The organism is Vibrio sp. CCB-PB317, from assembly GCF_022808245.1.
Classification (GTDB): domain Bacteria; phylum Pseudomonadota; class Gammaproteobacteria; order Enterobacterales; family Vibrionaceae; genus Vibrio; species Vibrio diabolicus.
In genome coordinates this window covers 1,382,018-1,439,688 of record NZ_JALGNU010000002.1, presented here as the reverse complement: position 1 = coordinate 1,439,688, position 57,671 = coordinate 1,382,018, and the positions used below count along the sequence as shown (strand labels likewise).

39 protein-coding genes (2 of these 39 running past the window's edge) are annotated in these 57,671 nt (G+C 44.8%); 21 read left to right on the top strand and 18 right to left on the bottom strand.

Annotated features, from left to right (window positions below):
* Positions 1 to 482: the 3' portion of a beta-phosphoglucomutase family hydrolase gene (locus MTR11_RS15355; protein WP_031780520.1), read on the top strand. It extends 121 nt beyond the left edge of the window; the window shows 482 of its 603 coding nt (coding positions 122–603); the start codon falls outside the window, past its left edge; it ends in the stop codon at positions 480 to 482.
* Positions 483 to 569: 87 nt separating this feature from the next.
* On the opposite strand, the gene MTR11_RS15350 is transcribed toward MTR11_RS15355, so the two are convergent.
* The gene (locus MTR11_RS15350) at positions 570 to 1,562 is read right to left on the bottom strand and encodes an OmpA family protein (protein ID WP_005396135.1); all 993 of its coding nucleotides are present in this window, start codon (positions 1,560 to 1,562) and stop codon (positions 570 to 572) included.
* A gap of 461 nt (positions 1,563 to 2,023) precedes the next feature.
* On the opposite strand from MTR11_RS15350, the gene aroG reads away from it, so the two are divergent.
* From aroG to MTR11_RS15335, 3 genes are all read left to right on the top strand, one after another.
* Complete coding sequence (gene aroG / locus MTR11_RS15345; protein ID WP_005396134.1) at positions 2,024 to 3,076, top strand: 3-deoxy-7-phosphoheptulonate synthase AroG; 1,053 nt, start codon at positions 2,024 to 2,026, stop codon at positions 3,074 to 3,076.
* A gap of 142 nt (positions 3,077 to 3,218) precedes the next feature.
* Positions 3,219 to 4,391 carry an MFS transporter gene (locus MTR11_RS15340; protein ID WP_193621661.1) on the top strand — a complete coding sequence of 391 codons (1,173 nt, stop codon included), beginning with the start codon at positions 3,219 to 3,221 and terminating at the stop codon, positions 4,389 to 4,391.
* Between the two features lie 211 nt (positions 4,392 to 4,602).
* Positions 4,603 to 6,165: a methyl-accepting chemotaxis protein gene (locus tag MTR11_RS15335; RefSeq protein ID WP_243327996.1), complete on the top strand. Its 1,563-nt coding sequence runs from the start codon at positions 4,603 to 4,605 to the stop codon at positions 6,163 to 6,165.
* Positions 6,166 to 6,306: 141 nt separating this feature from the next.
* Here the strand turns inward: MTR11_RS15335 and tkt are convergent, their stop codons facing one another.
* Positions 6,307 to 8,298: a transketolase gene (gene tkt / locus MTR11_RS15330; RefSeq protein WP_145472775.1), complete on the bottom strand. Its 1,992-nt coding sequence runs from the start codon at positions 8,296 to 8,298 to the stop codon at positions 6,307 to 6,309.
* Positions 8,299 to 8,421: 123 nt separating this feature from the next.
* Positions 8,422 to 9,372, bottom strand: coding sequence for a transaldolase (gene tal / locus MTR11_RS15325; RefSeq protein WP_005396118.1), 951 nt, complete (start codon positions 9,370 to 9,372; stop codon positions 8,422 to 8,424).
* A gap of 466 nt (positions 9,373 to 9,838) precedes the next feature.
* Here tal and MTR11_RS15320 point away from each other — a divergent pair, with 466 nt between their 5' ends.
* Positions 9,839 to 10,840 carry a sugar-binding transcriptional regulator gene (locus tag MTR11_RS15320; RefSeq protein ID WP_005396112.1) on the top strand — a complete coding sequence of 334 codons (1,002 nt, stop codon included), beginning with the start codon at positions 9,839 to 9,841 and terminating at the stop codon, positions 10,838 to 10,840.
* A gap of 131 nt (positions 10,841 to 10,971) precedes the next feature.
* Positions 10,972 to 12,264, top strand: coding sequence for a glycoside hydrolase family 18 protein (locus tag MTR11_RS15315; protein WP_243327995.1), 1,293 nt, complete (start codon positions 10,972 to 10,974; stop codon positions 12,262 to 12,264).
* A 25-nt stretch (positions 12,265 to 12,289) separates the two neighbouring features.
* Here the strand turns inward: MTR11_RS15315 and MTR11_RS15310 are convergent, their stop codons facing one another.
* From MTR11_RS15310 to moeA, 7 genes are all read right to left on the bottom strand, one after another.
* On the bottom strand, positions 12,290 to 14,581 hold the full coding sequence (locus MTR11_RS15310) for an EAL domain-containing protein (protein WP_046875898.1): 2,292 nt from the start codon (positions 14,579 to 14,581) through the stop codon (positions 12,290 to 12,292).
* Between the two features lie 21 nt (positions 14,582 to 14,602).
* Positions 14,603 to 15,433 carry a sulfurtransferase gene (locus tag MTR11_RS15305; RefSeq protein WP_005396103.1) on the bottom strand — a complete coding sequence of 277 codons (831 nt, stop codon included), beginning with the start codon at positions 15,431 to 15,433 and terminating at the stop codon, positions 14,603 to 14,605.
* 39 nt (positions 15,434 to 15,472) lie between these two features.
* Positions 15,473 to 15,769, bottom strand: a complete 297-nt coding sequence (locus MTR11_RS15300; RefSeq protein WP_005396101.1) for a hypothetical protein — start codon at positions 15,767 to 15,769, stop codon at positions 15,473 to 15,475.
* 140 nt (positions 15,770 to 15,909) lie between these two features.
* Positions 15,910 to 16,365 carry a hypothetical protein gene (locus tag MTR11_RS15295; RefSeq protein ID WP_047008137.1) on the bottom strand — a complete coding sequence of 152 codons (456 nt, stop codon included), beginning with the start codon at positions 16,363 to 16,365 and terminating at the stop codon, positions 15,910 to 15,912.
* Between the two features lie 10 nt (positions 16,366 to 16,375).
* Positions 16,376 to 18,487: an LruC domain-containing protein gene (locus MTR11_RS15290; protein WP_243327994.1), complete on the bottom strand. Its 2,112-nt coding sequence runs from the start codon at positions 18,485 to 18,487 to the stop codon at positions 16,376 to 16,378.
* A 185-nt stretch (positions 18,488 to 18,672) separates the two neighbouring features.
* Positions 18,673 to 19,422, bottom strand: a complete 750-nt coding sequence (gene moeB, locus MTR11_RS15285; RefSeq protein ID WP_074190499.1) for a molybdopterin-synthase adenylyltransferase MoeB — start codon at positions 19,420 to 19,422, stop codon at positions 18,673 to 18,675.
* Between the two features lie 9 nt (positions 19,423 to 19,431).
* Complete coding sequence (gene moeA, locus MTR11_RS15280; RefSeq protein WP_243327993.1) at positions 19,432 to 20,667, bottom strand: molybdopterin molybdotransferase MoeA; 1,236 nt, start codon at positions 20,665 to 20,667, stop codon at positions 19,432 to 19,434.
* A gap of 287 nt (positions 20,668 to 20,954) precedes the next feature.
* Between moeA and folE the strand changes: the two genes are divergently transcribed.
* Both folE and MTR11_RS15270 read left to right on the top strand, forming a co-directional pair.
* The gene (gene folE, locus MTR11_RS15275) at positions 20,955 to 21,608 is read left to right on the top strand and encodes a GTP cyclohydrolase I FolE (RefSeq protein ID WP_006741127.1); all 654 of its coding nucleotides are present in this window, start codon (positions 20,955 to 20,957) and stop codon (positions 21,606 to 21,608) included.
* A 275-nt stretch (positions 21,609 to 21,883) separates the two neighbouring features.
* On the top strand, positions 21,884 to 23,122 hold the full coding sequence (locus MTR11_RS15270) for an NRAMP family divalent metal transporter (protein ID WP_006741126.1): 1,239 nt from the start codon (positions 21,884 to 21,886) through the stop codon (positions 23,120 to 23,122).
* A 46-nt stretch (positions 23,123 to 23,168) separates the two neighbouring features.
* On the opposite strand, the gene MTR11_RS15265 is transcribed toward MTR11_RS15270, so the two are convergent.
* Positions 23,169 to 24,116, bottom strand: a complete 948-nt coding sequence (locus tag MTR11_RS15265; RefSeq protein WP_199804270.1) for a TDT family transporter — start codon at positions 24,114 to 24,116, stop codon at positions 23,169 to 23,171.
* A gap of 256 nt (positions 24,117 to 24,372) precedes the next feature.
* The gene (gene clcA / locus MTR11_RS15260; protein WP_005396086.1) at positions 24,373 to 25,776 is read right to left on the bottom strand and encodes a H(+)/Cl(-) exchange transporter ClcA; all 1,404 of its coding nucleotides are present in this window, start codon (positions 25,774 to 25,776) and stop codon (positions 24,373 to 24,375) included.
* Positions 25,777 to 26,426: 650 nt separating this feature from the next.
* Here clcA and MTR11_RS15255 point away from each other — a divergent pair.
* A complete protein-coding gene (locus MTR11_RS15255; RefSeq protein ID WP_243327992.1) occupies positions 26,427 to 26,846 on the top strand; it encodes a hypothetical protein in 420 nt (139 codons plus the stop codon).
* Here the strand turns inward: MTR11_RS15255 and MTR11_RS15250 are convergent.
* Positions 26,827 to 27,240, bottom strand: coding sequence for a helix-turn-helix domain-containing protein (locus MTR11_RS15250; RefSeq protein WP_047008143.1), 414 nt, complete (start codon positions 27,238 to 27,240; stop codon positions 26,827 to 26,829). The two genes, MTR11_RS15255 and MTR11_RS15250, sit on opposite strands and share 20 nt — an antisense overlap.
* Before the next feature lie 95 nt (positions 27,241 to 27,335).
* Here MTR11_RS15250 and MTR11_RS15245 point away from each other — a divergent pair, with 95 nt between their 5' ends.
* The 5 genes from MTR11_RS15245 to MTR11_RS15225 all read left to right on the top strand — a co-directional run bounded on the left by MTR11_RS15245 (position 27,336) and on the right by MTR11_RS15225 (position 33,162).
* Entirely contained in the window at positions 27,336 to 28,244 is a 909-nt protein-coding gene (locus MTR11_RS15245) for an aldo/keto reductase (RefSeq protein ID WP_047008144.1), read from the top strand.
* Between the two features lie 367 nt (positions 28,245 to 28,611).
* Positions 28,612 to 29,616 carry a response regulator gene (locus MTR11_RS15240; RefSeq protein WP_005396082.1) on the top strand — a complete coding sequence of 335 codons (1,005 nt, stop codon included), beginning with the start codon at positions 28,612 to 28,614 and terminating at the stop codon, positions 29,614 to 29,616.
* Positions 29,616 to 30,053, top strand: coding sequence for a PAS domain-containing protein (locus tag MTR11_RS15235; RefSeq protein WP_005396081.1), 438 nt, complete (start codon positions 29,616 to 29,618; stop codon positions 30,051 to 30,053). Before MTR11_RS15240 ends, MTR11_RS15235 begins: the two co-directional genes overlap by 1 nt.
* An 86-nt stretch (positions 30,054 to 30,139) precedes the next feature.
* On the top strand, positions 30,140 to 31,681 hold the full coding sequence (locus MTR11_RS15230) for an NAD(P)H-hydrate dehydratase (RefSeq protein WP_243327991.1): 1,542 nt from the start codon (positions 30,140 to 30,142) through the stop codon (positions 31,679 to 31,681).
* 437 nt (positions 31,682 to 32,118) lie between these two features.
* Positions 32,119 to 33,162 (top strand): GMP reductase, encoded by a 1,044-nt coding sequence (locus MTR11_RS15225; RefSeq protein ID WP_005396079.1) that lies wholly within the window; start codon positions 32,119 to 32,121, stop codon positions 33,160 to 33,162.
* 134 nt (positions 33,163 to 33,296) lie between these two features.
* On the opposite strand, the gene MTR11_RS15220 is transcribed toward MTR11_RS15225, so the two are convergent.
* The 3 genes from MTR11_RS15220 to MTR11_RS15210 form a co-directional block, all read right to left on the bottom strand.
* Entirely contained in the window at positions 33,297 to 34,586 is a 1,290-nt protein-coding gene (locus MTR11_RS15220; RefSeq protein ID WP_243327990.1) for a linear amide C-N hydrolase, read from the bottom strand.
* Positions 34,587 to 35,057: 471 nt separating this feature from the next.
* The gene (locus MTR11_RS15215; protein ID WP_243327989.1) at positions 35,058 to 35,384 is read right to left on the bottom strand and encodes a hypothetical protein; all 327 of its coding nucleotides are present in this window, start codon (positions 35,382 to 35,384) and stop codon (positions 35,058 to 35,060) included.
* Positions 35,385 to 35,470: 86 nt separating this feature from the next.
* Complete coding sequence (locus MTR11_RS15210; protein WP_243327988.1) at positions 35,471 to 37,141, bottom strand: FAD-binding oxidoreductase; 1,671 nt, start codon at positions 37,139 to 37,141, stop codon at positions 35,471 to 35,473.
* 284 nt (positions 37,142 to 37,425) lie between these two features.
* Between MTR11_RS15210 and MTR11_RS15205 the strand changes: the two genes are divergently transcribed.
* A complete protein-coding gene (locus MTR11_RS15205; protein ID WP_243327987.1) occupies positions 37,426 to 37,899 on the top strand; it encodes a DUF1842 domain-containing protein in 474 nt (157 codons plus the stop codon).
* Between the two features lie 124 nt (positions 37,900 to 38,023).
* Here the strand turns inward: MTR11_RS15205 and MTR11_RS15200 are convergent, their stop codons facing one another.
* Positions 38,024 to 40,705: an ATP-binding protein gene (locus MTR11_RS15200; protein ID WP_243327986.1), complete on the bottom strand. Its 2,682-nt coding sequence runs from the start codon at positions 40,703 to 40,705 to the stop codon at positions 38,024 to 38,026.
* 1,347 nt (positions 40,706 to 42,052) lie between these two features.
* Between MTR11_RS15200 and MTR11_RS15195 the strand changes: the two genes are divergently transcribed.
* The 4 genes from MTR11_RS15195 to MTR11_RS15180 all read left to right on the top strand — a co-directional run bounded on the left by MTR11_RS15195 (position 42,053) and on the right by MTR11_RS15180 (position 53,802).
* Positions 42,053 to 43,351, top strand: coding sequence for a hypothetical protein (locus MTR11_RS15195; RefSeq protein WP_243327985.1), 1,299 nt, complete (start codon positions 42,053 to 42,055; stop codon positions 43,349 to 43,351).
* Positions 43,352 to 43,358: 7 nt separating this feature from the next.
* Complete coding sequence (locus tag MTR11_RS15190) at positions 43,359 to 44,321, top strand: formyltransferase family protein (protein WP_243327984.1); 963 nt, start codon at positions 43,359 to 43,361, stop codon at positions 44,319 to 44,321.
* 31 nt (positions 44,322 to 44,352) lie between these two features.
* On the top strand, positions 44,353 to 44,967 hold the full coding sequence (locus MTR11_RS15185; RefSeq protein WP_053807894.1) for a phage tail protein: 615 nt from the start codon (positions 44,353 to 44,355) through the stop codon (positions 44,965 to 44,967).
* A 120-nt stretch (positions 44,968 to 45,087) separates the two neighbouring features.
* Positions 45,088 to 53,802: an Ig-like domain-containing protein gene (locus tag MTR11_RS15180; protein ID WP_243327983.1), complete on the top strand. Its 8,715-nt coding sequence runs from the start codon at positions 45,088 to 45,090 to the stop codon at positions 53,800 to 53,802.
* Between the two features lie 597 nt (positions 53,803 to 54,399).
* On the opposite strand, the gene MTR11_RS15175 is transcribed toward MTR11_RS15180, so the two are convergent.
* Positions 54,400 to 55,803 (bottom strand): PLP-dependent aminotransferase family protein, encoded by a 1,404-nt coding sequence (locus MTR11_RS15175; RefSeq protein ID WP_243327982.1) that lies wholly within the window; start codon positions 55,801 to 55,803, stop codon positions 54,400 to 54,402.
* A gap of 359 nt (positions 55,804 to 56,162) precedes the next feature.
* On the opposite strand from MTR11_RS15175, the gene ampC reads away from it, so the two are divergent.
* Both ampC and MTR11_RS15165 read left to right on the top strand, forming a co-directional pair.
* Positions 56,163 to 57,314 (top strand): class C beta-lactamase, encoded by a 1,152-nt coding sequence (gene ampC / locus MTR11_RS15170; RefSeq protein WP_243327981.1) that lies wholly within the window; start codon positions 56,163 to 56,165, stop codon positions 57,312 to 57,314.
* Positions 57,315 to 57,408: 94 nt separating this feature from the next.
* Positions 57,409 to 57,671 carry the start of a CatB-related O-acetyltransferase gene (locus tag MTR11_RS15165; protein ID WP_243327980.1) on the top strand. It continues 382 nt past the right edge of the window, so only the first 263 of its 645 coding nucleotides appear in the window; it begins with the start codon at positions 57,409 to 57,411; its stop codon lies beyond the right edge, outside the window.

Here is a 57,671-nt window from a genome sequence, read left to right as displayed (position 1 = left end):
CGTTTTGTCAGGAGTGGTTTCACAGTTTAGGGGGCATGCCGAGCTTTAAAATTGTTGAGGAGCTAAACCGTGTGCATGAGCTTTCATTAGATCCTAAAACCGTCGCTACATTTAAAATGGAAACGTTCGCTGCTATGGAGCTGCACGGGGACGTTATTCCGTGCACTAATATCGTGTTAGAAGAATATTTAGGCCACAAGAAAATAGCGGTCGGAACTGGCAGTCAACGAGAAAGTGCCATGCGCCTATTGAGCCACTCCGGTTTATTGGACAAGTTGGATGTTGTGGTAACAGCAAGTGATGTAGAGAACCATAAGCCTTTTCCGGATACCTTTTTGGTGGCGGCCGAGCATCTTGGGTTGGAAGCGTCACAATGTCTTGTATTCGAGGATACCGAGCTAGGTAAACGAGCGGCGCATGCAGCGGGTATGGATTGCGTTATGGTGCAAGATAACGAGTTAATCTTTTTTCCAAAACCATAGTAAAAAGAGCGATAAAGCGAGATCAAAATGGGGTGCAAACGCACCCCATTAACTGTTACAACATCATAGATAAAGTATCATAGATGTTTATTCAGGTTGAACTAGCTCTTGGTATTCAAACGAAGGAACCACAACCTCTACGCGACGGTTTTTCTCACGACCTTCACGAGTGCTGTTGTCAGCAACTGGGTTTTCTTCACCCATGCCTTTCACAGTTAAACGATCTGAGTCAATGCCTGCAGCAGTTAGGTAATCCGCAACAGATTGAGCACGACGCTCAGACAGTTTTTGGTTGTAAGTCGCAGGACCAGAGCTATCCGTGTAGCCAGTGATCTCTACTTGAGCTTGAGGGTATTCGTTCAAGAATGATACGAAGTTGTCTAGACGCTCCGAAACAGAGTCTGTTAGCTTAGCACTGTCGAATTCAAACGTACCTGTACCGTACTCTTCTTTGTGCACTTTGCTCATCATCACTGGTTCTGGATCTGGCTCAACCACTTCTTCTGTTACAACTGCCGCAACCACTGGCGCAGCCGCAAATTTGTAGTTAAAGCCGATACCGAAGAAGTTAGCGTCCATGTCGTCCCATACGTCATCAGACAGGTCTTGATAGCGTTGATATTCTGCGCGTACGCTCCAGTTTCTGTCGATAGTGTATTCAGCACCTAGCGAGCCAGTTGGAACGAAATCTTTTTCGTCATCAGACATCATGTAAGCACCACCGATCTTAGCGAATAAGTTCCAAGATTCGTTCAAGTGCCAGTTAAATTTAGGTGCGAGAGTTAAAGCCGTTAAATTGCCGTCGATCGTATTAACTGTATTAGCCCCTGACTTAAAGTTAGCTTTGTAATCGCCTAAGAAGTCGACACCATACTCTAGCCCGATGATATCGGTGAAGTCATAACCGATATGTAGTCCAGCACCAAAAGCTTCATCATCACAAGGGCTATTTAGATAGCAAGCATCGTCAAGTGTAGTCATGCCTACTTTGCCCCCGATATACATTTCAGCTTGAGCAGAGTTTAAAAGCGCGCTACTACCAGCTACCACTGCTGCTACTGCAATTGCTACTTTGTTCATAATGTTTCCTTGTATTGATTGCATATTAACTTCTACTTCGTTTTATCAAAAAATTAGAAAAAACCAGCGTTTATAAGAAATTAGTTTAATATTCTAATCATTTCATATCAAGCAACAATATCTTTGAACTTGATCAACATTTACTAACCAATAACACCTCACAAACTTCTGATATTTCTTACATTGTAGTAAAGATTTTTAGGGTCATAAGAAAATTGATGATTATTTTGAACTTTTTTTCGTAAACTTTATTTTACATTGTGCGCGGTGGTTAACAGGTGGTTTTTATTTGCATTTATTTGCAAAAACTGATTGCAAGTCTACGCCTAAGCCGATAAGTTACTTAAACGCTAGACAGAAAATGACCAGAGCCCTTGATGCTGCTCGCTTTGTGAACAATGTTGCAATGAGTTCAGTTGGCAAAAAATTGGGTCGGAAATAAAAACCAGGAAGTAGAAGTAATGTTTCAAACTGATGATGTAAGAATAAATAGAGTAAAAGAGTTATTGCCACCTGTAGCAGTATTAGAGAAGTTCCCAGCGACTGAAACCGCTTCTTCGACCACTTTTGATTGCCGTAATGCCATTCACAATATTCTTGAAGGAAAAGATGACCGATTGCTTGTAATTGTTGGCCCGTGTTCCATTCACGATCCTGCTGCTGCGGTTGAATATGGTAAAAAGCTAAAAGTATTACGTGATGAACTTGGTGAACAACTAGAAGTTGTGATGCGAGTTTATTTTGAGAAACCGCGTACAACGGTAGGATGGAAAGGTCTGATCAACGACCCTTACCTAAATGATACCTACAAGCTGAATGATGGTCTGCGTATTGGACGTAAGCTTCTTCTTGATCTTACCGATATGGGCTTGCCGACCGCGAGTGAGTTCTTAGATATGATCACGCCCCAGTACGTGGCGGATCTGATCAGTTGGGGTGCTATCGGTGCTCGTACGACAGAATCTCAGGTTCACCGTGAGCTTGCTTCTGGTCTTTCTTGTCCTGTTGGGTTTAAAAATGGTACAGACGGGAACATTAAGATCGCGAGCGATGCGATTCGTTCTGCAAGTGCTTCTCACCACTTCTTATCAGTAACAAAATACGGACATTCTGCGATCGTAGAAACCGCTGGCAATCCTGATTGCCATATCATTCTCCGTGGTGGTAAAGAGCCAAACTACAGTGCAGCGCATGTTGCTCAAATTAAAGATGAGTTAGATGGCGCTGGGCTACCGAAAAAAGTGATGATTGATTTTAGCCACGCTAACAGCTCGAAGCAGTTCAAACGTCAAATGTTGGTATCTGATGACGTATCAGAGCAAATCGCTGGTGGCGAAGAAGCAATTTTTGGTGTGATGATTGAGTCTCATTTAGTTGAAGGTCGCCAAGACTTAGTGGATGGTAAAGCGGCCACTTATGGTCAGTCGATTACCGATGCATGTATCGGTTGGGAAGATACGGAAACCGTACTTCGTCAGCTTTCAGATGCAGTAAAAGCGCGCCGTAACAAATAAGCTCAACAGAAAGAACTTTTTTAAAGAGCCAGAGGCATTGTGCTTCTGGCTCTTTTTTATTGAGAATTACTCGCATCTCTTTCTATTGTTTCTGCTTTCCTATATGTTATCTGTATGCGCTGTAACCAAAAGGAATTTGGAATTGAATCGTAATGTATGGCTATTATCCCTTTGCCAAGCCCTATTAATGACAGGGAATATTTTACTCATATCTGTTATTGCCCTTATTGGCAAAACACTTGCGCCGTCATCAAGCTTTATTACGTTGCCCGTTGCGCTGCAATTTTTAGGACTGATGGCTGCGACGATCCCTGCGTCACTAATTATGGGCAAGTTGGGACGTCGCCTTGGGTTTAGTCTCGGTAATGTTATTGGCATTTTGGGTGCCAGCCTAGCGACGTATGCGTTAAGTCAACAGAACTTCTATCTGTTCTGTGTTTCTACCTTTTTGCTCGGTGTTGGTATTGGCTTCGGAACGCTATACAGATTTGCCGCTATTGAAGTGTGTGAAGAGTCGGCAAGACACAGGGCGATTTCGATATCTATGGCGGGAGGGGTACTAGCGGCGATACTTGGCCCTAATTTGGCGGTGTATTCACAGCAATGGTCAGATGATGGTTTGTACATTAGTGCTTTTGCCGTGCTTATTGGACTTTATATAACTGCGTTGATCGTGCTGCAAACGATTCGTTTTCCACCAGCACACACGCAAGTTCTACATACTAAAGCGGATAAAGTGGGGCACATTATCCGTCGACCTAATTTCATGCTAGCGGTTATCGCCGCAATGGTTGCGTATGCGGTAATGAACATTTTAATGACAGCAACGCCTCTGGCGATGATTGGTTGTGGCTTTGATTTTGACAAAGCGGCAGGAGTGATCGAATGGCATGTGCTGGGCATGTTTGCACCGGCGTTTGTCACGGGACGCTTGATAGAGCGGTTTGGCGCGAAGAATATGATTTTAGCCGGTGGATTTCTATTTGTTGCTTGCATCGGAATTAACATACATGGAGTGTCCATTTGGCACTTTAGTCTTGCTTTAGTTCTGTTAGGCGTTGGTTGGAACTTTATGTTTATCGCGGCAACTGGGTTATTTAGTCAAAGCTATGAAGCGAAAAACAGGAGCAAGGCTCAAGCATTTAATGAATTCTTCGTGTTCAGTTGTGTCACTATCACTGCATTACTATCTGGCTGGCTTGAATCCACCGTAGGTTGGCAAAACCTTAATTTGTACGTTCTTCCTTTTGTGTTGCTCGTCATCGTGATGTTTGCTTTGAAAACGAACAAAGAAACGGAATCCCAAACTGCTTGATTAGATCTTCTATACATAGCCCGGCATAATGTGTCGGGTTTTGTTTATTAGCTCAACTCCACAACTTCTTCTTTATATTTTTATTGATAATGTGAATTCCCACACTAAAAATGTCGATTTGATAAGACTTTTTATCTAACTTTTTGTAATAAAAATAAAAATCCTGTATATATCTTGCCGAAAATTAATAAAAACTACAGAAGTTTCGTCTATGTCAGCCAATATTTCTCATAAAGCTCAAGAAACTCTCGTGAGGGAGTCTGAGGAACTCGTCTCAACAACGAACCTACAAGGTGTTATTACGTATTGTAACGAAGCCTTTTGCCGTGTTGCTGAGTACACTCACGAAGAACTCGTCGGTCAGAACCACAATATCGTTCGCCACAATGACATGCCTAAAGCCGCTTTCGGCGATATGTGGACACGTCTTAAGCAAGGCAAAGCCTGGCGCGGCATGGTTAAGAATGCCACTAAGTCGGGCGGTTACTATTGGGTTGATGCCTATGTCACCCCTATTTATGAAAATAACCACGTTGTTGGTTATCAATCTGTGCGCGTGAAGCCAAAGCGAGAGTGGGTTGATATAGCCACGAAAGCCTACAAGAGTATGCGCGCCGCCGAGAAATCAGGTCGTACTTGGTCGTTGAAACTCAATGAAACCATTCGCTATGCGATTCTACTTGGCGCATTGACCGCACCTGCAGCCGCATATGCATTGTCTATTGAAGGTCCATTAGCTTGGCTTGCAAGTGCACTACCTGCGAGTGTTCTAGCGCTGTTATTCCGCCAAGAATTAATTGATACGCCTCAACAACTGAAAAAGTTACAAAAGCAATACGACAGCGTGAGTCGCTTGATCTATTCTGGTAATACGGCATTTTCGATTGCCGATTTCCATATCAAAATGCTGTCCGCAAGAATTCGAACCGTGTTGGGAAGAATGACTGACTCCGCACTGCCGTTGCAGCATTGTGCTGAAGAATTGAGCCAAACCACAGCAGAAGTTTCGGCTGCATTAAATCAGCAAAACACCGATATTCATCGCGTACGTGATGCGACTCAAGAGGTGGAGTCTTCGGCGAATTCAGTCTCTTCTAGCACCAATGATGCCCATATGCTAATTGATGACACCTTGAAGTCATGCTTGATGGCGAAGGAAACCATCGATCAAACGCACACCAATCTAACGCAGTTGAGCCTTCAAGCTGAAAAAGCGACGGAAACGACGTATCAGCTGAGTGATCAGGCGCAGAAAGTGAATCATTTGATGGAAGAGATTGGTGGGATCGCAGAACAAACCAATTTACTGGCACTTAACGCGGCAATTGAAGCGGCGAGGGCGGGTGAGCAAGGTCGTGGTTTTGCTGTTGTTGCCGATGAGGTGCGCGCGCTCTCTGGTCGCACATCCAATGCAACTGAACAAATCCAAGCGTCTATCTATGCTATGTTGGCAACGATACAAAGTTGGCAAAAAGACATTCTGGCAAACAAAGAGCAAACGGATACCTGTTCTCAGGTTGCAGAGCAAAGCGCGCTTCGTTTGTCTGAGGTTGAACAGATGATGCAACGCATGAGTGGGTTGATGGTCGATGTGGCGGAAGCGGCGAATAACCAGCTGAAGCTATCCAGCGATGTAAATCAGCATATTCACTCTATTGCTTCTACGGCAGAGCAAAACTTGGCAGCAACGCACTCCGTAGAGCAAAACAGCCGTCAGTTGAAAGAGCAAGTACAAGATTTCTATCAGCTCGCGCTTCGATTTGAAGACAAATAGCCGTAACGAAAGTCGTTGTGTTCACTTTCTGGCTGTGCTTATACAAATAGGGGCCAGATAAAAGAAAGCCCCGCCATTGCTGGCGGGGCTTTTCAGTTTTCACATTCGCAATAGAGAAAACTGATTATCTTTTTACTGCAATTACGCTAGTAGTTCTTTTGCTGTATTTACTACGTTTTCCGTAGTGAAACCGAACATTTTGAACAGTTCACCAGCAGGTGCAGATTCACCGAATGAAGTCATACCGATGATGCGACCGTCGAAGCCTACGTACTTGTACCAGAAGTCAGCGATACCTGCTTCGATAGCGATACGAGCTGTTACGTCTGATGGTAGAACGGCTTCACGGTAAGCTGCGTCTTGCTTGTCGAATGCATCTGTTGATGGCATTGAAACCACGCGTACTTTCTTACCTTCAGCAGTTAGCTGTGCTGCTGCTTCTACTGCTAGTTCAACTTCAGAACCTGTTGCGATAAGGATTAGCTCTGGCTTGCCTTCGCAATCTTTCAGGATGTAACCACCTTTCGCGATGTTTGCTAATTGCTCCGCATCACGCTCTTGTTGCGCTAGGTTCTGACGAGAGAAGATAAGCGCAGTTGGTGCATCTTTACGTTCAATCGCTAGTTTCCAAGCCACTGCTGATTCAACTTGGTCACATGGACGCCATGTGCTCATGTTTGGCGTTAGACGTAGCGATGCCATTTGCTCAACCGGTTGGTGAGTTGGGCCATCTTCGCCAAGACCGATAGAATCGTGCGTGTACACTTGGATGTTCTGAATCTTCATCAGAGCCGCCATACGCATTGCGTTACGAGCGTATTCCATGAACATTAGGAATGTCGCGCCGTAAGGAACGAAACCACCGTGTAGCGCAATACCGTTCATGATCGCCGTCATACCGAATTCACGTACACCGTAGTGGATGTAGTTACCAGAGAAGTCACTTGCTTCTAGAGACTTAGAACCAGACCACATGGTTAGGTTAGAAGGCGCTAGGTCAGCAGAGCCGCCCATGAACTCAGGTAGTAGAGCACCAAATGCCTCTAGAGCGTTTTGAGATGCTTTACGTGACGCAATGTTTGCTGGGTTTGCTTGAAGATCGGCAATGATTTGGCTTGCTTTCTCTTCCCACTGTGCAGGAAGCTCACCGTTTACGCGGCGTTTAAATTCAGCTGCCAGCTCAGGGTACGCTGCTTCATAAGCTGCAAATTTCTCGTTCCACGCTGCTTCCTTAGCTGCGCCTGTTTCTTTCGCTGACCATTCTGCGTAGACTTCTTGCGGAATTTCAAAAGGACCGTGCTCCCAACCTAGTTCTTTGCGTGTTGCTGCGATTTCTTCTGCACCTAGTGGCGCACCGTGACAATCGTGTGAACCAGACTTGTTTGGTGAACCAAAACCGATGATTGTCTTAGTACAGATAAGTGTAGGGCGAGGATCCGCTTTCGCCGCTTCGATTGCTGCGTTGATCGCTTCAGAGTCGTGACCGTCTACTGCTGGGATTACGTGCCAGCCGTACGCTTCAAAACGCTTAGGCGTGTCGTCAGAGAACCAACCTTCAACGTGACCGTCGATAGAGATGCCGTTGTCATCCCAGAATGCGATCAGTTTGCCTAGACCTAGTGTACCAGCTAGAGAACATGCCTCGTGCGAGATACCTTCCATTAGACAGCCGTCGCCCATGAACACGTAAGTGAAGTGGTCAACGATATCGTGGCCTTCTTTGTTGAACTGTGCTGCTAGCGCTTTCTCAGCTAGAGCCATACCAACCGCGTTAGTGATGCCTTGACCTAGAGGGCCCGTTGTTGTCTCGATACCAGGCGCGTAGCCGTACTCTGGGTGACCAGGAGTCTTAGAGTGAAGCTGACGGAAGTTTTTCAGATCATCGATAGATAGCTCGTAACCGCTCAAGTGCAGTAGAGAGTAAATTAGCATTGAGCCGTGGCCGTTAGACAGTACGAAACGGTCGCGGTCTGCCCACTCAGGGTTTGATGGGTTGTGGTTTAGGTGAGAGCGCCAAAGAACTTCAGCGATATCAGCCATGCCCATAGGTGCACCTGGGTGACCAGAGTTAGCTTGTTGAACACCATCCATGCTTAGCGCACGAATTGCATTTGCTAGATATTTACGATCCATAGTGATTACTTCTCGATAAGGGTTTAAATAGAGGGAACTCGTCGAAACAAGTTCAAATAGAAAATCTTGAATAAGCGCTGATGGTAAAAGCGAGTAGACGGGCTACTCGCTTTTGGTAAGCAATTAAAGCTTAGCTTCGATCATCGCTTCTAGTTTACCTTGGTCAACGGCGAAGTTGCGGATGCCTTCAGCCAGTTTCTCAACCGCCATTGGGTCTTGATTGTGTTCCCATAGGAACTCAGAGTGAGTCATTGGTGCAGGACGCTCAGCTGCGCCTTTAGAATCAACCAACTTCTCAACCACTTCGCCTTCTGCCGCTTCTAGCTCAGCAAGTAGAGCAGGCGCGATAGTTAGACGGTCACAGCCAGCCAGTTCTAGGATCTCACCGATGTTACGGAAGCTTGCGCCCATTACGACAGTTTTGTAGCCGTACTCTTTGTAGTAGTTGTAGATCTTAGTTACAGACAGTACGCCTGGATCTTCTGAAGCTTCGAAGTCACGGCCTTCTTTCGCTTTGTACCAGTCCATAATACGGCCAACGAATGGAGAGATTAGGAATACGCCAGCTTCTGCACAAGCACGCGCTTGAGCGAATGAGAATAGAAGCGTTAGGTTACAGTTGATGCCTTCTTTCTCTAGGATTTCTGCTGCGCGGATACCTTCCCAAGTAGACGCCAGTTTGATAAGGATGCGGTCGTTAGTGATGCCTGCATCGTTGTACATTTTTACTAGTTGACGTGCTTTCGCTACGCTGCCTTCCATATCGTAAGATAGGCGCGCGTCAACTTCTGTAGAGATACGACCTGGAATAGTTTTTAGGATTTCTTTACCGATGTTTACTGCAAGCATGTCACAAGTGTCTTGAACTTGTTGAGCTTTGTCGTTGCTCTGTGCTTTAGCATATTCGATTGAAGCATCGATTAGAGGTGCGTACTCTGCGATTTGAGCGGCTTTCAGGATAAGAGAAGGGTTAGTTGTTGCGTCTTCTGGTTGATACTTTTTGATTGCATCAATTTCGCCAGTGTCTGCTACTACAGTCGTTAGTTTACGAAGTTGCTCTAACTTGTTGCTCATAATCGATCATCCTATTTAAATGGGCTTAAGCGTGATTTTTGTTATCACAGCTTGTGCATTTGCAAGCGAGTTAGCTAATCGTCTCATCGCATTTAATGAGACATCTGCTCAGCCAACTACGGAAAATTTCGTTACCGAACAAATGCCATGAACATTTGATCGATAGCTGAGTAAATGATGTGTCCATATTTATCCTATCTATGCTGAAAGTCAATTGCTGAAATCGACTTATAGTGAACTTCATCAACGTTTTTTTACTGTGTGTTTAGTGGTTAACCCAAATAAACGTTTGCCCTTATTGTTCAAAGCTTGAGCGTTGTACGCTAGGGTAAAAAATTGTAGTGAGAAAATGTTATTGCGATGAGCAAATGTAGCGTTTAAATTGATAAAGAACATATGCTAAGTCAATGAGCATATGCTCACTTATTGCATACAATATCGATCCTCTTAAAGGGCGAGAGAAACCATGAGCAGTTCTAATCAAGATATTTCCATTGAAAACACGGATTTGTTGACAGAGATTTCCGTCGCGTATTATCAAGACGGTGCGACTCAGGAAGAGATATCGAGAAAATTTGCCATATCACGCGCAAAGGTCGGGCGAATGCTCAAGCAGGCGCGTGATGAGGGCATCGTTGAAATCACCGTTAAATACCACCCGGTGTTTAGCGCTAAGATTGAACAACGTTTGATCGAGCGATTCGGCGTTAAGCGCGCGCTTGTTGCTCTTGATCAGCCAAATGAAGAGGCACAGCGACTACAGGTGTCGGGATTGGTGTCCAATTATCTCACCAGCACGCTTAAAAACGGCATGGTGGTGACCGTTGGACAAGGGCGTAACGTATCTTCTGTCGCTCACCATATTGGTGTTATTACGCCGCGTGACTGTAAATTTGTATGTGGTATCGGCGGTATTCACCCACGTGGTGGTATGTATAACGCCGACCACATATGTCGTCAGTTAGCGAAAAAGTACGGTGGAACGTCCGAAACTCTCTATGCGCCGGCTTATGCAGAGAACAGAGAACAGAAGTTGGCTTTCATGCAAAATGCAACCGTGAAACAAACGCTCGATTTGGCACGTAAAGCCGATGTCGCTTTGGTCGGTATTGGTGACATGAGCGAAAACAGTTACATGGTGGACTTAGGCTGGTTTACGCCAGATGAGGTCGTTCAATCGAGGCTTCAACAAGGCGTGGTCGGGGACTTTGCAGGTTATGATTTCTTTGACATTCACGGTAATGTTGCCAACACCGTAATGAGTGACCGAGTGATTGGCCTTGGTATTGAAGAGTTTCGCCCAATATCGGAAGTCATCGCGATTGCAGCGGAGAACAGCAAGCCGCTCGCCTTACTTGGAGCATTAAGAACCGGAGCGATAGACGTGATCGCCACGAGCGTCAGCAACGCATTAACGGTGCTCAACTTAGATGAGCAAATGCACGGCAACGCGGCATCTGAGAGTTAGCACAAATAATATGCAATTTATGTAATCAGGCTGCGAGGAGTTATAAATGACTCGCAGCCTGATTTCGTTTCCAAGTTAAAAATATTCTCTAGGAGTAGCTTTAAATTTGTACATCTACTCTGGAGAACACAATGAAAAAGACACTTCTTGCTGCACTGATTATGGGGCTAACTGGTGCGGCGCACGCCGAGCAAAAAGTCGTAGCAGGTTACTTTGCGGATTGGCAGTACGCAAATGCAGAAAACCCATACACGGTGAACGATATTCCCGCCGATAAACTGACGCACGTGATTTACGCGTTTCTTAGTATGTGCGGCCCTCATACCGGTGCTTCTGAAACGGTACAAAAACTGGTTGCCGAACAATGTGAAGGAAAAGATCCGTATACGGCGATCATTGTCGATACCGAAGCAGCATTAGAAAAGGACTTTGGCGATGTCTCCGTTAACGTGCCATACAAAGGCCACTTCGCTCAACTTGCTGAAATGAAGAAACAACATCCTGATCTTAAAATGCTCCCTTCTTTTGGTGGTTGGACAATGTCCGAACCGTTCCATGCTATGGCGAAAAGCAAACAAGCGATGGATCAATTCTCAAAAACTGCCGTTAAGTTGATTGCTCAGTATGATTTCTTTGATGGTATTGATCTGGATTGGGAATACCCAGGTGGTGGCGGTTTAACAACGTCGCCTTGGAACCCTGACACCAAGCTTTCTGATGAACAAAAAGCATCTGAGCGTGAGGCCTTTACCTATTTGGTGAAAACCATGCGTGCAGAGTTAGATGAACTCACAAATCAAACCAAACGTGAATACGAGCTCTCTACAGCGGTAGGCGTTGGTCCAAAAGCAGGAGGTATCGATTGGAAAGCCGCGGAGCCGTACCTAACTAACATGTTTGCAATGACGTATGACTTCCTTGGTGGTTGGGGACAGCAAACCGGGCATACTACCAACTTGCATGCGACTGAGCGAAGCTGGTGGGGCATGGGCGCAGACGTGTTCATCAACCAGATGATTGAGCTCGGTATTCCAAGTGAGAAACTGGTGATTGGCGCTGCGTTTTACGGGCGTGGCTGGCAAGGCACCAAAGACTTCTCGGGTGGCTTACCAACGCAAGATCTTGTATCCGAGCAAGGAGCGCAGTTTGGTACGGGTGAGAACGGCTATTTCATGTTTTGGGATTTGGTGAAGAACTATGGAGCGGAGCAGGGCTACGAGTACAAGTATGATGAGCAATCTCAAGCGCCTTACTTGTGGCATCCTGTAAAGAAAGTCTTTATCTCTTACGAAGATCAACGCTCGATCAAAGCCAAAGCAAATTGGGCTAAACAGGCGAACTTAGGTGGCATTTTTACCTGGGAATTATCAGGCGACCCGAAAGGCGAGTTGGTGGAGGTGATGTACCAAGAAATGAATAAATAAAACCTTCTAAGCAAAGCGATCGTAGTTATTCAACTACGGTTTCTTTGCTTTGGTTCTGCTTCGTAAAAGCGATCAAGTCTTCAAGCGATAAAGGTTTAGAGTAGAAGTAGCCCTGAATCAAATCACAACCGCAAGCTTTTAACTCATTCAGTTGTTGCAGCGTTTCTACTCCTTCAGCCAGTACTTTCATTTCAAAGTTTTTGCCGATAGAAATGATATTCTTAACCATATTCAGCGCTTTTTTGTCATGCTCAATGTGATCGACAAAGCTCTTGTCAATCTTCACCTCGTCAATAGGTAGCGTACGCAACATGCTTAATGAAGAGTAGCCAGTCCCGAAATCATCGAGCGAGATTTTAAAGCCAAGAGCATGCAAGCGCTCGCAAATTGGTGCGAACTTTTCAAGATCTTCAATAAACAGGTTTTCGGTGATCTCTAGGGTAATCTTTGAACATTCGATGCCGCGTTTCTCAATAGCATTCATAAGATTAGTAATGAATTTGGCGTGAACAAACTGTTTGACCGAGATGTTAATAGACATCTGGATAGATGTATCAATATTACCAGTCAGTTTAGCCATATCTGTCAGGCTATTTTCAATGATTTGTTCACCAATACGAACCATCAACCCAGTGCTTTCTGCGACGGGAATAAATTCACTTGGTGGGACTAAGCCGAGCTCATCATCACTCCAACGAATAAGCGCTTCGACACCATAAATATCGCCTTCTAGGTTTAACTGAGGTTGATAAACCATATGAAGCGCTTGCTTATCTATCGCGAGCCTCAAGCGTTGCTCAATTTTCATTTTACGCAGGTGTGTAGCTTGCATCTGCTGATTGAACAGGCTGTATACGTTGCGTTGTTTTTTCGCTTGATACATCGCAATATCGGCTGAAAGGAGCAGTTCATCTAATGTTTCACCATGGTGTGGATAGCAGGCAATACCAATACTGCAACTGAGCAGGAACTGACTGTCATTGACTTCGTAGGGTTCTGATAGCGCCTTTATTAAGTCGCTCGCTAGTCTTTTAACGCTTACTTCATCAATTCGATTCGTTAGAAAAATAAACTCGTCACTGGCTTCACGGATGATTAATCGGCCATCGTTAACAAAGGTGTTTAAGCGGATAGATATTTGTTTTAGAACTTCGTCGCCAAAGTCATGACCATGTGTGTCGTTGACTGATTTGAAATTATCAATATCGATAAACATCAAAGAAAAAGGATTCCCTTTCCCAGAAAGCCAGTGTCGAATGTTTGCGCGTAGGTACTCTCGGTTTGGTAATCCAGTGAGATGATCGTGGTTCGCTTGATAGAGCAAACGCAGTTTTGTTTTATGTTCATTGTTCGCAATGGAGCGGAATAAAGCGTAAAAAGCACCTTGGACGATAAGAAAAACAATCGAGTACAGTGCAAACTGTTCGTAAAATCCGCGCTTAATAAAATTCAAATCTGTCGAGGAAGAGGCCCAAAGATGATAATCAGGAAGGTATCTCAATGTGATTAACTCACTCAGGCGAGAATTGTCGACAACAATATTGAGCGCTCGTGTGAGCTCTTTTAGTTGCGCCATATCCCAGCCTGAATCTTTTGTGATTTGAGCCATAACGGCTTTTATATCTAAATCATTGGCAGGTTTTAGGTAATCTTCTAGGGTTGTGTCTTCTGACGAGCTAAAAGTAAGGTAGCCATCACTGCGGATCAATGTGACCCGGTTGTGCTCATTGGCATGGATGTCGTTACGAAAAACCGAAGATGAATTCATATTAAAGCCAGCCGTCATCACTGCTTGTACAACACCATCTTTATTTGGAATTGCTTTTCGGATCGGAATCACAAGTGAATCTTGAGCTGGCATAAAATACGTTCGACCTATAATCATTCGGTCGGAGTTGAGTGCTGCCAAAAAGGTATCACGAGTCAGTGGATCTTGTTTTAGATTATGTAGCTTTGCCAAGATCAAGTTGGAGCTTACGGCGATGTAGTCTCCATCGGGGTTGGTTAGGCCGAATCCAATAATCGCCGGATGGATACTGAGCAGTTTGTCCAGCATCGGGCGAGTTTGAACTGCTGCTGTACGAGTAAAGTCATTTCTCTCGACCAACTGATGACCAATGACTTCAAGTAACGATTCTTGTCCTTTCAGAAGTGATTCGACAGAAGAGGCAAACAGCTCCAATTGTAGGAGCTGCTTATCTTTGTACTTATTCAGGGTTGACTCATAATGGTAGCGGCCAAACAACACGAACAGCACGGCGCTTATCGTAAGTAGCGCCATGTATAGTGTCCAAATGTTCTTCTTTAACCTGACCATGCCGCTTCGATAGCTCCTAGATTAGCGAGTAATGGGTAATGAGTGGTCTGCGCCCCATTCTGTCCATGACCCGTCATAGACCGATAAATCACGCCAACCTAACTGGTATGCTGCTAGCAGCAAAATACAGGCCGTTACACCTGAGCCACAACTGAAAATGATTGATTTATCATTATATAACGTTAGTGCACTAAATGCTTGTTTCAATTCCGAGTCTGCCTTTATAAAGCCATTACTCAATAATGTTTGAAAAGGGAGGCAAACAGAATTAGGAATATGACCAGAACGCAGTCCTTCTCTTGGCTCTGGTACCTCGCCTAAAAAACGTGCACGTGAGCGAGCGTCAACAATGTTTGCACTGCAATTGTTTGAGTACTCTAATATTGCATTTGCGTCCAAAAAAGCATGTTTATTTAATTTCCCGGTAAAGTTTCCAAGCTGCTTAGCTTCTGACAAGGCATCCGTGACAGGCAATCCAGCCTCAATCCAAGCCGGGAGGCCACCATTAAGCACTTTGACATTATCGTGTCCCATTGCCTTAAACATCCACCATGCGCGCGGAGAGGCGAGTGTTCCAGAGTTGTCATAAACAATAATAAGGTCTTCGTTGTTCAGGCCAAGTTTCTGAGCGCTGTGATTAAACCCTTCTTCTGTTGGCATCATATGAGGGAGATTGGTATCTGGCAGACAAAAGTCATTGTCGTAGTCGAAACGCAATGAGCCTGGAATCCACTTATTGGTGATCTTTTTCCCTTCGGAAGGAATTTGAAAACGAATACTCGCGTCTAGAAGTTTTACATTTGGTTGGTCTAATAAAGCATGAAGTTCTTTGGCATCGATCAATGCTTGCATGGTTAAATCCTTCTGATTTGGGAAGTTCGCACAGTATCTTTACTCACAGCGAATGAATGAAAGGGATGAGTCAAAACTTGAGCGGGATGCTTGGTGGAACAACGCAATAGAGCCCACTGGACAAGATGCGGACACTGGAACCGTCACTCGTTGTTGCTCTATCTCAGGTGAATTAATAGTGAGGTACCGACGTTGACCATCAAGGGACTGAGTTAAAGTGTTGCTAATGACGGTGGCTGAAACCGTGTTTTCATCCGTTTGCTTAATGAGCAACAAGAGCACAAGTAGGGCAATGAAACCGCTGAAGACCAACATATAGGTTTTGGGATTATCCAATTTGCGCTCCATTGCTATTGTTTCAAGTAATCATTTTGTTTTACAACAAAAAAATCGCATGTTCAAAGAACGATGCGATTTTGTCTTAAAACCTGTGGCTTGCGCCAGTCCCGAGTATCAATGCTCACCAATAGAGCATCTTACATGCGCCATGTCGTATTTCCGGTTGAGACGACTTTTTGAAGAGGTTCTGAGCCATCGTAGAACCAAATTTCGACTAACAGGTTATCTTGGCTGTCCGAGGTGGAGAAGTCTAATTTAGCTTTCCCACTCGTCAGCGCAGCAGAAGCAATATTGCTCGAATATTTCGCTTGGTAGGTTCCAGACGCATCTTCACGGTACTCCTTATAAATGCTCAGATGTGCGCGCTGTAAAGAGTAACCACTAATATCTACCGCAAGTGAGCTTTCTAACCTTGGGTCATAATCGAACCCATCTGGTACGTCTAAATTTTGCATGCTTGGCTCTTCAACAATAACGGTAGTTTGAGCTGGAGGTGGAGTAGCGCTATCGTTGCTTTTGTCTCCACCGCCGCCACCGCCACCGCCGCAGGCTGTTAACGCTAATCCCATGATGATTGTGATTAAGTTTTTCATGATGTTTCTCCTATGGAATGTAACGTTTGTTTGCTTTAGGTTGGGTATGCCAGTTTGCTCCTTCTCGCCCACCAGACTCGGCGTAGGTGGCAAACTCTGGGTAAGCGTCAACTAAGTCAACTTTCTCTAGCGGCCAATTCCACTCTTCGACGATAAGCAATGCCCAAGGGAGGTTGTTCGCTGTTTTGAAGTACACGCCTCGAGCCGGGTCACTTGCGTCTACGCCCACGCCATATAGGTTTGCGTCATCAAACTGCTCAGTTGGTGCTTGGTCTGGCAAATGTACTTCCCATTTTCTACCTGGTTGAAAGGTGATGCCATCGCCGTGATATGTATTGGGGGTGGCAAAGATAAATGGGTCATAAGGCATGGCCTGTAGCGCTGAGCGGTCGGCTCCTTCCTTAAAGTAGATGGTCAGTGTGAAAGACAACGCGACGTTATCATTACAACCCGTTTGGGTTCGAAAATACGCACATTGACTTTGCGCATACTGACTGAGGTCGTCACTGATAATGAAGATGGCTTCTTCTGATATCGCTTCTAGACCGTTGGTCGGTTGTTCTTTGCCATTAAACGTTAGCTTTGTTAAGCCGTTTTCAATGCTTGCTTTCGAAACGCCAGGTAGACGAATAGCAAAGCCATTTTTATAGCCAGCCCCATAGGCGGCCAGATCTCCGCTAATTTGGATATTTTCCACCGTGCCGTCCATACGTGTTTCAGTCATACGGAACTTAATGACTACGTCATTCATGTCGTAGTCAGCGGTGTAAGGCCAGTTGTCTTCATACGCGACCGTTGCGTAGGAATCGGCACTTGGGAAGTGCTGTACGGATACGCCGTTTTCAGTGATTGTGATTGGGTAATCTTCTACTTCACCTGATGTTGATCCGCCATCGAAGTTCAGACCAGTTTGTTGGCTAAAGCGGAATCGGCTCCAGCTAGGACCTGCGGTTGCCAGTTCAGAGACGACAAATGGAAGCGTATTGCTGCCTGCAGAGAGTAACTCATCAGTGAATACTTGCTCACCTTCGTCAGCAAAGTCACCATCTCGGTTCCAGTCAAACCAAGCTGACAAGTAGCCGGATGTCGATGCAGTTACGTTCACTAGTGAACTTAACCCTGGGTCGAGTGCGGTAACAAAGCCGACGCCATCTTCATCTGCTGTACCAACTTTGTTATCTCCAGACGGAGCCACTTGTCCATCGGCATCACTATCTGGCGCAATGGTGCCAAGCCAAGTTACACCATCAACAGCGTGGCGTGGTCCGTTAGAAGAGAGCAAGGTAGCGTAAGTGTCAGGTGCATCACCAAAGTCAATTGGCTCGTCTTCGTCAATAACAGGAGCGTTCGCGCATCGGGCACCGTCATTTTGGCTGGAACTTGGACCGTTAGACACAAACTCTACAGCAGGAACAATGCCCGCAGCGATATTGGCTGCATTGTTTTCTGATAAGTCGACGCGATAAATTTTGCCGTCCTGATTACGCGATACGTAGTAGTTTCCGTTTACATCAAAGTAGCCTGCACCAAAGGTACCCGTTTCCCCTGTATTGCCGATCGCGGTTGCTTGGCCTGTTTTTGTATCGAATTTATACAATACGCCAGACCCATTATCGATACCATAGAGCGCACCGTCGCCAGGGTGGAACGCAAAATCGGTTAAACTCACGCTTGCATTTGATGTGATTTTATTCAGGGTTAAGGTAGCATTTGGGTCCGTATCTAACGGCGACAGATCAATGGAAAATAGTCCTTTACCTTTGCGATACAAGTAGTAGACGTGGTTGTACACGTCGCCGACAAAAAACGTATGGCTAGGAAGCCCTTGTACGTTGAGAGTTTCTGCTTGAAAGTCCTGGCCTAAACGTACGATTTTCAAGTTGGTTGTATCGTAACCATAGATGTATCGATCAGTGAAGTTGAAACCGACGCCGTTAATACCAGATGCTAAGCCCACATCGTCGGTCAGTAACTTGGTTGATCCGGTAACCAGATTAACGCCGTAAACTTGCACTGGGGTCGATTGGAATAAATATGCTTTGCTCGGACAAGTGTCGAATGGCGCTGCGCTTACGTATGCGCTTGCAAACAGAGATCCAAGTAATAGTGATGTCCTTTTCATGATTCGCCCTCTCATTGGTTTGTATGATATGCAATGAAAGGAATGTGCCAGTTTTTAACTTACTGTTTATAATGAATTTTATATCGGTAAGTTATTTGGTTCGAAATATGAATCTCAGAATAAGAAAAAGCTCAACGTTACGTTGAGCTTTTTGAGAATCTTCATTGATAAGCTGACAGCATTACTTAGCCACAAACAGGGCAGGTCGGCATTTTCATCAAATTCATTTCCCGCCAGGACATGCTAAACGCATCGAGAATGAGGATCTTCCCTTTTTTGGGTTGGCCGTAATTTGCAATCACCTTGATGGTTTCCATCGCTTGTACAGCGCCTACAATACCCACAACAGGCGCCATGACGCCAGCTTCAACGCAACTTAATGCACTGCTGCCGAATAGCGCGCTCAAACACTGATAGCACGGTTGAGTTGGGTCGTCGTACGTAAACACACTCACTTGGCCTTCCATACGAATGGCTGCACCAGAAATAAGCGGTGTTTTTGTTGCAAAGCAGAGTCGGTTGAGTTGATTGCGAGTGTCGACGTTATCTGAAGCATCGACCACCACAGTGTGTTGTTCAATCAAAGCTTGAAGCTGAGTGTCGTCAAGGCGTTTAGCGACGGTGTTTACTTCGATATGAGGATTAAGTTCCCGCAATGCATCCGCCGCGGAGTCAACCTTTTTACTGCCAATATCGGCGTCGTGGTGCAATACTTGGCGTTGTAAATTGGAGAGCTCAACAATATCGTCATCGATAAAAGTAATATTGCCAACACCAGCCGTGGCAAGGTATTGGCTAGAAGCGCAACCTAAACCGCCAGCACCCAAAATAAGCACTGAGCTTTGTTTGAGCGCTTCTTGCCCTTCGAAATCGAACTGGCGAAGAATGATCTGGCGGTTATAGCGCAGCATCTCCTGATCGGAAAGAATATCCACGGTATGTTCCTAGTATAACGTTGAGTTAAACAGTTGGATTTGAACCGTTTCGCCAACTTCCACACGGCCACGTTCACGTTCCAACACAACAAAGCAGTTTGCCAAACTCATTGAGCGAAAGGCTCCTGAACTTTGGTTGCCAGTGGTTTCAACGACAAATTTACCGTTTTCTAGAGTATAGATACCGCGTTGGTAGTCTGTACGTCCCGGCGCTTTCTTAAATGCGGTTTTAGTCGTAGCAGGGATAGACTCAGGCGCTTTCCATTCAGTGTGGCCAGCCAATTTAGCCAACATTGGTTGAACAAGTACGTACATGGTTAGCACTGCAGATACAGGGTTACCTGGTAGCCCACAGAACCAAGCAGTACTTAACTTGCCAAATGCGAAAGGTTTACCCGGCTTGATTGCCAGTTTCCAGAAACCGATTTCGCCAAGTTCTTCAAGAATGTCTTTAGTGTAATCTGCTTCACCAACGCTGACGCCGCCAGACGTTACAACTACATCCGCGAGAGTTTGTGCTTTTTCGAATGTTGCTTTTAGTGTTTCTGGGCAGTCAGGGATAATGCCAAGATCAATCGCTTCACAGCCAAAGTTTTCGATTAGCGGCTTAATACCGTAACGATTACTGTCGTAGATTTGACCCGCCTTGAGTGGCTCTCCTAATGGTTTAAGTTCATCACCTGTGGAGAAAAATGCCACCTTTGGCTTACGCACGACGGTGACATGGCTGACACCAAGAGAGGCAATCATTGGAATATCGCGCGGTGTCAGGCGCGCGCTTTTTGCCAATACAATATCGCCTTGCTTGATGTCGTCACCCGTAGGGCGGATGTTATTTTGCGGCTTCACATCCGTTTGGTTGAACTGAATACCAGCGTCGGTCACTTCCGTATTTTCTTGCATGATAACGGCATCACAGCCTTCCGGAATTTTCGCGCCAGTCATGATTCGAACACAAGTGCCTGCCGGCCATTCACCCTCAAAAGGCTGACCTGCGAAGGATTTACCTGCCAGAGGCAACACTGTAGACACTTCTAGGTCTTGAATACGAATGGCATAACCGTCCATCGCTGAATTGTCGAAAGGGGGCACGTGAATTGGCGATAAAATGTCTTCAGCCAGCACAAAACCCAGAGCGTCAGCAAGAGGAAGAGAAAGTGTCGTTTGGATAGGTTTGATTCGCGATAGCATCTTATCCATCGCTTCTTCAATTGGCATCAAGCCAGGTGCGTCGCAGCAGCCCATTGAGATAATCCTATGTTCTTTTGTTTTGTGGCAACTCTACCATAAAAGGGGACCGAGTAAGAATGTCCACCTATAAAATATGGGTGTAATTATTCAAAAATCCGAGTATCCTTGTCACCCATCCGAAAGGGGTAAAGTTCCTACGGAGCATGAGAAAATAGCTCAGTGTATTCTTGTTATGTGCCTTGGCGTTATAAACATCGGACTGAGCGACTTTAACGCTACGGGATGAAAACACGGCAATTGTATTTCACACCGAGAGTGGTAGTTACAAAAGAGGAAGTGGAATGTCAGGTCTTAGCGAGTCAGCAAAGTTAGTGAAAGAAGCGCTAGAGCAACGCGGGTTAGAAACACCAATGCGCCCTAATGCCGTTAGCCGTGAAGAGAAGAAGGAAAAGATTGAATACCACATGCGTGAGATTCTTGGTCTGCTTCAGCTCGACCTTACGGATGATAGCTTAGAGGAAACGCCACACCGCATTGCAAAAATGTACGTGGACGAGATTTTCTCTGGTTTGGATTACTCCAACTTCCCCAAGATCACAGTTATCGAAAACAAGATGAACGTGAGCGAAATGGTTCGCGTGAAAGACATTACTGTGACCAGTACGTGCGAACACCACCTTGTGACAATCGACGGTAAAGCCGCTGTTGCTTATATTCCTCGCGGTAAGATCATTGGCCTGTCTAAGATCAACCGAATTGTTCGTTTCTTTGCGCAACGCCCTCAAGTTCAAGAGCGCATGACCCAGCAAATACTTGTTGCTTTGCAAACATTGCTTGAGTCTGACGATGTAGCGGTGACTATCGACGCGACGCATTACTGTGTGAAGTCACGCGGCGTGATGGATGCCACCAGTGAAACCACGACTACAGCGTTAGGTGGTATTTTTAAGAGCAACCCAGCGACCCGTGCTGAATTTCTGCATGGCCTGCGTTAATCAAATCGACAAATAAAATTGAGAGAGGATGGCGAGTTGCCATCCTTTTTTATATCTTTTATATCCAAATCATAGTCAAGTGAGTCGCAATAAATAGTAATTATGCAATTGTGTATTGACAGTCACATTCGTTGCTCTTAATATATGCGCCCAATGAACGGCTACAAATTGTAATCTTTTGTTTTAAAAAGAGATATTTCTCTAAGTTCAGCTGATCTCGGTCAGTTGTCTTTCTATTTTCTAATAATAGAAAGACAACAAATTTGGGACTCGGCATGACTACACAAAGCACTATCAGCACCTCCTCTATTTCAGCTCCAGTTACAGAAAGCAGTTGGCAAAAGAAAGCCATGCTTAGTGTCGCTTTTTTGATGGCGACAACCTCTGTGGGTCCCGGCTTTTTGACTCAAACCGCAGTCTTCACAAATATCTACAAAGTCGACATGGCATTTCCAGTTTTGGCTTCTATTTTTATCACGTTTGGTATCGTGATGAACTTGTGGCGTATTGTCGGCGTTTCTGGCATGCGAATCCAAGACATTGCGAACAAAGTGGCACCCGGCATGGGTTATGGTGTTGGTATTCTCCTTGCGCTTGGTGCAGTGGCGTTTAACTTTGGCAACGTGAGTGGCGCAGCGTTAGGCATCAATGTGCTAACGGGCGTGGACACAACATGGGGCGCACTTTTTACCGGTGTCGTTGGCTGTTTGTTGTTTGTGGTTCATAACGCCTCCAAACGAATGGACCAAATGGCCCGCTACCTTGGCTTGTTCATGATTGTTCTGATCGCATACGTGGCTATGACGAGTTTACCTCCGATGGGAGAGACACTAAGTGCAGCGGTGATGCCTATGGATGTTGGTAGTTTGCTTCTGCCTACGTTGACTATCGTTGGCGGCGCAGTTGGCGGTTACTACACGGGTGCACAACGCTTAGTAGACATCGGCTTGAAAGGCAAAGAGAACGTGCCTTCCATCACCTCAACAGCGTGGGCTGGTATTTCTATTGCGGTGGTTATTCGAATCCTACTGTTTTTGGCAGTGTTTGGCGTTATCGCGACAGGCGCAACGCTGGATACGGCTAACCCTGCGGCGGATGCTTTCCGTCAAGGTGCTGGCCAGCTTGGTTACTTCATCTTTGGTTTAGTACTGTTTGTAGCTTCCATCACGTCTGTGGTTGGCAACTCTTACATGGCTATATCATTAATTAAGACGCTTTTCCCAGTTGTGGCGCGAAACGAGAAAGCGTGGTGTGTTGGTTTCATTATCCTAACCTCGCTAGGCACGGTAACCATGGACATGCCAATTCTTCTTTTGATGCTAGCGGGCCTAGTGAACAGCATTATTCTTCCTATCGTTTTGGGCACTGTATTGGTTGCGACAAAACGCAAAGATATTGTCGGTGACTACCAACACCCAATGTACTTAACGCTAACTGGAGCAGCGATTGTTATCGTAATGGCGGCATCGAGTTTGACTAACATTGGGAACTTCATGGCGAAGTTTGCGGGTTGATGTCTTATTGATAGAGATAAACAGCGGCCTCAGATGAGGCCGTTTTTTAAGCTTGTTTAGAGGGCGACTTAACGATTTCTGGCCAATACATTTTGATGTAACCTGCCGATACCCAAACCACCAACACAGTCGCAATGCTGAGCTCCAAAAAGCCAAAATCGTGTAGCCAGTGCCAATGTGGGTGCGATTCGGCAAAAAAGGAGGTTAAGCGGTGCATCGCAATGGCACTGATCACGGAAGGAAAGGTTACCGCCGCGATAGAAGGTTGAAACTTCAATCGAAGTAAGCGGAAGTAACACAGGTAGATCAATAACGTCATTGTGATAGCAATCCCTGCTAATGCGCCCGTCAGTATCGGATCGGGAAGGGGAAAGTTCACCAAGTATGCCGCCAATGACAAGTTTACCGGTGCGGCCATAATTGCGAGGGTCGGCCTGGCTCGTCTCGGTAGAGATCCGAAAAACACCAAACGATAGAGCACCAGCGGTAACATAAAGAAATAAATGCCAATGCACATCATCGCTAAGGTTTCAGAGAATAGGTTGTGACCCAATTGGGAGCCTGCTAATGAGCTGCTGATCAGTCCCACTGGATATAGAAACCAGCTAGGTACGATATTCGACATTTTGAAGTTCATTAGCTGAAAGCTAAAAAACAGTACCATCATAGTAAAATGCAGCAAAAGTGCCATAAACCAGAGTGGATAAGCAATGATTGCTGCTACAGAAGCAAGATAATCTGCAAGGATCAGTAACGCCATACTCATGGGGGCCATTAAGCTACCGCTCAATGGGTGACGAATGTCGACCATAAATAATCGTGGATTCGTGGCATATTTTATCAGCACAGGGGCGAGTAAAAGCGCGCCGAGTGACGCTAAAAATGGGCGTATTGGTTCACCAATTTCAGGGACATAGAGTGCCCAAGCTTGTCCTAAACCTATCATACCTAGCGCTAACGCGGCTTGAGACGGCGGAACGCTATAAAACTGCACAAGTCTTCTCCAGTTCAAATCTACTCCATTTGATTTTTGCCTGAATGAAACGTGATGATTTGGATGAAATGCTCTATTTGAGTAGCGAATACTAGCAAGTTTAGAGAGTGCTTACTCATTAAAGGTGGTGAGGAAATATCAGAGAATGGTGTTTTTGTGAGTTTGGTATCGAATATTTGGGAAAGGATGTAAAAATGTAGAGTTTATCGCTCCAAACCCTTCGATAGTTTGGAGCGAAATAATAACAAAGCGAGAATTATGTCGATTGGTTTTCAGGAAGATCCTGCTGACGTAACTTATCGTTTTTGATTGTACGATGTAGCAACTGGCTGTAAATCGGTTGTCCGCCAAACAACTGAGCAATAATCACGGCACCTAAACAAGTAATGATAAGTGGTAGAATTAAGTAGTAGTTATTGGTCATTTCAATCACCAACAAAATGCCCGTGATCGGTGCGCGTACCGTTGCAGCAAACAGGGCCCCCATGCCCGCAATAGCAAATACGCCAGGTTCGATATCAAGCGTAGGAAGCAACACATCAGCACTCGCTCCGAATGCATAGCCAAACAAGGTCCCCAGAGCAAGCATAGGTGCAAAGATACCACCCGGCGCACCAGAGCCAAAGCATAGCAACGTCGTGATGACGCGACCAAAGAAAAGCAGAACTAAAACGGATACCGAGTAGTTGCCATTGGTAATATCAGGAATAAGGCCGATGCCACCGCCAGTTAGCTGTGGCACGTATAAGAGAAGCAGACCAAAAATGCCCCCAAGTAGTGAACCCACGATTAAATAGCGTTTACGATCGTTTTTGTGAATTGCGACAAAACTGTCTTGTGCCACGGTAATCAATTTATTGAAGATCACTCCGAATACGCCAAACAATGCGCCAAGCAATAGAAACAACCAAAGGGACTGAAGCTCTGGAGAGTGATATTGCGGCATTGTGATGACAGCGTCTTGCCCGTTGATGGCGCGAAACACAATGTTGGCCATAATAGCAGAGATGATCACCGCACGAATTGAGATCAGAGAATAGCGAAACTGAGGTCGCATTTCCTCCACAACGAACATAATGCCTGCGAGTGGGGCATTAAAGGCGGCAGCCAAACCACCAGCGGCACCTGAAGCGAGTAGGGAGTGACGAGTATCGTCATCTTTCACACGGAAAATATCGGTCACCATTCGACCAACTGCGCCGCCCATTTGAACTGTCGGACCTTCGCGACCAAGTACCATACCGGAGCCAAGTGCTCCCATGCCGCCGAAGAATTTAACAGGTAGAACTCGCCACCAGCGCACTGGACGAATGTTGTCCATCGCGCCTTCTATTTCTGGGATGCCTGATCCCGCAGCCTCTGGAGCAAATCGGTGAACAAGAAAGTAACCAACAAAAGCAAGCAGAGCACTGATCAGTACAGCAGCAAGCCAAAGAGGAAGTACGCTACCGATTTCGCTTCTTAGCCATTCGGTACGAGTTTCAGAAACAAAATGAACAGCAAGTTCGAAGTAAGTGCCGACAAAACCAGCTAGTGTGCCAACGATTGCGGCCATAATCAGGACAGAAAATGGTGTGGACCCTCGAGAGACAAACTGGTTAATCGCATCTTTCGGTACGTGCGCTAACACAGATTTCACAATTCTCTCTCGTTTGGTCATTAACAAGTTCTCCTGTTGCTGGTGGAAGGGACGCGAGAAAGTATACGCTTCGCAGAGTCTAGACCTAATCAATAAAGATGCAATTTAGCTTTTCACTATTGAGTGTTCGAAGTGTCGCGATGTCATTCATTCACCAAGACTGTGCTATTGCTCTCATAATTTGGGATAAAAAACTTGTTTTTTGAGCAAAATGAACCATGCTTTAGGTGTAAAGCAACATGACTGCTTCAGAAGGAGGGATGTGAGGTTTTACACACAATTTGGATGGATTCAAACCCTACGGTAAGTCCTCGTTTTATGTTCGGGATGCATCAATAGACATCTCCGATTCGCACACTCACGATTGAGTAACGAGGTAGAGGCGCACGCAAATGTGCGCCTTCTTAATTTCTGCTCTACAACTTTCCGCACTACCTGCCACTATTTTTATCTTGAACAATTTCTACTAGTCGGTAATGTCTGGGTTCGATGTTAATCAACCAGAGTAATTCATGCGCTTTTATCCTCGAGTCCTGTTTTCTTTATGTTGTTTTTCGGTAACGTTTCCAGCATTTTCGACGCCGAGTTGGTGGCAGGACACGTTGTCTTCAATACCGTACTCCAATTTAAAAGAGCGTATAGAGACAAGGGGAAGCTGGTATCGCTGTGACGTGCAGCAGCAAGATGCTTCAACGTATTTCAGCACATTTTGTTTGGACGATTTTTCGTACTATCAGCAGCATCTGTATGGTGAAGTTGTGTTGGGAAAGGACAGTGCTCAGTTCTCTTTTTTGACCGAATATCAATGGCAAAGTCTCAATGACTTAATCCTCAATTTAAGAAAAGACGGGTTGGTTTTACGTAGTATAACTATCGGACAAGAGCACTATGACGTCTTTGAAGCGCTGGAAAAGAAATCTTCTGAGCTCGTCGATAAAGAAGTTATCTTGTTGATAAACCGCTATCCGCAAGAAACGATTCGAAGCTTATTTTGGGTAAAACCGGACGAGTTTTCGTCGCCATCACCGTCTTTAAATGTGGAATTGCACAGCGATGGCGAAATTATCGATGTTAAAGTGACTCGTTTTTAGATTCTTTATGGAGAGATAGGAAGGTCACCATCGCAGACTCGTCTAAAAATCCATCCGATTTTTTGTGCGCACGCAGGTATTGATAGCCAGCGATGAGCTTACGGTGCTGTTGTTCTGCCTCATCTGGCAACGGCTGATTCATAACGTGTTGAAATGCAAGTTTGTACGCATCCATATCTACGACTTCAGCGCGGCGATATAAATAACCACATCCGGTCGCTAACCATTCAAGAGAGCAGTTGGCTCGCATCGCAATTTGATTTGCTTTCGTTAGGCTCGGTTCACTGCCTTTTAAATATTTGCGTATTAAAGCTTCAGACACATCAACGCGTCGTGCAAATCCGCTGATGCTTTCTTCTCCGATCAAGGTGGCTAGGCGTTGGGCAAAAGACATATTTCGTACTCCAGTTCGAATTGCCAAAGTTTACCCGTTGAGCCGATGTGAAAACAAGACTACGATGAATGCAGATCAATTGAAGGAGAAAAACCATGGTTGCAAAAGTTGTGACTGCACCAAAAGGCCCTGAGTTCTCAGAGCTGGTCCAAGGATATTGGCGTGCAGTTGATTGGGGCATGACTGCTCAAGAGCGTTTGTCATTCCTAAAGCAACATATTGAGTTAGGCATTACCACGGTCGATCACGCAGACATATACGGTAATTACGAGTGTGAGAAATTGTTTGGTGAAGCACTTGCTCTCGATAAGAGCGTGCGAGAGCAGATTCAGATCGTCACAAAGTGTGATATCAACCTGTGCGGAGATAAAACACCAGAGCGTAAGATCAATCACTACGATACAAGTTCCGCTCACATCTACCAATCGGTGAATAACTCGCTTGAACGTTTGAATGTGGACGAAATCGATGTGCTTTTAATCCATCGCCCTGACGTGTTAATGGATGCCGATGAAGTGGCTGAAGCATTCTCAGAGTTACACAAAGTGGGTAAAGTGAAGCACTTTGGTGTATCTAACTTTACTCCACGTCAGTTTGAGCTGTTGCAATCTCGTTTAGGTAAGCCTCTTGTGACTAACCAAGTGGAAATCAACCCGCTTAATTTTGAAGTTGCACATGATGGAACGCTTGATCAAATGCAAATGCTGCGTACGCGCCCAATGGCTTGGTCTTGCCTCGGTGGTGGCTCAATCTTCAGTGGTGACAGTGAGCAAGCCGTTCGTGTTCGCAACGAATTAGAAGCGATTCGCGAAGAAGTGGGGGCGACTAGCATTGACCAAGTGATTTACGCTTGGGTACGTCGTTTGCCATCTAACCCAATTCCAATCATTGGCTCTGGTAAGATTGAGCGTGTGCAAACGGCAGTAAATGCGCTGAATATCGAATTGACTCGAGAGCAATGGTATCGCGTATGGGTGGCTTCTAAAGGTCACGGTGTGCCATAGACGTGACATTTTATTGATGAACACATTATTCAAGGCACCCTATGAAAGGGTGCTTTTTTATTGCTACGCGATACCGATTTACCCAGTACTCATACTGAGCAGATAGAGTGGGAGTAAAAACGGATTTTTAATTTAAAATGCAACTTTGTGCTTATTTTTAATGGAGGCGTTTTATCCATGTTTGTTTCATGTCACTAAACAGCGAATGGGATGTTTGCTTTTTCGCCATTTTGTTCACTCATCCATTCATATTGCGTATGCTTATTGAATAAAAAAAGAAATAAAAACTCGTCAGTTTTCTCGTATTACATGCTGTAACAATCTGTTAGACTCCGGCGCAGATTGTGGAATATAAAAAGGTGATTGAATGTCTTTTCCCGTACTCATCTGTGATGATTCAGCGTTAGCACGCAAACAGATGGCGAGATCACTACCAGCCACATTGAATGCCGATATTACGTTTGCTATCCACGGAAAAAATGCGCTAGAAGAACTCGAAAAGAATGAGTTTAAATTGATGTTTCTTGATTTGACCATGCCAGAAATGGATGGCTTTGAAACACTAGAAAACATGCAGCGGTTAGGGAATAAAACTCCCGTGGTTGTGGTGTCGGGGGATATCCAACCTAAAGCGAAAGAACGTGTGTTCGCACTGGGTGCAAAAGCGTTTATTCAAAAACCGATCGCCAAAGATGAACTCAAGAATGCGCTTAAAGAGTTGGTTGAGCCAGAGCCTCGTCCTCAAATTATCACGCCTGTTTCTATTGAGTTACCGATTTTACGTCGTCGCGATATTTACATGGAAGTGGCGAACGTCTCTATTGGTCGAGCCGCAGATGCATTGGCGCGTCACTTTGATGTGTTTGTGCAGTTACCGCTTCCGAACGTTAATATCTTCGAAGTGAGTGAACTACACATGGCTCTCCGTGACTTAGCGTCGCATGACAACGTATCGGGCGTTTGTCAGGGCTTTTGTGGCGAAGGTATTGCGGGTGAAGCTCTGGTGATTTTGAGCGATTCGAGCGTCTCGGATCTCAAGAAGTTGATGAAAGTGCCAGCTGACAGCGACGAACTGGAAGAGCTTGAGCTGCTCATGGATATTTCCAATATCTTGGTGGGGTCATTCTTAAATGGCTTAGGCGAACAATCTGAAGTGCGATTCTTCCAAAGCCCTCCAGTGCTTCTTGGTCAGCATATATCAATTGATTCGATCATTGAGTCTACGACGGGCGCATTCAGCCGCACCATGACATTCGAGGTGAGCTACAACATTGAGGGAACGTCAATCCGTTGTGATTTATTGTTTATGTTCGTCGATGAATCTTTGCCGCTGCTCGATAACAAACTGTCATATCTAATGGAGGAGTTCTAATGTTGAATATGCCAGCAGAGTTTGAACAATTCCATTGGATGGTCGACATGGTACAAAACGTCGACATGGGGCTCGTCGTCATTGACCGAGATTATAATGTGCAAGTGTGGAACGGGTTTATGACTCATCATAGTGGTTTGCAATCTCATGATGCAATTGGTCGTTCTATCTTTGATATTTTCCCTGAAATCCCGCAGGAATGGTTTAAGTTAAAAACAAAGCCCGTATATGATTTAGGTTGCCGCAGCTTTATTACGTGGCGCCAGCGTCCTTACTTGTTTCGCTGCCGTAACGTACGCCCTGTCACTCAGCAAGCGGAGTTTATGTACCAGAACGTTACGTTGAACCCCATGCGTACACCGACTGGGAAAATCAATTCGTTGTTTTTATCTATACAAGACGCGACGGCCGAAGCATTGATGTCTCAGAGTCAGTAGCGATAAAAAACTTTCTCAAAAGCCAAGGTTCGCCTTGGCTTTTTTGTATACTTATAATTGTGTTTCCTAATGCGCAGAACGTTAAGATGGACTTTAATCTCGCCCTAAAACTCTACACCGCAGAACAAGTAAAAAACGGTGAAACGCTGGCAGCGCAAATGGCTGGTGTTTCTATGTATAGCCTAATGCAACGCGCAGGTATGGCTGTGTATGAGCGTTTTTTACACTTGTATCCCAAATCAAAAAATATCTTAGTCATTTGTGGCAAAGGGAATAATGGTGGTGACGGATACGTCTTTGCCTCGCTTGCTAAACAAGCGCAACTCAATGTACAGGTTTTCCAACTTGGTGATGTGACTGCGCTCAAAGGTGATGCTTTACGCGCATATCAAGATTGGCAGTCCATCGATGGTGTTAACAATGATTGGGATGAGTGGAATACCGCATTGCTAGAAGCCGATGTGATCATTGATGCCATGTTAGGCACTGGTCTAAGTGGTGAGGTTCGTTCGGAGTACCGTCGCTACATTGAGCAAATCAATCAAATTCACACCCCAGTGATTGCAGTCGATATTCCTTCCGGGTTGTGTGCAAATACAGGTGCTATTTTAGGCGATGCCATTCATGCTGAGCATACTGTAACCTTCATTGGTGTTAAGCAAGGCTTGTGCACCGGACAAGCGAGAGATCGAGTTGGTGAACTCCACTTTTGTGGGTTGGGTGTAAATGTTGAGTTTGATTCTATCGAAGTAGAAAGTGCACTAGGTATTGATCATCAGGTTGTTTCAAGGTTAATGCCCAAGCCAAACCCGACAGCACACAAAGGTGACAATGGCAAACTACTTTGTGTTGGTGGTAACCAAGGTATGTCAGGAGCGATTCGCTTATGTTCCTCCGCTGCGGTTAGATCCGGAGCGGGTTTAACTGCCGCAATTACTCACCCGAATAGCCTTATTCCGCTACAGATTGGCTGCCCAGAAGTAATGAGCCAAAGCATCACCGCCGACTTACTCAGGGATACTGAGAATGACTTAACTAAACGCATTCGCTGGGCTGAAGTATTGGTGTTTGGTCCAGGTTTTGGTGATGATGAGTGGGCTTATCAAGCCTATCAATATCTGGCTCAAGAACCGAAACCTAAAGTTGTTGATGCTGATGGGCTCAATATTCTAGCGATGCTAAGCCAACGATGTGATGGCACTTTGGTGTGCGACAACCAGCGAGTGATCACGCCGCATCCTGGAGAGGCAGCTCGACTATTAAATGTGACCACTCAACAAATAGAAAGTGACCGATATTCTGCTGCAAGACAACTGCAAGAGCGTTATGGCGGTGTGGTGGTTTTAAAAGGCGCGGGAACACTTATTTACGATGGAACGAGAATGTACGTCTGCCTAGCGGGTAACGCCGGAATGGCGACGGGCGGAATGGGAGATGTGCTATCTGGTGTTATTGGTGCGTTGCTAGCTAAAGGGTTACCCATTTCCATTGCGGCACGTTTAGGTGTGGTACTCCACAGTCATGCTGCGGATATAAACGTGAGTCAGCATGGTCAAATTGGTCTTTTGGCAAGTGATGTTATAGGCACACTTCGTACCGCTATTACTCAACAAATCGATAGGACGTAGCTAGATCTCGCCCATCACTATGAAAAAATGATCGATTTTTTTGGAGTACTTTTTCCGAATTAGCAGCGCATCTTAGTATTAGGTGATTGAGTTTTAGGCAGATTTGAGAGGTGATGCGTTTTCATTTTAAAGGTATGACGCAAAGGTTTGCGCAATAGGTTAACTTAAACGTTTTCTTAAGTTGTTGATAATTATAAATAATGAGAAAAAATAACGACTTGAGGAGTGTTTTTGATATGCGATTATCAAGATGGTATCACAAAAAAAATTCAAATATCAGACTTGTAGGAAATAAATCACAGCCTATAATGCTGAAAACCGGAGCGTCTGCCAACGCTCCGGTTTTTTTGTGTCCGAAGAACAGTGAACTCGTCTGCCAACGAAATCACTACGCACTCTGAGATGACACATATACATATGAATCAAGGAATTACACAATGCGTATCGAACAAGAACTTAAGTTAGGTTTTAAAGATGTACTGTTTCGCCCGAAACGTTCTACCCTTAAGAGCCGTTCTCAAGTAAATTTAACCCGCGATTTTACATTCAAGCATAGTGGTCGTCAATGGTCTGGTGTGCCTGTAATCGCAGCAAACATGGATTCGGTTGGTAGCTTTGCAATGGCTAAAGCGCTAGCTGAGCATGGTGTAATGACTGCAGTTCACAAACATTACACGGTAGAAGATTGGGCTGAGTTTGCTAAATCAGCTGATAAAGCAACCCTGAATAACGTAATGGTGTCTACGGGAACATCTGACGCAGACTTCCAAAAAACCAAAGATATTATGGCGCTTTCAGATGAATTTATTTTCATCTGTATCGACATTGCAAATGGTTACTCAGAGCATTTAGTCGAGTATGTTGAACGCGTGCGAGCAGAGTTCCCAGACAAGGTGATTTCTGCGGGTAACGTGGTTACTGGTGATATGTGTGAAGAGTTGATCCTCGCTGGTGCAGACATCGTGAAAGTAGGCATTGGCCCTGGCTCAGTTTGTACAACTCGTGTAAAAACGGGTGTTGGTTACCCGCAGCTTTCTGCAATCATCGAGTGTGGCGATGCAGCGCACGGCCTTGGTGGCATGATCATCGGTGACGGCGGTTGCTCATGCGCAGGTGATGTATCCAAAGCATTCGGCGGCGGTGCGGACTTTGTTATGCTAGGCGGCATGTTAGCGGGCCACGAAGAGTCAGGCGGCGAAGTGATCGAGAAAGACGGCGAGAAGTTCATGAAGTTCTATGGAATGTCGTCGAAGAGCGCGATGGAGAAGCACTCAGGTGGTGTTGCTGGTTACCGCGCAGCCGAAGGAAAAACCGTACTATTACCTTACCGTGGAAGTGTTCACGGCACTATCCAAGACATCCTTGGCGGCGTTCGCTCAACTTGTACATACGTGGGTGCAGCAAAGCTTAAAGAGCTAACCAAGCGTACTACATTCATCCGCGTTCAAGAACAAGAGAACAACGTGTTCGGTAAAGAGTAAATCGACTGAATGGCGATTATCTTGTTTAGTTCCAGATAAATTAAGAATAGTGAATTTAGCAGTTTGTCTTTTAAAAGCCCCGCTTAGAAAGCGGGGCTTTTTGCTTCTCATTTGTTTGCGCTTCAAAATTAACTCTAAGCGATTTTAATAGTTGGTCGAGATTCGACTTGTTCAAACGGTAATGATGTTGTAACTGGCATGAGTTGTAAAACGCTTGAGATCTGACAGTCTCTATTTAACCCACTATAGTCTTTGACGTTGGCGACGCGCCAAGTCATGTCTCCGTAGGTACGCAAGTAGAACGCGGGTGACTGATGACTGTTATGCCTAATAACGCTCCATTGGGTGATATCACTAAAAAAGACTTCAGGGTTATCGGATGTCTCAAACTCATTCGCCATGATGCCCAAAGGTATATCAACGCGATTAAGTAGCTTTTGTCCGAGTGAGAAGGCTTCGTCGAAGTTAGTTGGTTGTTCGCTTAACTGCTTAATTGCATAGGTTTGTACAAATCGAGACGGCGGTGTTGGGTCGGCGGGTAGACCCATCAAGCCAGCACCATTGATTGATTGAAGTGGGCTAGGCACTTGGACATGACGTTGCATGGTTACTTCATTGTTCGGTTCTGGGTTGTAGTTGCGCAAATTGGAAAAATAAGAGAGGTGATTGACATGCCAATGGTAATTTGGGCAGTTAGTCATTACTCCAACGTAGGAGTGGTCCACAACCACTTTATAATCATCAAAGTCGTATTCGGTACATTGATAGCGTGCTTGCTGGTTTTCCTCTTTGCTGAACATATCGCTTTCTTTGAATGCTCGATAGATATGCATATTACCGTTAAGAAACTCAATGACTGCACTGTCATTATTTGCATCGTGAATCACGAAATGCTGGTCTAAAGCCATGTTGTCACTCTCTGTTTCACCAGTTGAAATAGTCGAGTTAAACACGTAAACGGGGTGGGTGGTGAAGTAGGTCACCATCTCGTCCACAGTATTAAACGTAGACAAGATAAAAGTACCAAACAGACCGCTTCCTAATGCAAAGGCATCATTGGGGATGTGAGAGGTCGATACATTTTGATTGAGTATGGGCAAGTATAGCGATCCGACGGAAAGGCCGGATTCATTAATGCCATCAGCTGTTAAAAGAGGGTTATTATATCGGGTAATGGCGTTGCAGTGGATGAAGCTTAATTTTCCCTTCCAACTTGCTTTAAACTCACATTCTTTACTGTGACGTTGTGGCGGCTGACCATTAAAAACACGGTCGGCTTTTCCGTCGGAAGTAAAGGTCGTAATTTGGTAAGTTTGTTGGGCTCTAAACCAGATTTCGGTCTGTAGGTTAACTGCAAACTCCATGGTTCTAGCGGATAAGGTTTGGTTGTTACAACCATAGTTGATATTTACATCTGTACACATAGCCATGCTTTCCGTTGTTTATTTTGAATGATGCATCTCCAAGACACTCCCTGAATCAAGTGCTTAGAGATTACGTGGATATAGAAGAATTGCGCTTTAATAATGGTTTTAACCATTGAGATAAGTGCATGCTATTAAGTTAAGCATTCAATTAAAAAACATCAGTAGCAGTTTAGTATCAGTTGATAGAGTTAAAATAAAAAGTGATGTATTAAGTCAAACTCTTTGATCTTAGAATTCAATGATATATTTATTTTATCAATCTTGGTTACTCTAGATTTAAAGTTGATTTTAAAAGGAATTTTTATTGATTCGATTATCTTGCAGTGGTGATATAAAGTGAGGGCATAAAGTTAACAGTTTCAGATTGTGATTGAAAATGGGGAGAGTTTTCAATCCAAATACCGAGAAATGAAACTGCCCGAGAAGTTATTCAACTGTCTCGGGCAAAGTGATGAATCGGGTGAGCGGCTATAAAGTTTTCTCACAAGATCCGCTAAGTGGTGGAGATATTTTTAAATTGTCATTAAAGATTTCCACAACGACGGGGCCTTTATTTTCGTCTTTTGCATAGAATGCACAGGACTTGTCGCCAGTATAGGTTTCGCCTGCTTTTTTGAAGTTGTAGTACCAGGAGTCATGCGTAGCGGCACCGGATTCAAAGCTAGCAGATTCAGATTGTTCGCCAGTATTCAAGTCGAAACGAACCTCCATTTCCGGAGAGTCTTTAAATCTCACATATCCGGTGATTTTATCGTTGGAGTTATTTTTAACGTAAAATGAACCCTTAGTTGTCATAATTTTTCCTCTTTTTAATTTCTATACGTGATAGAACGGCCAAATGACGGTCTGTTAATATATGCTTCTTAAGATGAATATTGATTTTAAATGATGGTCTTATTAGTTCTAAGATGATTAAACTTATCCTTAGCGTATTTTTCTTTTATGCCGATTAAGTCGCTGTAGCTTCGATCAAAATAAACGCTTGTCGGAATTGCCGGATCTTTAAAGCTGATGAAGGCACCATAGGTTCCCGGTATATCAGCTTCTCTGGCTGTATCAATCCAGTCCATGGCTCTGTTTACATCGACAAGTACTGGGTTATTTTGTAGTTCTAGTTTTTGCTTTATCTCTTCATTCCACCAGGTTTGGTATTGGACCGTATATTGACACTTACGGTAAGGGAAGGAGATGTCTTCAAGATGGTTGGAGTGATGATAAAAGTCGCCAGTGATAGCTCCTAAGGTGACGTAACTAAATAGCCCTTGCTCGCGGTTTTCAGACTTTATCAAAGGTGAAGTCAAGCTTTGTAGAAGGGCTGTATAGCCTTCTGGATTGAGACCTTGCTCAGAGACCAATCGTGAAGTGATTTTGTGGGGGGCTGGCGCGTCATAATCGGGTGGGAAAGGAGAACCACTTTGACACAAAGAATCGCGCCCCCATGTGCTCATCAGGGAGTGATCGTATTTCTTCCCGTCAAAATCAGTGCCATGTGCTTCATAGACTTGAACTAAATCAGGGGAGCAAGCGCCAAATTGAACGGCTATAAATTGGTGAAGATCTTGTTCTGTTCCTTCCCAGTAGCCGTACATGGTGCAGTGATGGCTGATGGTTTCGAGATCACAGTGGTTAGATGATTCAGGCAGAGCATCAATTTGCAAGTTGGTGCCGAGAAGTTTAGCCGTGCCGAGACTTTTTATAACCTGCTCCCAATTTTTTAGCACATCTATGGTCGGGTGCGATGGTATTGGCTGAAGCATACCGTTGATTTTTTGATAGAGATTCCACTGAAGCTCGAAGCGGTGGATCTCTTTGGGTAAAGGAAATGTTTTTACGCGCAGCTCGGTAATAATGCCATAACTCATGCCCCCGCCGCCTCTTAGTGCCCAAAGCAGGTGAGGATTGGACTCCGCTGAAACTTCTGTGATCGTACCATCACCCAATACCACGGTTGCGCTGACTAGGTGCTCACAACACATGCCATATTTTCGCGTCCATGGGCCCCATCCGCCACCTTGAATATAGCCAGTCAAACCTACTGTGGCACAGGTTCCATGTGCAATCATTCGATCATGTTCTGCAAGTTTTGGTGTCAGTTGATAGAAGCGATAACCAGCGCCAATGGTGGCAATGTTGTCACACAGTTGGAAGGTCTTAATTCTGCTTACATCAATTAAAATGACATTGTTGCCACTGCATTCACCAGCGTGATCATGCCCTCCCGAGCGAACGCGAATAGGGAGATTTAATCGAGTTGCTGTCAGATAAGCTTGCTGAACTTCTAATGTATTTTCGCACATGACAATAGCAAAAGGTTGGTATTGATAGCGAGTATTGAAAATGAGTGATTCGACTTGATATTGGTTTAAACCGGGAACTGGTGACACCGTGTCGTCACCAGGGGTCAGTAATCTATCTTTAGGAAAACCGGACTTTTCCATCTGCTGAATAAACAGTGTGGCATTATGGACGGAAATTGAGTAAGCACTAAGTACCGCAAGGCGTTGTATTTGAGGGCTAGGGTGTTGTTCCACAGATTCTTCCATTCGTTTCATGATTTATTATTCCTTGTTTTCCATTTGACCGATTGTTTTATTGATATTAGCTAAAGTGCATATGTGTGCCATATCAGTTTGGTATCAGTTAGTGTCAGTGAACCACCAGAGATATCATCGATCGTGCAGTAGCGTTTGGTTGATAAATAAAAATTATTGCGATCAGCTGACTGTGGACACTTTCATGGCGAAGTGGATCTGAGCCTAAAGTGATGCTGAACGTTAGTGACGTTTTATCTACATTGAATGGGTCACTAACGACGATAAATCAGTTGGAGAAAACAATGACTATTAATTTAAAAGAGTCACAAGCTATTTTTGCTGCTCATTATCATATTGGTAACGGTTTACCTGGAGGAGTGAGTTTCGATATCAAGCTACTTGTTGCTGGCGAAGACAAATCAATATTGGGCAAGGGACGTATTTGTCAGGCGGTCAACCCACCGTTAAATGTAGTGTCTGATCTCAATGGCAGTTTCAATTATCAATGCACGATGCGTGATTGTCATATCATGGTGACGTTGCAGGGCTACCAGCCTTACCTAGGCATTCCTCCTCTAGGAGCAGATCTTCACAACGTAACGCTCAACATCCTACTTAATGATGATTGGAAATCAGGCGTGGCATTTTATCGATACAAAAACAACTCGGGTGAATGGATTGAAGTAGCAAATCAACGCGTCACTTTGCAACTTCCTGAGCATGTTCCCAGCATTGAGCACCTTAAGGTAGAGAAAAGTGATCTTGCGCCAGCGTAAATCCCACTGGTGATGACACTGCGTTCAAAACACAGATATTCGATGGTTTCGAATATCTGTGTTTGACGAGGTAAATCGAGCAAACTCGATGATTTGACGGGTGAGTTCTTCGTTTATCGAATACTCATTGCTGAGTGGAGGTGAAGAGCCAATGGTCGAGTTCATCAACACTGATTTGGGCCTGATTGAGTTGATGCTTACGCGCGGCTTGATTGAAGTTTAATAACTCAGAGACGGAGCTGGACTGGTCGAGTAAGGCGAGCATCAGATTCGCCTGTTCAATATAAAAATCGCCCCATGGATGCGGGTCCTCTCGGGTGAAGTTAGCCAGCTTATCGCGATATTTTCGAAGTAGTGCAGGCAACTTATACTGCCACGCTACTTGGATTCCTTGCTGGTAAAAGCGTAAATAGTTATGGCCAACACAGGGTGACTCTAGCCAAGTTTCGCCAGTGCGCAAAGCGGAGAGAGCCGCTGATTCATCGCCACAAACAAGGGCCTTGGTAGATGCGAGCCAAGGACCAATAAAATTGTGTAGCTTATTGGTACGAACAAGATCTAGAGCTGTGTCGATATCCGCAAGGGCTTTCTCTGATTGACCCTGATACCAGTGTAGCCTTGCACTGGACTCCAAAAGAAATGCGACAAATCGATGGGCATTGAGCTGTTTTGAAAGCTGTAGTGCGGTCGAGATTTCGTTTTCAGCTTGCGCCAATGCATTACGGTCGAGAAAGATCCATGCTGCTGTAAGTCGGGAAACAATTTCTGCTCGGCGGTTTGCCGTGAGATAGGCGAGATTTGAGGCATGCTGAGTCTGTTTTAGTGCTTCGCCAGATTGCAGTTGATAGATCATCACTGTTGCCAGCATGTAGCGATTGGCAGTTTCAATCGAAAGCAACTGATGTTGCTCGCACAATTGCAAGCACTGGGTTAAGTGTTCGTAAGCTCGAGCCATTTTTCCTTGTGCATAGGCGCAGTCTCCAAGGCCGCCAAGCGATTTCGCTTTCGCGCGAAAACAGTTTGCTCGCTTACTGTAATCCAACGCGAGTAAATGTTCTTTCTCACATTCGTCTAGCTGCCCAGTAGGGAACAGCATATTGCCTCGCATCGAGTGGATTTCACACAAAGATTTATTTAACGTCAGCTTTTCGCACAGGGCTTGGGCTTGGTCTAAAATCGACATCGCTTGTACAAAGTTGTCGGTTAAGCGGTAGGGGTTAATGAGGTCTAAATAGTATTGAACACGTTCAGGATCATTTTCTGTGTGATGAACCGCTTGCTCAAGAACCTCAATACTCTCTTTGATGCGTCCCATCGAATACAGGCAGTTTCCTTTCATATTTAGTGCATACGCCATCTGTTCTTTAGGTGACTCTTTAATAGCGAACTCAATAAGTGTCAGTGCTTTTTCAAACTGATAATTACTCAGGTAATGTTTGGCGGTCTGTTCAAGAACAGTAAATACACCTTCGACCTTGGCATGATTAATATGGACGGCATATAAGAATCGATCTCGGTTCTCATACCATTTTGCACAGGCCATGTGTATTTTTGAACACTGTGACTTGTCTATTTGACGGAAAACAGCATTACAAATCAAATCATGATGGAAAAGGTATTGATCGCCATTGAGTTTTACTAAGCCAGCGTCGACTAACTTATCTGGTACGTAGCCGGGAATTCGAGTGATTTCACGCAGTTGCTCCAGTTGAAAGCACTGCCCCAACACAGAGGCAGTACAGAGTGCTTGGCGATCTTGGGCTGGAAGTTGAGCTAATTGTATCGAAACTAAATGTTCCAATGACTCCGGAACGTCTTTATCAAACTGAGAGCAAAGCAGTGTTTGGCGCAAGTACAGAGGATGGCCTTTCGCAAGCTTTATACAGTCATTGATATGTTTATTCTGTTGGCATGTGATTGAGCAAGCTAACTCGTAAGACTCTTCAGATGATAACTCCCTAAGTTCGATTAGGTTCACGTTGGTAAACCAAGATTGTTTGGAACTAAGTCGTTTTTGCTGCCTAAACGTCAGAAAGAGCAAAATATTGGTGTTTGTAATATGAGGTAGCAGTGTCTCAAGAAACGCCAACATTACCTCGTCGGCCCAATGGACATCTTCAACAATAATCAAGTGCGGTTTGCTGGTCTGCCGTTGTTGAATTAAGAAAGGGATAGATTGCTCTATCGTTTGTTTCAGCGTTTGGAACTCCATTAAGTTCAGCAACTGCTTTTCTGATTCGTTGAGTGCTACCCCCATTAACCAATAAAGGCAGAGGTGGAAAGAAGAGGGAATTGATGACTCGACAGTTTGCTGACGAATAGAATCATCGGTATCTTCACGAGTAAATGAACAAATTGCCCGAGTGAATATATTTTGAGGGGACAAGAGATCAGCACTGCCATGATTCAGGATTTGAATCTCAGTGGTTAAACACGAAGATCGATTCAAAGACGCAATGACCTGGTTGAGTAGGCTGGTCTTTCCTATCCCTGCGGTACCAGTAATACAATACGTTTGGCCTGCTTCTTGTTTTTGCCATCGCTTGATTCCGCTATTCAATGTTTCTAGTTCAAGTTTACGCCCTACAAAACAGTCAGTATGGCTTTGGTGTAAGGATACAAGATGCCAGTTGTTGAAGTCTGGCTCTCCTGTTAGAAACGGTTTTATTGGTCTGGCACAATTGGACGAGATAAAGCAAGGGCAAGCAGCTATTTCTCCCCAAGGGATTTTAACTAGGATTTCATTGATTGGGGTTATCGCATTCGGATGTTCCGATAGCTCAGTGACTCGATGCTTGTATTTCACATTGATAAAAGACCGAATCGAAGCCGAAAGAGCAACCTGTAATTGAAGGGCTAGTTGTCGAATTCGTTCAAAAACATATTCGTCCGATTCCTGTATAGACCAAGTAAGAACAAACGTCCGGTTTTTTATTATGGGTGTAGTGTTTTGGCTGAAAAGTAATGTTTGCAGAGTCTTTACGGTCAAATCACACTTTGCTTCGATTGCAAAAATAAAAAAATATGGTGGTGATGAAGACACATTTGTAAGTAATGGTTCTGAGGCGCGATCTATTAAGAGGTCCTCTACGGGGACAGAAAAGTATTCCGCGAGATTGGATGCGGTACGATACAGCACATTCGCCCCAGACTCTGCTCGCTTTATGGAAGCAATAGATACGACTAAACCCTGTTGAAAGCATTCTTCCGCCAGTCTTTCTTGGCTCAGTCCTAATTTCTTTCTCAGTTCTTTGAGTCGTAATACGTTGAGTGGAATTCTTCCATCCCTATTTGCCATATTTCACTCCGTTGTAACGTATAGCTTTTCCCAGTAAACCTGAATCGATTGGATATGTTGAGTGAATAAGTTTATCTTATTTCACCACATATAATACTAGTAGTTAAAATGTTACATACGAAAATGAAATGGGCATTTTAATCTTCAAACTACCTTAATTCATTGTTGTATTAGTAGTGTTTTTGTTATTAATAATTTTGATAATTATTGTTGTGAATTCATGTTTTTCTTAATAAGTTTTTTGAAATATCTTTAAATGTATATCTTTTAAAAGATTGCACACCTTCAACTTATATTGGGCCGCATTAAACTCTTTAATTTTAGAGATATAAATTGATAATCTTATTTTTAGTGTTTTTTTTATTCCTATTCTGGCGAGTTAAGTTTTTCTAGTCTATAAATTAAATATCGGTACTTTCTAAATAACTGCCGATAAAAATAATTTTAATTTCAATATTATAAATAGTTGGCTTTATACAATGGATATTGGCTTTTTCTGCCTGTTAAAAGGATTTCATATTACACCACACTTGAATGCCGCGCTTACCTCTATCAAGGTGACTGCGTGGCTGCCACATGTCAAACGATCTTGTTATCGAGGGGATTGGCAAGCGCTTGCTTTAGAAGAATCCTATCGAAAGGCCTATTACCCTAACTATTTACTACTCTCTGAATTTCCAGAATTGGAACTGTTTTTATCTCAATTTTTCTGCCCAATTTTGTCAGTACGGTTTATGAAATTAGATCCGTGAGCTCAGATATTATAACGCCGAGCTTATGGCGTATGTTTTTCTCAAGTACAGGCTTGTTTACATCATTAACAACTGCTACAGCGGCAATTGAGGTTCATGAATTATGCAAAAGGGCTCACCTATAGAATTCTACCAGCAACGTCCTCAATCTCGTGAGACGGTCGGTGTTGAAGAAGTGCAGCAACAAACTCAACAGTTTGGTTTTGCTGAACCCGAAATGGATGAGCTGCTTAAGTACTCATTACGGACTCAACTTGAGGCTATGCTCCAAAACCAACTCAGCACGGCTGAACGCCAACGGCAACTGAAAGAGAGTTTCGCTGCGGCAGTTGAGCTCGTATTGAAGGAGACGAAAGTTGAGCACCTAACACTGGTGCAAGCCTTTCAGAGCATGTATGGCAACGCGTGCCAATCTCTTTCTCTGGCTAAACTCACTCAAGAGGAACTGACCCGACAGTACATTTCCACATCTGGGCTGGTGATGTCTCCACTTAACTGTAAACACACCATCAAAGATGTGTACCGAATTAAAGGCTTTGCGTGTGGTACAAACAAAGCTATCCAACAAATGCTTGCCAACAAGCCACAGGTTAAAGTGCTTTATCCAGCTTGCGGCCCCTTTGCACCGTTGCTGCTGCCTTTACTTGCTCACTACAAACAAAGTGATCGGATTAGCGCAGAGCAGCTTCAGGTGACACTAGTAGATATTCACCCCGGAGCGATTAAAGCACTCAATCAATTGATCGCGGATCTCGATATCGCAGACTACATTGAAGCCTTAGTGGAAGAAGATGCTACCCAATTTTCGCCAACTCAAACGTTTGATCTCCTGATACTTGAAGCGATGCAGCATGGCTTTAGTCGGGAAGGGTTCCTCAGCATCGCGAAACATTTGGTTCAATATTTACATATTCAAGGCGAAATGATCCCCAATCAGGTATCTGTGCGCGCCATGATGGTCATCGGGGAGACGGAATTTAATCAACAATGGGAAAAAGCAGAGTATGCACATTCCAACCATTGCCAGCCGGAAGCGATAGATGATCGAATTGATCTGGGAGAAATTCTTAACGTCAATAAAGCCATGTTGCTCAGAAGCGAGATTTTTGAGCTAGATGGTGGAATAAAAATGCTGCAAGGCAACACCATTGAGCTGCCGAAAGATGTGCCAGATATGGCAAAACGTATCCTGGCCATTTACAGCCATATCGATACTTACGGAGATGCGATGGTCGGACAATACGACTCTGGTATTACCCATCCTAAACCCGACATGACTTTTTATGTGGATGCCAAGCCCAAAGCTGTTGAACACCATTACTTTGAAGCGAAGGGAGGGGATAAGGTCAGTTTCTATTATCAGTTAACCGGATTGCCAGGTTTTGTCGCCACCCATGGATGATTTCGATATGCAGCAAAAATACGTCGTTTTTACAGGAAGTTGTTACGCCTTGCCCATCATTCAGTTGTTGGCACAACAGCATAAATTGGCGGGCGTGGTAGTACCGGAAGGAGAACTAAATCCTGACTTACAGCAGCTACAGAGCTATCTGAGCGCTCAATCGATTCATATTACTCAGTATACCGCCAATGACAGCAGTGCTTTGATGGCGCAACTCGATGCTTGGCGAGTCACGGATGGCGTCATCTATTTGTTCAGGCACATAGTTCATTCCTCGCTGTGTCAGTTTTTCAACGGAAACTTGTACAACATTCATCCGGGAAAGCTGCCCGAGTATCGAGGCCCGATGCCTCTCTATTGGCAATTAAGAGAGGGTTTAGACACCTTTAGCCTCACCCTGCATCGTCTTGAGGCATCGGTTGATTCCGGTGCTATAGGAATGGAGTTAGAGGTACCATTTCACCCGTTTGAGACCTTAACCAGTGCTCAGCAAAAAGCGTCACAAATGACGGCTAAGCTGATGTATGACTTCCTCATCGCGCAACAAAAGCAAGGGCTGGTTTGGCGTGAGCAAGTATCAAACCCCAACGAAGTGGCACGAGCAGTAAACCAACATGATCTACACATTCGTTGGAACGTGCAAACGAGTCGCGAAATCGTCAATTTAGTGCGAGCAGGCAATCATGACTTAGGAGGTGCGATGTTGAGCTTGCCAAATGGTGTCGCCAATGTTTTGCAAGCAAGCGCAGTGGAGACTTCTTTAGTCGGTGTTGAGGCGGGGAGCATTCTCGAGATCAGCCCACAACATGGGTTACAAGTGAAAACGTTAGATAGCGCCATATCAATAGATGTTATTGCTACACCGCAAGGCGTGTTTTCGGGTTATCGCTACGCGCAAATGGCTGGGCTGGACGCTGGCATGTCATTGCTTCAGCCTGCGAGTAAAGATTACGTTATGGGTTGGTTTTAACTTAAGTGTATACGTTAAAAGGAAGAACAGTATGGCTACAGAACCGTATCTTGGGACACTAACCGCATTTGGCGGCAATTTTGCAATTAGAAATTGGGCAATGTGCTCGGGGCAAATGCAGGCAATTGAAGATAATCCAGCACTCTTCTCTCTAGTAAGCACTCTATACGGAGGTGACGCCCGAACTACCTTTGGTTTACCTGATTTGCGTGGCCGCAGTCCAGTTGGTGTAGGCACACGACCTGGGGGGATGGATTATCATCAGGGAGAAAGATTGGGTACTGAACTGGTAACTATTGATATAACCCAAATGCCAGCACACTTACATACGGCAATCTTTACCCCTCTTGGCACTTCTGCACCTGTAACAGGCAGGATGCAGGTTGCTACCAATGCTGCAAATACACAGGTACCCGATAGTAATTCGTATATAGCGCAAAACTCTACCCCTGGGTTCTATAAACCGACGTTTCAGCAACCAGATTTGACTGAGATCGAAGGCTTAAGTGTGTCTGGTGGTGGCTCGGAAGGAGGTACTGTAACTGTGACTGAAACAGGCGGTTCAGTGCCACTTAATATTTTGAGCCCGGTATTGCCGATTAATTGGTTAATTGCCACTGCGGGAGTATACCCACCGCGCAGCTAATCAACCAAGAAAGAATTGGCTGAAACTTTCGCTAATCCTTTCCTATAAAAAAATTAAATATTTAAGTTGATTATGATAACCCGGCTATGTTGATAAGGCCGTCATCTTCAGGAGAGGAAAATGAGATTACGTCGTCAGGTAGCGATCGCAATTACAACAGCATGGGTGTCCTCAGCGTTTTTTTCCGGTGAAGCCTGGGCCGCACAGCAAACGATTAACTACTCTAATGGTTCAGGTTCCAATTTTAGTGAGGTGGAGACAGGCGTCACTGGGGGTATGCCCTCGGTCACTCTTACCAATGCAGGTGCTGTGTCTATGGTATTAGATGCCGGCAATAGCACTGATAGCACTCCGTTTACTGGCCTAAATGACCTCGGGTTTGTAGCTGGTGTTTTTTTCTCAAATACCATGATTAATGAGTTCAACAATCGTGGCTTCCGCTTTTTTGAGAGATCAAGTACTAACTTCAGTTTCGACGAAATTACCTTTATGCAGGGGTCGGCCCGAGACTCAGATAAAACGTATCAACTTGTGTTAACTGGCTTCTCTAATAATACTCAAACAGTGACCGAAACTGTCACCTTGCCAAAAGGTGGTGAAGCAAACTCAGGGTTACAGGATTTGTTTACCCTGACCCGTGGTACAGACTTTACTGATTCTGCATGGCAGGACGTTGATACAGTGACTATGGCGTTTACCCGAAGTCCGGGTGCTGACTCTCGTTATCTTATCAAAAGTATCAAGATTGATGACGCTGCGGTTTCAGACTCAACCGCGCCTACTTTTGTCAGTGCGAGCTCAACCCCCACTGATGATGCAACCAATGTTTCTGTTAGCAAAAACATCGAGATTGCCTTTGATGAGAATATTGAGCTGAAGAGCGGCAATATTACCATTCGTAATGTTACAGACAGTCGCGATTTTGAAGTATTTAATGTTGCCACCGAAAGCGATGGCACAACAACTTCACCAGGCGCTGGCCGCATCAGTGTTACCAACGATAAAGTTTACTTAAACCCAACCAGTGATCTGATAGGAAACCGGACTTACGCCATTCATATTGAATCTAGTGCCGTGGCTGACACCGCAAATAATAGCTTTGCTGGGATCAGCGATGATGCCACATTTAACTTTACTACGGTCGATACCACGCCAAATGCGCCATCTACACCCGATTTAGATGCTAGTTCGGATACCGGATCATTAAATACTGATAATATTACCAGTGACACTACTCCAACGTTTAGTGGGATTTCCGAGAGTGGATCGATCGTTACTTTATACAGTGATCAAGTCGGTGGAGGTGCAACGGTTATTGGCACAGGCACTGCTACTGGAGGAAACTGGCAGATAACAACCAATGAGTTGGCGTCTGGTATTACACATGCAATAAGTGCTAAAGCGTCTGATAGCGATGATAATGTTAGCTCGGCATCCAACGCGTTAAGTGTCACCATTGATACAGTAGCACCATCCGTAGTGAGCATTACCACGCCGATTGAGGCTGATAGTATCGTCAACGCTGCAGAAGACAACGATGTGCTTATCGCTGGCTCCGGCGCGGAAGCAGGCAACAGCGTGACCGTGACTATCACAGACAATAACAGCTCTGTCAGTCGTACGGTGACGGCCGACAACTCAGGCAACTGGACGCTGAGCGGCAGCGAGCTGGATATCAGTGGCCTGAACAATGGTACCCTGACTGTGTCTGCAACCCAAGCTGATATAGCAGGTAATATCTCCACCGCAGCCACACAGAGCATTACCCTGGACAATGCTGGCCCATCAGCAGTGACCATCACCACGCCGATTGAAACCGACGGTATCGTCAATGCGACAGAAGATAACGATGTGTTGATCGCTGGCTCCGGCGCGGAAGCAGGCAACAGCGTGACCGTAACCATCACAGACAATAACAGCTTTGTCAGTCGTACGGTGACGGCCGACAACTCAGGCAACTGGACGTTGAGCGGCAGCGAGCTTGATGTAAGTGCGTTTAACAACGGCACCCTGACGGTGTCTGCAACCCAAGCAGATATAGCAGGTAATACTTCCACCGCCGCCACCCAGAGCATTACCCTGGATAACGCCGCACCATCAGCTGTGACCATCACCACGCCGATTGAAACTGATGGCATCGTCAATGCGGCAGAAGACAACGACGTGCTGATTGCTGGCTCCGGCGCGGAAGCAGGCAATAGCGTGACCGTGACCATCACGGACTACAGCAATTATGCCAGTCGTACGGTGACGGCCGACAACTCAGGCAACTGGACGTTGAGCGGCAGTGAGCTTGATGTAAGTGCGTTTAACAACGGCACCCTGACGGTCGCGGCTAGCCAGAGCGATGCTGCGGGCAACACCTCCAGTGCAGCTAGCAAAACATTTACGTTAGATAACGTGCAGCCAACTGTTTCTTTGAGCAGTTCAGACCTCGATTTGATCTCTGGCGAAACGGCGAGTATCACGTTCACCTTAAGTGAGTCATCAAGTGACTTTGCTGAGTCAGATGTCACCGTCACTGGCGGCAGTTTGTCCAACTTTGCAGGCAGTGGTAGCAGTTACACGGCGACCTTTACACCAACGGAAGAGAGTGTGGCGAGCGGCACCATTGATGTTGCCACCGGCACATTTACCGATGCTTCTGGTAACAGCAATAGTGCAGCAACACCACTTTCCATCAGCGTCGATACTATGCTTCCAACCGTCAGTATCACTAGCTCCAGCGCTGCGCTGAAAGCGGGAGAAACGGCAACACTCACGTTTACCTTGAGTGAAGCCGCAACTGATTTTGCCGAAGCCGATGTGACCGTTGCTGGCGGAACTCTTTCTAACTTTGCGGGCAGTGGCGCCAGTTACACGGCTACCTTTACACCTGCAGAAGAAAGCACTGAGGATGCAACTATTAATGTTGCAGCAGAGCAATTTAGCGACGCTGCAGGTAACCTCAATACTGCAGCGACTCAGTTGTTGATTTCAGTGGATACGGGGATCCCGACTGGACATAGCATCAGCATTGATCAGGAGAGCATTAACAAAACCAACGAACAAGCGATGAGCTTTACCTTCGCAGCAGCTGAAGTGAACGCGATGTGCACTTATCGCGTGACCGACGGTACCACGACCATTGACGGCGCTAGTCAAACAATCTCCTCGGAGACCATGCAAGTAACGGGCATTGACGTCACTGGTTTGCAAGAGGGGACGTTGACAGTAAGCGTGGTGGTAACCGATGCCGCAGGCAACGCATCTGATGCAGTGACGGATACGGTGACTAAACGCTACGATGTCGCGCCAACGGCAGTTGATGATAGCTTCTCGACTGAGGAAGATACGGCGAAACAGTTTGATCTGTTAGCCAACGATTCCGATATAAATGATGACATAGTCGCTTCTTCTGCAACAGTTAAAACACAACCAATTAAAGGTCAGGTGTCGATCAGCAACGGCGTTGTTACCTATACGCCAAATAGTAATGAGACAGGCACGGATAGCTTTACCTATACCGTGAAAGATGCCTTGTTACAGGAGTCACAAGACGCGACAGTAACCGTCACTATCAGGGCTATAAATGATGCGCCAGTCGCGAAAGAGCTGACCATTAACACTGACGAAGATACCGCAAGCGCAGCAGTCACCGCGCGTAGTCAAGCGAAGGATGTTGAAGATGGCATCCCAATGGGTGATTTAGCGTTAGTTAGTTTGCCTCAAAAAGGACAAGTCGCCATTGATCAAACTGTAGGCACTTTTGTATATACGCCGAATGCGAATGAAAATGGTAGCGACAGTTTTACTTACACGATCGCAGACAGTGAAGGCGGCGTTTCTCTTGCGGCCACGGTCAGCGTCAATATCGGTTCCGTCAATGACTCACCAGTGGCGGAGGCAGACAGTTTTACCTTTGATGAAGATGTCACATCGACACTCGATATTTTAAGTAACGACAGTGATATTGAAGATGGGTCATTCACCCCGAGTAGTATTACCCTGCAAGATCTTGGTCAAGGAGAGGGGGGATATAGTTTTGCCACGGTCAGTGTCAATGCCGATGGGACCCTACAGATTGTGCCAACAGCGAACGTCAATGGTCAACATAGCTTTACCTACACGTTAACCGATAGTGGTCAAGCGGTCTCCGTGCCAGCAACCATCACGCTCAATATTACGCCAGTGAATGATGCCCCCGTTGCTGTTGATAACAGTGCACAACTACTAGAGGGAGGCTCCTTCGAGGTCAACGTATTAGGCAATGATAGTGATGCCGATGCTGGAGACAGTTTTGAACTCACTAGTGTCACAGTCGTCGATACGCCAGCATATGGTAGTGTGAACGTGACGGCGTCTGGAGCGATTGTTTACAACCCCAATGAAAACTACTTCGGTGAAGACAGCTTCACCTATACGGTGGCAGACTTAGCAGGTGCTGTATCTAACGTCGCAACAGTGACCATGACGGTAACACCGGTCAACGACGCACCAATGGCGCAAGCACAGTCACAAACGCTTGATGAAGACAATAGTTTGGTGATCACGTTGGTTGGTTCAGATATTGATAACGATGATGACACTCTGCAGTATCTTATCACTGAGCAAGTCAGTCATGGCGTGCTAGAACAGTTGACCAATAATGGTTGGCGCTATACACCAGAAGCGAACTTCAATGGCTCCGACTTCTTCTTGTTCAAGGTCAACGACGGTGATCTCGACTCGACAGAGGTTCGTGTCGATTTGACGGTGAATGCAGTCAACGATACACCAACTGCGACCGATGTCAGTGCTACGGGAGAGGAAGAGATACCGCTGACCATTACTTTAAATGGTAACGATGCAGAAGGCTCATCTTTGAGCTATCAAATTGTAACATCGCCAGTCAACGGTAATGTTACCGTCACAGGCAATCACGCGGTTTATACGGGTAACAGTAACTTCTTTGGTCAGGACAGTTTCACTTACAGCGTAAGTGACGGAGAACTTACCTCTGGAGTGGCGTTAGTGACCATCACGGTGAATAACGTTAATGACTCGCCAGTGATTACGGGTACCCCATCGACGCAAGTGGATGAAGATAGTGTGTATCAGTTTGTGCCCGCGGTATTGGACGATGACCCAGCGGATACTCTGACCTACTTGATAGCTAACAAGCCACCTTGGGCTACATTTGACAAGACAACAGGAGCACTTTCTGGCACGCCAAGTAACAGTGATGTGGGTACTTATCCAGATATCGTGATTAGCGTATCCGATGGTACTATTTCTTCCTCATTGTCAGCGTTTTCGATTACTGTGAATAACGTGAATGATGCACCTGTTATCTCTGGCTCACCAGCAACACAAGTGAATGAAGACAGCGCCTATCTGTTCACGCCACAAGTGTCAGATGTTGACAGCCAAGCCTTTACTTTCAGTATCGTGAACAAGCCATCTTGGGCTAGCTTTGATGCATCAACAGGCACGCTCAGTGGTACACCAGATAATGGTGATGTTGGCAAATATCAAGGCATTGTTATCTCGGTTTCTGATGGTCTCACGACCACAATGCTCAATAGATTCAGCATTGTTGTTAACAATATCAATGACGCTCCAGTGATCAGTGGCACTCCTGCTCTTACTGTCAACGAAGGCAGTACGTATCGCTTTGCGCTGCAGGCATCGGATGTTGATAGTAGTAGCTTGAGCTTTTCAATCCGCAATAAACCATCATGGGCAACCTTTGATAGAGCTACTGGGTTGCTAAGTGGTACGCCGGAAAATGAGCATGTTGGCAGCACCAATAATATTGTTATTAGTGTCTCTGACGGTGAGCTAAGCGCTTCTCTAGCAGCGTTTAGCATCACGGTAATCAACGTCAATGATGAGCCAGTGGCGGTTAATGATACCTATGTCTTTACCGAGAGTAACGATGGTAGCTACTTATTGGATGTACTTAGCAACGACAGCGATATTGATCTAGACACATTACAACTGGAATGGGTTAAACCTACATCTGGAACGGCAACGATTGTGGGCAGTCAAATCCAATTGGCAACGACCTCAATTGGTACAGTGACAGTGCAATACAGTGTGAAAGATGGTAATGGTGGAAAGGCCACCGCGACAGCAATCGTGACAATTAAAAGTGCGAAATTGGACGCACCAACAATAACCGCACCTTCAGATATTGAAGTGAAAGCAACTTCGCTCTTTACTAAAGTTGCATTAGGCTCTGCCGTGGCCCGAGATAGTACAGGCAAGCTATTACCTGTTTCATTGGTCGACAGCACGACCTTCTTCCGACCTGGAACTAATACGGTCTATTGGCGTACTCAAGACTCTGATGGAAACGTCGCTGAGGCTAGTCAAACGGTAACAGTGTATCCACTGATAAGTATCTCCAAAGATGCGCAAACCACGGAAGGCACCAACCATAGCGTAACGATACACCTTAACGGCCCTTCGCCGAGTTACCCAGTAGTCGTACCTTACACGGTTTCAGGAAGCACAGACAGTGATGACCACACACTCACCTCTGGCGAAGTGGTGATAACTAGTGGTACCGAAGGCAAACTTTCGTTCGAACTACTTAATGATGGACAAAGTGAAGGCGTTGAAACCTTAGTGATTGATTTGGACAGCACCCTTAATCTAGGTAGTAAGAGTCGTTACACCTTGACAATCTTTGAAGAGAATGTGGCTCCGAAGGTCTCGGTAAGTGTATCTCAGGCGGGGGAGCAGCGGAGCCAAATTGAAAATGGTGTTGAACCGGTCACAATCACAAGCAGTGTTAATGATGCCAATATGTCCGATATACACAGTTTCAGATGGACTAGTGATAGCGATGTACTTAACCAAGCGATTGCGGGGCAGATGTACAGCGAAACATTGACTTTCTCTCCGCAATTACTGAGTTCAGCAATTTACAATTTGCAATTGACAGTTACTGACAATGGCACTCCACCATTATCAGTGACACGGAATGTCTATTTAGAAGTGGTACAAACATTGGCGGAGCTCGGAAGTGAAGATAGTGATGGCGACTTAATCCCTGATGATCAAGAAGGTCATAATGATAGTGATGGTGATGGCATTCCTGACTATCTTGATGCAATTTCTGACTGTAACGTAATTCAACAGGTTGTGTCAGAAAAAGATCGCTTCCTCATTGAGGGGCAGCCAGGTGTCTGTTTACGCAAAGGAATAACCATTCTGACTAACACAACAGGAGGAGCTTTATTGCTAGATGAGGAGCTTCCTAAAGATATCAACATGAAGAGCATAGGTGGAATCTTTGATTTTGTAGTAACTAATTTGCCGCTGCCCGGCCAAAGCTATCAATTAGTTTTGCCTCAGCGTTTACCTGTTCCAGCAAATGCAGTGTACCGAAAGTATAACGCTGAACAGGGGTGGATAGACTTTATTGAGGATGCTCAAAACACAGTTTCTTCTAGTGCTGGCGAGGCTGGTTATTGTCCGCCACCAGGGCACAGTTCATGGTCACAGGGTCTGACTGAAGGTGACTGGTGTGTACAACTTACCATTGAAGACGGTGGTCCGAACGATGATGACGGATTGGCTAATGGCAGTGTCGTTGACCCTGGCGTCGTTGCCGCTCGTGTAAACAATAATGCACTCCCTCAAGCGATTGACGACAATGCGTTTGTTAGTCTCAATGGTACGGTGACGCTCGATGTATTGAGTAATGATACCGATGCTGATGGTGATGGGCTGAAGGTAAGTCGCGCTTCTGTAGATATTGGTAGTGTTAGTGTGGTTGATAACAAACTAAGTTATGTCACTCAACCACAGTACTACGGGGAGGCTTTGATCACTTATAGCGTAACGGATGGTAATGGTGGAACGGGATCGGCGAAGGTGACGGTGAATGTGGTAAACAGTCAGAATCCGAATGCGGTGGACGATAATATTACCACCGATGATCGTACCCCTGTCACGGTTTATGTCCTTGCTAACGATACCGATCCGGATAACGACACATTGAAGTTGGTTTCAGTCCAAGCGCAGTATGGGCAGGTGGTCATGAATGCAGATCAGAGCGTGACCTATACCCCTACCTCAGGGTTTGAAGGCAATGATGTGTTGACATATATCATTCAAGATAGTCAAGGCCTGCAAGACACAGGGAAAGTTATAGTGACAGTTAAGTTGGTAAGAGATGTAAAGGTTGAAAATACTTCAGCAGGATCATTGGGTGGCATGATGTTGATGCTTTTGATTTTGTTAGGAGCCATGAAACGTTATGGAATAAACAGTGCTCTAGCACTAATTACTGTGTTTAGTTTTAGTAGTCAAGCGGGTTGGTATGTTGATGTTCAAATGGGATCAAGCCATGCAGATGAGCGTGATGCTGTTAAAGGTGATAACGTAATCTCTACTGACAACACCGGGCTCTACCGTTCTATCGGGTTTGGATATGCTTTTTCTGAGCAATGGTCAGGAACTATCCGTTATATTGATATGGGTGAAGGTAGTGCAACATTGCGTAGTGCTACTACTTCACCAGAAGACTATCACGTTAGTGTCGCATCTATAGCACCGCTCCTTGTAAAGGGCATAGGCTTCGACATCGGTTATAAGTTCTGGCAATACAATTCATGGTCCGCAAAACTGAGTTTGGGGGGCTTGTTCTGGGATACCGATATTGAAAGTACGTATCAAGGCAGCAAGATAACGACGGAAGTGGATGGTTTTGATGGATATATTGGTGCAGAAGTTGGCTACAACCTCTCAGATAATTGGGAGATCGGTGTCCAAGGCGCTCGTTATTTTTTACATGAAAATGATGTTGATATAATTGCGCTACAACTTCGTTATTTTTTTGAGCCGTTAGCAGCGTATTAACTTATGGTTTGGTATTTTTCGATAATTTATATCCCAATTGCTCATGAAGCGGTATGGTAAATCACTGGAGATTAATGTCGTGATTGTGCTCTTTATTATGTAGATTAATAGTCTATAACAAATCCTTAATTACCTTGAAGTCTTTTCTTCTTTAACATCTAGGGAAGGATAGTGTTTTGATAGAGTGTTAAGCAGAACTTACTGTTCGATATTGGAAAAATAAGGTTCATTGGATGCTCGATGTGAACTTAAAAGAAGATGAATTACGTAATAGGGGTGCTGGTGGCGCTGAAAATGTCAGTGTGATACGTCGCTTTACTTTGAGCCTAGTACGTTTACAGTCGAAGAAATATAGTTTTGGGGCTGAAGCTAAACTAGGCGGGTTAGAGCGACATAATTCGCAGTGAACTCTTATTGGGTTAAAAAGCGTTCCAAGCTCGCTGTTGCCCTGATGCTGATAACTACGACGATAAATTGATACCTAAACGATAATTTGATATTGCCTCTTCATAAGTCTATGACTCTTTAAGTTTATGACATTTTTGAAGGGGCAATTTTATATCTGCTTTAGTATGAGATACTTGCTACTATCTCGGTTTAATCTAATACTGATTGAATAATATCAAACGCTTCTTCTATTTTGGGGGTAGGGATAATGCCAAATCCAAATAAGATGGCATTAGAATGATTGTTGATAGAAAAATGCGATGATGGATAAACCGCTACATTTGATGAAGCAAGTTTATTCATCATTTTTGTCGCGCACCCCGATACTTCAGCTGCTATATGCAATCCACCTTGGCTCGGAATACGTTGTAAGCAATCTACGTTGTCAATTAATTGAGTGAGCTTATGATACCTTTCGCTATAGATTTTATTCATATTGAGTAAATGGTGAGAGAAATGACCGTCACGCATGAATTCGTCAAGTAGGATTTGAGACACCACAGATGTACTTCGTCCCAAGTGCCATAACATATTTGAAATTGGATCTATTAAAGATTTTGGCGGAATCATATAGCCAATGCGTAAGCCGGGAAATAGTATTTTAGAGAAACTGCCTATCATAATGACGCAGTCATTTTTGTCTTGTGATTTGAGAGCTTGCTTACTGGTATTGAGATAGTGATATTCCGCATCATAATCATCTTCGATAATGATTGCGTTATTAACTTCTGCCCACCTCAACAGTTCTAACTTTCTTTCGACGGAGTAGCTAAAGCCTAAAGGGAACTGATGACTAGGCGTTGTATAAATAATTTTGGTATTAGAAGGGATTGATTCAACGACAACGCCTTGGTCGTCCATCGGCACGGTGCCTATTTGCGCGCCAAGTAATCGAGCTTGATTTCGAAAAACAGGATATCCTGGATCTTCCGTCGACACGAGATCCCCCGGAGAGAGTAATGTAAGGAGAGTCATCATTATTGCCTGCTGGCACCCTTGCGTAATGATGATGTCTTCAGGGTCACAGATTATGCCTCTCGAATGTCTTACATACTCGCAGATAGACTCTCGTAAACAAGCTAACCCTTGCAAATCACCACCATGTGCAAACTCTGGAGTTAATGCATTGAGCCTACTCAGTCTTGAGTGTCGCCAAATATGCTTTGCTATTCTCTGATGATCAGGAACGCCTAAAGTGAAGTCATAGTCTAGATTCTTTGGTGCGATGATCTCTGGCTTCTTCGCTGCGTTAGTGCCAAACACCCCTAGTTGGTAGTGTTTTATTGGTCTCTTATCTTGATTCACCGTTTGTTCTAGAACATTACTTACGTACGTGCCAGACCCTGCCTTTTTTACTATCCACCCCTCGAACTGAAGTCGCTCATACACCGAAATGACAGTGTTTCTTGCTATGCCTAACTTTTTTGACAACATGCGAGTCGACGGTAATCTCTCATTTGATCGTAATCTGCCTTCTAATATCCCTTGGTATATCTCGGAATAAAGCTGTTGGCTGGTGACTTTTCCAGTTTCGAAGTGTAGTGAAAATGGCATCGTTTTCTCTGTAGACGTTGAAAAGTGGTTCTAAAGCGTTGTGAGGATGTGGATCTGTATATACCAAGTATATCTACCTAGTATACCGTTATCGTGATATGGAGAAAGCGTAATTGAGTACACTATTTCCCCATCTTGCAAACGGATGTCACTTACATTCGTATCTAATCGGCCTACCTATCAACGGTGATCAGGTTTAAACCTGTTTATATCGCACTAAAAATTTGAAGACACAGTGTTATTCATCGGGGGTTAACGATTGGAGCTCTTCAAGTCAGGATTACTTTTATATAAAAAGCTAAAAGCCTTGGAACAAACTAGAAATTAATTATAAGTGAAAATTAAAAATTGAGGGTTCAATGAAATTAAACAATGCCTTGGTGGCAATTTTATCGCTCACTTCTTTCGTCACGTTTGCGAAAACGGAGTTAACGGTTAGCAGTCAATTAAAGAGCGTAGTTGATGAATGTGCTAAAGGATTAATGAACGAATACGACATTCCGGGGTTGGCTGTTGCAGTAACGATTGATGGTAAGCGTTATTTTTACAATTACGGTTTCGCTGACGAAAGTAAGGGGAGTTTAGTCACCAACGACACAATTTTTGAACTCGGCTCTATCAGTAAAACTTTTGCCGCTACTTTGACTGGGTACGCCCAAGAAAAAGGTAAGTTGAACATGGATGACAAGGTCAAAGATTATATTCCAGAATTAGAAAATAGTGTCCTGGGTAATACCAAGCTAGTTCATGTCGCAACCTACACTGCAGGTGGTCTACCATTGCAATTCCCTAGCGAAGTAACGAACGACGCTGACATGATGCAGTACTACAAAACGTGGAAACCGGAGTACGAAGCCGGCACTAAGAGGAAGTACTCAAACCCTAGTATTGGTCTATTTGGCTACATCGGTGCCTTGAGTATGAAGTCAGACTATACGGAAATGATGGAAACCGTCATCCTACCTGAGCTCGGTATGACCAATACGTTTGTCGATGTACCAAAGGATAAGCTTAACAACTATGCTTTTGGTTATAGTTCTGAGGGAAAACCCGTTAGAGTTAATCCAGGTATTCTTGATGCACAAGCCTATGGTATTAAATCAACAAGCTTAGATATGCTTCAATATATCGAAGCAAATATGGGTCAAGCGCAACTTAATACTGATATAGAAAATGCGCTAGAGCGAACTCATACTAAGTATTTTGATACCGACACGTTTATACAAGCCGTAGGATGGGAGGGTTATGATTACCCCGTTTCACTTTCGCAATTATTGAAGGGTAACTCCAGCGATGTAATTCTCAACGCTAAACCGGTTCAAGCAAGTGTATCCGGTACTCTCGGTCGTGACGTTTGGTATAACAAAACGGGCTCAACAGGTGGCTTTGGGGCATATGTCGCGTATGTACCCTCTGAAAAAATAGGCATAGTAATTCTGGCGAATAAAAACTACCCTAATGCAGAAAGAGTAGAGGCTGCTTACAATATTATTAGCTCGGTGGTGAAGTAAATTTTAGTGGTAATAGGCACTACGTAATTATTAGAGCTTATTTAGATACATACTATCTGCATTGTTTTATTCGATAGTATTTATAGGAGTATTCATGAAAACTAAGCATTGGTCTAAGGTGACTTTGCTACATGAAGTTGTTACGAATCCAAATATAACGATTAAAGGTAAACATAGTTATTACAGTGATTGTTGGGACGCCGGTTTTGAGGAGTCCGTTGTAAGATATCTACAAGGCGATGAGTTCAGCCGAGATTGGGAACCAAAATGGAAGATTGATAAGTTACATATAGGTGACTTTGTCTGTATTGCAGCGGAAGTTGTGATTGTTATGGGGGGAAATAGCACACATAGAGC

Bases quoted from the DNA above. Each gene is read 5' to 3' on its own strand.
- MTR11_RS15350 (WP_005396135.1), bottom strand. From the start codon at position 1,562: ATGAACAAAGTAGCAATTGCAGTAGCAGCAGTGGTAGCTGGTAGTAGC.
- aroG (WP_005396134.1), top strand. From the start codon at position 2,024: ATGTTTCAAACTGATGATGTAAGAATAAATAGAGTAAAAGAGTTATTG.
- MTR11_RS15335 (WP_243327996.1), top strand. From the start codon at position 4,603: ATGTCAGCCAATATTTCTCATAAAGCTCAAGAAACTCTCGTGAGGGAG.
- tkt (WP_145472775.1), bottom strand. From the start codon at position 8,298: ATGGATCGTAAATATCTAGCAAATGCAATTCGTGCGCTAAGCATGGAT.
- tal (WP_005396118.1), bottom strand. From the start codon at position 9,372: ATGAGCAACAAGTTAGAGCAACTTCGTAAACTAACGACTGTAGTAGCA.
- MTR11_RS15320 (WP_005396112.1), top strand. From the start codon at position 9,839: ATGAGCAGTTCTAATCAAGATATTTCCATTGAAAACACGGATTTGTTG.
- MTR11_RS15315 (WP_243327995.1), top strand. From the start codon at position 10,972: ATGAAAAAGACACTTCTTGCTGCACTGATTATGGGGCTAACTGGTGCG.
- MTR11_RS15310 (WP_046875898.1), bottom strand. From the start codon at position 14,581: ATGGTCAGGTTAAAGAAGAACATTTGGACACTATACATGGCGCTACTT.
- MTR11_RS15305 (WP_005396103.1), bottom strand. From the start codon at position 15,433: ATGCAAGCATTGATCGATGCCAAAGAACTTCATGCTTTATTAGACCAA.
- MTR11_RS15295 (WP_047008137.1), bottom strand. From the start codon at position 16,365: ATGAAAAACTTAATCACAATCATCATGGGATTAGCGTTAACAGCCTGC.
- MTR11_RS15290 (WP_243327994.1), bottom strand. From the start codon at position 18,487: ATGAAAAGGACATCACTATTACTTGGATCTCTGTTTGCAAGCGCATAC.
- moeA (WP_243327993.1), bottom strand. From the start codon at position 20,667: ATGGGCTGCTGCGACGCACCTGGCTTGATGCCAATTGAAGAAGCGATG.
- folE (WP_006741127.1), top strand. From the start codon at position 20,955: ATGTCAGGTCTTAGCGAGTCAGCAAAGTTAGTGAAAGAAGCGCTAGAG.
- MTR11_RS15270 (WP_006741126.1), top strand. From the start codon at position 21,884: ATGACTACACAAAGCACTATCAGCACCTCCTCTATTTCAGCTCCAGTT.
- clcA (WP_005396086.1), bottom strand. From the start codon at position 25,776: ATGACCAAACGAGAGAGAATTGTGAAATCTGTGTTAGCGCACGTACCG.
- MTR11_RS15250 (WP_047008143.1), bottom strand. From the start codon at position 27,240: ATGTCTTTTGCCCAACGCCTAGCCACCTTGATCGGAGAAGAAAGCATC.
- MTR11_RS15245 (WP_047008144.1), top strand. From the start codon at position 27,336: ATGGTTGCAAAAGTTGTGACTGCACCAAAAGGCCCTGAGTTCTCAGAG.
- MTR11_RS15240 (WP_005396082.1), top strand. From the start codon at position 28,612: ATGTCTTTTCCCGTACTCATCTGTGATGATTCAGCGTTAGCACGCAAA.
- MTR11_RS15235 (WP_005396081.1), top strand. From the start codon at position 29,616: ATGTTGAATATGCCAGCAGAGTTTGAACAATTCCATTGGATGGTCGAC.
- MTR11_RS15230 (WP_243327991.1), top strand. From the start codon at position 30,140: ATGGACTTTAATCTCGCCCTAAAACTCTACACCGCAGAACAAGTAAAA.
- MTR11_RS15225 (WP_005396079.1), top strand. From the start codon at position 32,119: ATGCGTATCGAACAAGAACTTAAGTTAGGTTTTAAAGATGTACTGTTT.
- MTR11_RS15220 (WP_243327990.1), bottom strand. From the start codon at position 34,586: ATGTGTACAGATGTAAATATCAACTATGGTTGTAACAACCAAACCTTA.
- MTR11_RS15215 (WP_243327989.1), bottom strand. From the start codon at position 35,384: ATGACAACTAAGGGTTCATTTTACGTTAAAAATAACTCCAACGATAAA.
- MTR11_RS15210 (WP_243327988.1), bottom strand. From the start codon at position 37,141: ATGAAACGAATGGAAGAATCTGTGGAACAACACCCTAGCCCTCAAATA.
- MTR11_RS15205 (WP_243327987.1), top strand. From the start codon at position 37,426: ATGACTATTAATTTAAAAGAGTCACAAGCTATTTTTGCTGCTCATTAT.
- MTR11_RS15195 (WP_243327985.1), top strand. From the start codon at position 42,053: ATGCAAAAGGGCTCACCTATAGAATTCTACCAGCAACGTCCTCAATCT.
- MTR11_RS15190 (WP_243327984.1), top strand. From the start codon at position 43,359: ATGCAGCAAAAATACGTCGTTTTTACAGGAAGTTGTTACGCCTTGCCC.
- MTR11_RS15185 (WP_053807894.1), top strand. From the start codon at position 44,353: ATGGCTACAGAACCGTATCTTGGGACACTAACCGCATTTGGCGGCAAT.
- MTR11_RS15180 (WP_243327983.1), top strand. From the start codon at position 45,088: ATGAGATTACGTCGTCAGGTAGCGATCGCAATTACAACAGCATGGGTG.
- MTR11_RS15175 (WP_243327982.1), bottom strand. From the start codon at position 55,803: ATGCCATTTTCACTACACTTCGAAACTGGAAAAGTCACCAGCCAACAG.
- ampC (WP_243327981.1), top strand. From the start codon at position 56,163: ATGAAATTAAACAATGCCTTGGTGGCAATTTTATCGCTCACTTCTTTC.